Genomic DNA, 57671 nt, shown 5'->3' with positions numbered 1-57671 from the left:
GGCTGGAGTCGGCCGGCGTCTCCTGGAAGGTCTACCAGGACATCGGCGACGGACTGAACGCCGCTGGGTCCTGGGGCTGGATCAACGACGCCTTCCGCGGCAACTACGGCGACAACTCCCTGCTGTACTTCAACAACTACCGCAACGCACAGCCCGGCAGCGCCCTGTACGAGAAGGCCCGCACCGGCACGAACGCCAAGGCGGGCGAGGGGTACTTCGACCGGCTGCGCGCCGACGTGGTCAACGGAACCCTCCCGAAGGTCTCCTGGGTCGCGGCACCCGAGGCATTCAGCGAGCACTCGAACTGGCCGACGAACTTCGGTGCCTGGTACATCTCGCAGGTCCTGGACGCGCTGACGGCGAACCCCGAAGTCTGGGCGAAGACCGCCCTGTTCATCACCTACGACGAGAACGACGGCTTCTTCGACCACGTGGTCCCGCCGTACCCGCCGGCCTCCTCCGCCTGGGGCCTGTCCACAGCTGACGTGTCGAAGGACCTGTACAAGGGCGGCGGGGGATACGCGGCGGGTGTCTACGGGCTCGGTCCGCGCGTTCCGATGATCGTCGTCTCACCGTGGAGCAAGGGCGGCTACGTCTGTTCCGAGACCTTCGACCACACCTCGGTGATCCGCTTCATGGAGAGGCGCTTCGGGGTGCAGGAGCCCAACATCTCGCCCTGGCGCCGCGCCGTGTGCGGGGACCTGACGTCGGCCTTCGACTTCACCCGCGCCGACCCGGCCCCCGCCGCGCTGCCCTCCACGGCCGGTTACGTGCCGCCGGACAAGAACCGCCACCCGTCCTACCACCCGACGCCGCCGGCCACGGGCACCCTCCCGAAGCAGGAGGCCGGCTCCAAGCCGACCCGCGCCCTCGGCTACAGCCCGTACGTGGATGGCCGGGCCACCGTCTCCACCGGCAAGTTCACCCTGACCTTCGCCGGCGGCCCCGCCCTGGGCGCCCACTTCCACAGCACCTCGGGCAACCGTACGGACGGCCCCTGGCCCTACACCGTCGAAGCGGGCAAGACCCTTTCGGACACGTGGAGCACCAGCAGCTCCACCGGCAACCAGATCAATCTGACGGTCTGGGGCCCGAACGGCTTCGTGCGCACCTGGAAGGGCCCGGCGAAGAAGGCCGGTCCCGAGGTCACCGCCCGTCACGTCGCGGCCAACGGCAACCTGACGCTCAGCATGACCAACTCCGCCTCGGCCGCGGTCAACCTGACGGTGACCAACGCTTACGGCGGCGCGGCCCAGGCCTTCAAGGTCAACCCCGGTGCGACCGTCTCCCACACGGTGGAGCTGCGTGCCACCGCCCGCTGGTACGACGTCAAGGTCGTCTCCGACGCGGACCCCACCTTCCTGCGCCGTTTCGCCGGTCACGTGGAGACCGGGGCCCCGGGTGTCTCCGACCCGGCGATCAGGACAGTCTGAGCAGCACTCGGTGAGCGCGTCCCCGTTCCGGGACCGGCGGGTCGCGCTCACCGGGTCTCACCGTCGACCGAACCGCCCCGCCCCAGCTTCGTCATGCATCAGTGCTCGTTGAAGGACCCGTGCCGCCCGGCCCCGGCCGAGAACCGTGCCGCGCCCTCCATGCTGTCGCCCAGCACGCGCGTCCCCTGGCGGAGTTCGACCTGCATCGCGGCTTGCTCGTCGAGGCCTTCCTGGTCGAGTACGGAGCTTCGGTCGGCCCGGAGGCAGGCCTGCGGGAAGCCGGCGATGGAGGCGGCCAGAGCCTCGGCCTCCGCGCGTGCCCGGCCCGGTGGGACGACACGGTTCGCAAGTCCCATCTCGTACGCCTCGGAGGCCGCGACCGGGCGGCCGGTGAGGATCATGTCCATCGCACGGCTGGTGCCGATGAGGCGGGGGAGACGTACGGTGCCGCCATCGATGAGCGGTACGCCCCAGCGACGGCAGAAGACGCCGAAGACCGCGTCCTCCTCGGCGACCCGTAGATCGCACCAGAGCGCCAGCTCCAGACCGCCCGCGACGGCGTGACCGGACACCGCCGCGATCACCGGCTTGGACAGCCGCATCCGCGTCGGACCCATCGGCCCGTCGCCGCCCTCGGTGACGTGATTGCCGCGCTCCGTGGCGAGCTCCTTGAGGTCCGCGCCCGCGCAGAACGTGCCGCCCTCGCCCCACAGGACCGCCACCCTGGCCGTCTCGTCCTCCTCGAACGCCCGGAAGGCGTCAGCGAGTTCCGCGGCCGTCGGACCGTCCACCGCGTTCCGGACCTCGGGCCGGGAGAGTACGACTGTGGTGACGTGTTGCTGGCGTTCGATCCGGACCGGCATCGCGAGGACCCCTTCATGTGGCGAGGCCAGCAGGTTACTCCCGAGTCACACCAAAGGGGTCGGACCACCGGGGCCAGCGCCCCAAGCCGCCCCATCCCGCCGAACCCCTCACCCCGCCACCCGCCCGGATCTACCATTCGGTCAGGACGGCGACGTTCTGCCCACACCCTCGGGGAGCCACTGATGACGACACCGGCCACCGACCACACACCGGACTATCCGCCGCGGACCCCGCCTCCGCCGAAGCGGCCGCTCTCCCCGCCCCGCCCGGACACCGCGAGCGAGCATGAGGACGTGGCAGAGGGGTGGATGCCGGAGCGGTCCGGGCGGCGCGGGGTGGGGATGGTGAACCGGCGGGGTGCGAACTGGGTGCTGGAGTCCGCACCGTGGGCTGCGGGGAAGGCCCGGACCGCGATTGTCGGCCAGTTGCAGAAGTGGGGCTACCGGCCGGCCGCGGGCACGGTGACGGCCTTGGAGGCGGTCGTGACACTCCTCGTCGACGCGGCCACCACCGACCCCGGAACCCGCATCACCGTCCACCTGTCCGACCAGGAGGGTCAGGCGTGCATCCTCACCCTCTCCCACAGCACCTCCCTGACCTCGGGGCACGAGGACGGTGGGGACGACGTTCTGCACCGGATCACCGCCCACCCCTCGGTCTCCGGATGCGGGACGGACACCGGGCCGGACGGTCGCCGCACCTGGGCCGTCCTCGGGCTCTGACCCGGTAGCTCACGGTTAAAACCCGTGGTGCACCCGAAACCTCCGGGTCGATACTCGCTACTCATGAGGCGTAGTGATCCCGGTGGAGACATGTCGGCCAACCCGGCCTTACGACGAGTACTGGGACGGCTCGGCGGCCCGGAACTGCTGGACCTGCTGAGCGATGATCTGTCCGCTGGTGATCTGACGACATTGCTGCTCGAGGTGTTCCGGCGACGGGCGGACAGGCTCGCGCCCGCGGAAGTGATGCGGCGCTACCGCAGCGATCGATTCGTCGCACCGGCACCGACCGGCTTCACCGAACTACGCCGCACCGAAGACGCCTTGATATCCGCGTTGCCCGACGCATTCGAGGTTCTCGTACTGGCCCCACTCCTGCCGCTTGCAGCTCATTCGTCCGTCGCGACCGTCGATCCGCGCAAGGTGATCGCAACGGTTCGCGGCAGCGAGGTTGCCGCCGACCCGACGAACGCATTGGCTCTCGAGGCATCCCTGCGACGTTCACCGGCCCTTGCCACTGATCCTCGTTCACCCGAGCTCGTCCGGCTGGCAGCCAGCCAGCGAGTGACTCGTGCACAGCACTTCAGCGCTCCCGGGATGCTGGCCCACTTCCAGATCTTCGGCCTGGTGACCGCCGGCCGGGACACCGGCAACCGCTCCTTCGAACGCCGGCAGTTGGCCGAACACCTGCGGTTCGCCGTCGCGGCACTGGCTGCCGTCGGCGTGCAGCACACACAGGTCCGGCTCACCTGCCTGGAGGACGCCGGCCGTCCGGTCGTCGAAGGGATACGCGATGAGTTCGCCGGACTGCCGGGCCTCACCGTGATCGAGGACAACGACCGGACGACCGGACGCGGCTACTACACGGGAATGTGCTTCAAGATCTACGCCGGTACTGAAGACCACTACCTGGAAGTCGCCGACGGCGGATTCGTCGACTGGAGTCAACTCCTCATCGGCAACCGCAAGGAACGCCTCCTGATCAGCGGCTTCGGCGTCGATCGCCTTGCTGGTCTCCGTCGATCAGGAACGCCCCCGGAGGTTGACGGCCGGTGAACCCGGGGCCCGCCCGCCGGCATCCTGCGGGCGAGGACCTCTCGTCGGTCCTTTCAGCCCGTAGCGGCGTTGAGGAGGTCCAGAACGCTCTGCTGGCAGCCGTAGTCGGTGGTGGTGTTGCCCCCGGCCCAGTGCGGGCCGTACTGGTCGAGCGGGTTGCGGTTGCGGTCGTAGGCGCTGTTCGCCCAGCGAGTGAGGGCCGAGGCGTACGGGCGGTCGGACAGCTGGCGGTTGAGGGTACCCAGGCCGCGTACGTAGGCACCCTTGAAGCTCGGGCCGTCTCCCGTGCAGCTGTCGCTCTCGCCGGGTTCGCGCAGGACGCCGTCCGTCTGGAGCCGCACGGAGGATGCGTCGGCCAGGCCGCGGGCAGTCGTGAGCAGGCCGGAGTCGCCGGTGGCCCTGTGGAACTCCGTCAACGCGCCCAGGATGACACCCTGGTTGTACGTCCAGGTGGGCTGACCGTTGTTGACGCATGAGTCGCTGAGACCGTCGTTGATCATGCGGTCACCATTGATCATGCCGCTCTGCCGGAACCAGCTCCATTCGTTCCTCGCCCGCTCCAGGTAGACCGTGTCGCCCGGAATGCGGTTGTGCAGGGCGGAAGTCAGCTGGAGGAAGAGCTCGTTGGTGATGGCGTTCTTGTAGTTGCCGTTCGTGCTCCACCGGACCCCGCCACCACAGGTGCTGTTCCAGTTGGCGTACATGTGGTCCGCGTCGGCCCGCGCGGTGTCGAGGTACCGGCGGTCACCGGTCAGGTCGTATGCGGCGATCCAGGCCAGGCCCCACCACCCGGTGTCATCGAGGTACTCGTTCCTGAACTGCCCTCCCTGCGCGTTCAGGTTCTTCTCGTAGGTGTCGGCGATGGCGTAGGTGTAGCTGCCCATGCCGCTGATCCGGATGTTGTCGATGATCGCGGTCAGTGCATTGGCGGCTGTCCACCAGCCGATGCCGCCGAAGAGCTTGGTGCCCCGGTCGTACGACATCATCAGGGCGGTGGCCGCCGCGGTGCTCCTGCTGCCCGCGTTCCAGGTGGTGCGCGCCCAGGGCGTACACGCGATGGAGCCTCCGGCCGGCTGCCCACAGGCTCGAAGGGCGCCGACGCCTTGAGTGTTCCAGTCGTCGACGTTGTACATCTGAGTGCGCCAGCCCCGCCCTCCCGCGGGCACCGCGGTGTCGCCGAGACGGCTTCCCGACGCCCAGGTCCGGCCACCGTCCATGGACCGGTCCAGCCAGACGCGGTCGTCGGGTCCGCCGTTGTCGATGGATGCCCATCCCATCGCGTCGGCGTCGTCGAAGTGCAGCGCGACGGATCGCGAGGAGACCGTGGCGGTTACGGGGACACGGTCCTGAGGACTCAGCCCCGGATCCCGCGCGTCGCAGTACTTGTTGCACACAACTGCCGGAGCCGCCGCGGCAGTCGAAGGCAGCACGCCGACCAACAGAGAGGACAACGTTGTCAGAGTCGAGAGGAAGGCGATGGACGCAGTTCTCGGTGGCTTCATGGAGGAGGCTCCTGAAACGTCTGGTCGCGGTGTGGGGTGCGCCGCCCGAGAAGGAGAGCGCTCTCCGAAGCTAGTCAAGCGGCATGGTCACGTCAATAGATCGGGCCACTCGCCGTGTCGCGGTCGTAGGGCCGCGCTTGATGGGTTGCACTGTTTCACGCCAACGGCGGGGAGCTGCAACGCGCCGAAGTCTGCACTCCTGGTGGACTCGGCGCCCTGTGACCGAGTGCCGTAAGAGGCCATCTTCCGTGGCGAATTGGTATCTCTTGGACCGTTGTCGTTGCTGTGGTCGGTAGCATCAGCCTCAACAGACGTTTGAGACACAGCGAAAGCCGAGGACTGCATGTCCGAAAATACTCCTACGTCCACCATCAGCGCGGACTACACACAGCGGATCACCGAGGATCTTGCGGCGAACCGGCGAGAGCAGGACCGGGCGCGTGCCGAGTTGACCCGTCTGCAGGACGAGCTCATCCAGCTGGAGGAGGGCGAGCAGGTCCTGGTCAAGATGCAGGAGGTACTGGGCGGTTCCGCAAGGCCGGAGGCGCCCGAGGCCAAGGACCGCAAGGAGGCGTCCGTTCCCGCAGCTCGCCGGCCCAAGGGCAAGGCGGCATCGGAGAAGAAGGGGCGTGAGCCGAAGTCCCGGGCGAAGACCGTCCAGGAGCTTCCCGCCAACGAGGTCGCGGCATCCAAGGGCCCCGGCGAGCCGACGTGGCGTGAGTTGGTCACCGGCTATCTTGCCGGGCAGAGGGAACCGAGGTCTGCCGCCGAGGTGGCCGCTGCCCTGACCGAGTCGTACCCCCAGCGCAAGACCCAGGTCGCGGTGGTGCGCAACACGCTTGAGCAGGGGGTCGCCAATGGGCTGCTGGAGCGCTTCAAGCAGGGACGCTCCGTCTATTACAGCCCTGTCCCGGAGTCCGCTTCCGTCGCGAACCATGACGGGGCCGGCGAGGCCACACCGTAGGTCCTGCCCTTCCGCTCGGCCCTGTGCAGCTGCGGTCCAGAACCCCCGTACCGGTCGGAGCACTTGTTGTACGCGGGTGTGTCGGGTGGCCGGCCGCGATCGAGCCGTAGTGGCCGAAGTGCTTCGCTGCGATGTCGACGGTCGCCGAGTCGGCCGCAGCGCCCCGCTGTCGCAGGCACCCGCGAGTGGCCGCGTAGTCGAGCATTCGCACTCAGAGTCCCTGTCCGGAGAAACGGCGGCGGGGCGCTTCGGCGTCACGTCCCCGCCGCCGTCACCGGCCCGGTGTCGCGGCCGGTTCCGTCGTCACCGCCTCCCGCGGTGACGACGGAGTCGCGGGGTTGATCAGGGCAGAACCCACTTCTGGTTGGCACCGGTGTGGCACGACCAGAGGTGGACCTTGGTGCCGTCCGCAGAGGAGGTGCCTGCGGCGTCGAGGCACTTGCCCGACTGCGGGTTCCTCAGCGTGCCGTTGGCCTGAGGAACCCACTTCTGGGCGCCGGTGCCGTTGCAGGAGTAGAGCTGGACCTTGGTGCCGTCGGCCGATCCGCCGCCACTGATGTCCATGCACTTGCCCAACGCCCGCAGAGTGTCGTCCGCGCCGACCGTCCACTGCTGGGCTGCCGACCGGTTGCAGGTCCACAACTGGATCTGCGTGCCGTCCGCACTCGCGCCGCTCGCCACATCGAGACACTTGGCACCGATGCCGGTGACGGCACCCTCCCGAGGGCCGGTCGGGACTCCGAGCTCCTTGATGCGGATGTTGCGGAAGGAGACGTCGTCGCCGGTCCCGTGGTTCTGCAGTCCGATGTGGCCCTGCTGGAGGCTGCGGGCGGGATCGGTCTGGGTGAAGTCATTGATCCTGCGGCCGTTGAGGAAGACCTGGAGTCGTTCGCCCTCGACCCGGATCTCATAGGTGTTCCACTCGCCCGGCGGGTTGAGGGCCGCGTCACGGGCGGGCAGGTCGGCCGATTTGAAGCCGTAGACGGATCCCGTGGTGCGGTCCGAGGAGTCTGTCGCGTCGATCTGGATCTCATAGCCGTTGTTGACGGCCGACCACGGATCGTCGGAGGCCGGGAAGCCCACGAAGACGCCGGAGTTGTCGTCGCCGGCCTGCCGCCAGTCGAGCTTCAACGAGTACGACTTGTACTCCTTGGCCTCGTACCAGAACAGACCGAGGCCGCCCTGCGAGGTGAGAGTGGCGTCGGACTCGGCGAAGGACCCAGGTCCGGCCTGCTTCCACCCACTGGTACCCGAGGTGCCGTACAGGGGGGTGTAGCCCGTCTCCGGTCGGCAGTCGGCCTCCGTCAGGCGCGCGGCCCAGCGGATCCCGCCGAGCAGATGGCGCCGGAAGGCGGGATCGGTGTAGGAGTCCTCGGTGTGGCCGCCGCCCGTGTAGAAGGCCCGCCCGCCCTCGTAGTCCTTGCACCAGGCGATCGGGTGGTCACCGCCCATCGCACCGCCGCTGTACGTGGACTCGTCGAGCGAGGCCAGCACGTGTGCGGTCGTTCGCGGATTGGTGCGGTAGTCGTACCACTCGTCGGTCCGCTGCCAGGTCCGGCCGAGGTGGGAGGTGGCGTCGTGAGCGCGGTCCTCCACGGTCACCGTGGCGGGCTGGATCTGCGGGTGGGACCTGAACAGAGCACCGGCCAGACCGCCGTACCAGGTCCAGTCGTACTCGGTGTCGGCCGCCGCGTGGATGCCGACGTAGCCGCCGCCGGCGCCGATGTACCCCTCGAACGCGGTCTGCTGCGAGGCGTTGAGCACGTCGCCGGTGGTGGAGAGGAAGACCACGGCCTCGTAGCCGGCCAGGTTGGCGGGGGTGAACGCAGCCGCGTCCTCGGTCGCGGTGACGGTGAAGCTGTTGGCGGCGCCCAGCTCGCGTAGGGCCGTGACACCTTCGTCGATGGACGAGTGGCGGAAGCCGGCGGTCTTCGAGAACACCAGCACGTCGTACGCCGGGTCGGCCGCGGCCGCCACCGAGGAGCGGACCTCAGCGGGTGCTCCGGGCTCGGATTCGGCGGCGGCGGAGACGGCTGCCGGTAACGCGGCGGTGCTCAGGAGCACACACGCGGCCCAGCAGGTGGAGCGGATGAACCGTCGACTCATGGCAGGATCCACTTCTGGTTGGCGCCGGTGTTGCAGGTCCACAGCTGGAGCTTGGTGCGGTCTGCGGAGGCCCCTCCGGCCGCATCAAGACATTTGCCCGTTGCCGGGTTCTGCACAGTGCCGTTCGACTGCGGCGCCCACTTCTGGGCTCCGGTGTTGTTGCACCCGTACAGCTGGATCTTCGTTCCGTCGGCTGCCGCGCCCCCGCTGATGTCCAGGCACTTGCCGAGCGCGCGCAGAGTTCCGTCCGAGCCGACCGTCCACTGCTGGGCGACCGTTCCGTTGCAGCCGTACAGCTGGATCTGCGTGCCGTCCGCACTGGCTCCGGCCGCCACATCGACGCACTTGCCGTCGATGCCCGTGATCTGACCCGTCCGTGCCTGAGCGCCGTCGGTCGTGAAGGTGAAGTCGTCGATGTCGAAGAGGGATCCGCTGCCCCCCTTGAAGACGAGGTGGAGGGTGGTGGTGCCCGCGGGACGGTTGGTGAGGTTCGCGGACACGTCCTGGAAGGATTCCCAGCCCCCGGTGGCGGGGACGGCCGCCGATCCGAGCAGGGTGCCGGTGGGTGAGCCGGCCCGTACTTCCAGGGTCCCTCCCGCGGCGCCGGAGGCGATGCGGGCGGTCAGTCCTGTGGCGTTGGCGAGGAGGTACGGCTTGAACGAGATCCAGTCGCCGTTCTCGATGTAGCCGACCGCCTTGCCGCCGTGTGCCGCCGTCTTGTCGACGATCGTGACACCGGCGGAGTCCCCGAAGTGCTCGGCCTGGCGCTGGCTGCCCTGACTGAGGTTCTGGTCGTGGGTGGTCAGCGCGGGCTGTCCGTTCGCTCCTCCGTCGGTGTACTCGGCGTCCCAGACACCGAAGATGTTCGCGTTCGGGTCGTGCTCACCGTCGGCGATCGTTTTGAGGGTGCCGGAACAGCCGGTGGCGGATGTCTGCAGGTGGCCGTGGCTGTCGTGTCCGATGATGAAGTTGACCTTGACCCTGGAGCAGTCGATCGCGCTGTCCTCGGGATCGGAGACGGTGACCTTGAAGGGGACGGCGGCACCCATGTCGATGATGGAGCCGTCGGTGGGCAGTTCGAGGGTGACGCTGGGCGCGGTGTTGCCGACGGTGATGATCACCGAAGCGTTCGCGGTCTTTCCGGTGCCGTCGGAGACCGTCAGCTCCGCGGTGTAGCGGCCGTTGGTGGTGTAGGTGTGCGAGGGGTCAGCCGCGGTGGACGTGCCGCCGTCACCGAATTTCCAGGCGTAGGTGAGGGGGTCGCCGTCGGGGTCGGAGGTGCCTGCGGAGGAGAACTTCACGGTGAGAGGGGCCCTGCCGGAGGTGCGGTCGGCGGCCGCCTTGGCGAGCGGGGCCCGTCCGCCGGTGACGTACTCGATGCGGTAGACCGCGCTGTTCGCGTCCCCGTTGAAGTAGCCGGTGCCGTAGTCGAGCACGTAGAGCGCACCGTCCGGCCCGAAAGCCGAATCCATGACCTGGGTGCCCTGCCAGGGAAAGGCGTTGATCGCCTGCACGGTGCCGTCCGCGCCCTGCTCTATGCGCTTGATCCACTTGCGGCCGAACTCGCCGGCGAAGAAGTCGCCGTCGAAGTGCTGCGGGAACTTGACCGCCGAGGTCGAGGCCGCGTCGTAGCGGTAGACGGGCCCGCCCATGGGTGACTCGGAACCACTGCCGAACTCGGTGACCGAGCCACCGTCGTACGGGATCCAGGCGGGCTGGGCCGGAGGGAGGTCGGTCAGGCCGGTGTTGTTCGGCGAGGTGTTCCTGGGGGCCGAGCAGGAGAACGCGGCCCCGGACGTCGAGGTGGCGAAGTCGTAGTCGACGTAGGCGCTGTTCTTGCCGACGCAGTAGGGCCAGCCGTAGTTGCCCGCCTTGGTGATCCTATTGAACTCGACCTGTCCGGCAGGTCCGCGGCCCGCGTTGGCGGTGCCGGCGTCGGGGCCGTAGTCACCGAGGTAGACGGTGCCCGTGGGCTTGTCGACGGACATCCGGAAGGGGTTGCGGAAACCCATGGCGTAGATCTCGGGTCTCGTCTTCGCGGTTCCCGGTGCGAACAGGTTGCCCGACGGGACGGAGTAGCCGCCCGTGGCGTTCACCTTGATGCGCAGCACCTTGCCGCGCAGATCGTTGGTGTTGCCCGCCGAGCGCTGGGCGTCGTAGGCGGGGTTGCGGCTCGGCCGCTCGTCGAGGGGGGCGTACCCGTCCGAGGCGAACGGATTGCTGTCGTCGCCCGTGGAGAGGTACAGGTTGCCCTGCGCGTCGAAGTCGATGTCGCCGCCGACATGACAGCACAGACCACGGCTGGCGGGGACGTCGAGGACCTTCGCCTCGGAAGCGGTGTCCAGGGTGCCGTCGGTCCTGAGAACGAAACGTGAGAGCCGGTTGACGCCGTTGAACGGCGTGAAGTCTGCTGCCGAACCGTCCGCGGGGGCATCCCCGGTGGGCGTCGTGAGCTTCGGGGCGTAGTAGAGGTAGACGAAGCGGTTGGCGGCGAAGCCCGGGTCGACGCCGATGCCCTGGAGGCCCTCCTCGTCGTGCGAGTAGACGTCGAGGCGGCCGGCGACCTTGGTGGTGCCGGCGGCATCGGTGAGACGCAGAGTGCCGTCCCGTGAGGTGTGCAGGACGGACCTGTCGGGCAGGACGGCGAGCGTCATCGGCTCACCGGTCTCGGCCACCCCTTTGGCGAGGGTGACCTGCTGGAACTCGTCGGCTGCCGCAGGTGCGGCTTCGGCCGGTCTCTGCTGGGCGGTGAGGGTGCCCGCGACGGCGACTAAGGTGCAGGCCACTGCCGCGAGAGCTCGGGTGAGTCTCCTGTGCACGCGAATCCTCCGTGTGGTGACGGGGTCGGGGTGGAGCACAGGCGCGCGCCGTCGCGCCGGGAGGACGGGTGCCCCAGGGGGGAGGAGAGGCACCCGGTCCTTGTTGTCCGGTTCAGATCAGGAAGGTAATGGCTTTTTCTCCGGCCAGATACCCCTTTGACGCACCGAGTCGCAACTTCCTCTTGTCGAGAGACAAAGCGGCGGAACGGCTGCCCGGGGCGGCGGACAGAACTGTGCCGTCGTGTGAAAGCGGTTCACCCGGTACCGGACGGTGTCGGGGTACACGGCGGGTGCGCGACCTCCCGCACGTCCCGGCTGCCGGACGGCGCGGACCGACTTCCTTCACGGGATGCCTTCCCAGGCCTGATCTCTGCCTATGGGGGCACACGTGTTCCAACTACCGGAAGGAGTCACATCATGCTGGCGATAGCTGCGGCGGTCCTGTTCTTCATCGCTTTCCTGATCAATGCCGCCGACATAGCGACGAACGAGGTTTTCGCCTCGGTGAACGTCATGCTGCTGGGCCTGGGCCTGTTGGCCCTGCATGTCGCAGGCATCGGCAACGGGTGGCGAACCCGCCGACGGTGACACCGCCTGACCGGTTCCGGTCCACCTCGGACACCCGCAGAGAAGGAGAGACCGCGCGATGACCCCGTTCACTACGATCGCAGCTGCGGACGCCTCAGCTGCTCCCGCATGGCTGCACGTGTTGGTGATGGCGGCCGCTGTGCTGATCCTCATCTACAGCCTCGCCCGACGCAGCAGCTGACCAGGGAACCCGAGGCGAGGCGCCGCATGTCAGGCAGTCGCCCATGTGGTGGTGTGCAGCGGTGGAACTCGAAGCGCTCGCCATGCGCTCGTTCCGCGAACAGGCGGCGAGGACCGGCCGGGTCCTCGCCGCCTCCTGCGTACTCGGGTACCGCCGCGGGAGGGGGAAGCACCGCGTCCAGGTCGAAGGCGGTGGCGCCGCCACTGGTAGATTTTCATGATGAGTGCGACCGAGCCGAACGGCTTCGACGTCCAGCTCCACCTGGACCTGCCGCCCCGGGTGGCGAACCTGGGCGTCGGAGTGCACGGGACCACCGGCCTGCGGGACGTCTTCCGGCTTCCGGACCTGTGGCAGCTGCACCTGTACCGGTACGCCGCCGAACTGACCGTCGACGGTGTCGTGCACGCGATCCGGCCCGGCCGGGTGAGCCTCGTGCCGCCCGGGGCGGTCGTGGAGTTCCGCTACGGCGGGCGGTCCGAGCACCTCTACGTGCACTTCGAACTCCCGAAGTCCGGTAATCCGTTGACCGTTCCGGTGATGCAGGACGCCGGTGCCGAGACGTCGGTCCTCACCGATCTGCTGCAACAGGCCATCGCGGCGGCTCCGCGCAACCCGGCCCGGGCGGCGGCCGAAGTATGGGCGGCGTTGTGGCGGGTCGCCGGCCTGGCGGCGCCCTCGGGCGGGGTGGAGGAGCGCGGGCACGCCGCGGCCGCCGCGGCCGTCGCGCACATCGAGGCCCATCTGGCGGGACCGCTGACCGTTCCGGAGGTGGCCGCGGCCGCAGGGATCTCGCACAACCACCTCATCCGGCTGTTCCGGGCCGAAACCGGCGGCACGGTGGTGGCCTACATCCGCCGGCGCAGGATGGAACGGGCCCGGCACCTGCTCAGGGAGTCGACGCTGTCGATCCCCGCCGTGGCCGTCCTGGTCGGTATCGGTGATCTGCAGGCCTTCAACAAGGCATGCCGACGCGAACTGGGCGCGTCCCCGCGCGCGATCCGCGCCGGCAGCGGCTGATCTCAGTCGCGGCCCGAGCCGCGGTAGAGGTCCAGCTCACCGTCGAGTTCCACGGCGAGGACGGTCGCGTACGCGTCGACGTCGGCGCTCACCGGGGCGTCGATCCATGTGACCCCGGGCACTTCGCCGAGACCGCCGATGACCTGGTGGGGCAGTTCGGTGCCCGTGCCGACCACGCTGACGCGCCTGACCGGCGTCCGCAGACCGCGCAGCCCGATGGTCTCGCGCGGCGTGTCGAAGCAGATCAGGAACAGGGTGCGGCGGTCGGCGGACAGGGTGCTCGGTCCGTAATGGTGTCCGGCGGGCAGGCCGGCCACCGTTCCGTACACGGCATCCTGGTGCTTGGCGATCCAGCCGCCGAGGCCCTCGAGACGTTCGACCTGGGCGGCCGGGATGGTGCCGTCCTCCCGGGGTCCCACGTCGAGCAGCAGATTGCCGCCCATGCCGATGGTCTCCGCGAAGTAGCGCACCAGCTGGCCGACCGACTTCTGGTTGTCGTCCTGGTGCTGGTAGCCCCAGGAGTCGTTGACCGTCAGGCACAGCTCCCACGGCCCGTCGGGGGCCTGCAGCGGCACACCCTGTTCGGGCGTGGCGTAGTCGCCGTAGCTCAGCATGCGCGCGTTGAGGACGGTGTCGGGGTTACCGGCGAGGATCTCCTCGGAGAGCTCCCGCATCTTCCACTGGTCCTCGCTGCGCTCCCACTCGCCGTCGAACCACAGCAGGTCGGGGCGGAAGCGCGAGACGAGCTCGCCGACCTGGGCGTTGCGGTACGAGAGGAAGCGCGCCCAGGCCTCGGGGTCCTCGACACCGTTCCTCGGCGTCACATAGCGGTTCGTGCCCACGTCCTCCTTCGGCGGGTCGGGGTGTACCACGCTCGCGTAGTCGGGGTGGTTCCAGTCCGAGTGGGAGTAGTACAGGCCCACCTTGAGGCCCTGCTCCCGCAGTGCCTCGGCGTAACCGGCGATCAGGTCACGGCCCGCCGGGGTGTGCTTCACGACGTTCAGATCGCCCTGCCCGGTGTTCCACAGAGCCACCCCGTCATGGTGGCGGGCGGTGAGAACCGCGTACTTCGCACCGGCCTTCGCGAACACTTCGGCCCATGCCTTCGGGTCGTAGTCCGAGGCGGTGAACCCGTCGAGCTGCTTCATGTACTGCTCGTGGGGGACCTCTCCCGAATAGAAGGACCAGGACTCGGGAACGCCGTCGACGGCGTAGATCCCGTAATGGATGAAGATGCCCAACTTGGCATCGGAGAACCAGGGCTGCATCGGCATGTGCTCACGCTAGGCAGGGAGCCGGGTCCCGCGCGTGGGGCGTAGTCACCACTGGTGGTTCGTTTTCACCCCTACGGGCTCCCCTCCCAGGCAGTGGCCGGGGAGCGGAGCCGGGAGACGTCCGATGGCTGACGAGGGGGTGCGCTGCTGCTCGACCGATGGGCGGAGCAGGTGGATCAGTGGCGTTTTGAGGGTGTGGTCCTCTGTCTGTGGTCGGGTCATTTCCCGGATGTGTGCGCTTGCCTGGCCCGTTTTGGGGCTTGACTGAGAAGAAAGATCCGATGAATATTCATCTCGTTCTCTATGGACCCGCAACCTGCCCAGATCGCAAGGACACACACGTGAAACTGCTGCGCCTCGGTGCCCCCGGTGAAGAGCGCCCGGCCATCCGCACCGACGACGGCCGGGTGCTCGACCTCTCCTCCGTCACCCCGGACATCGACGGCGCCTTCTTCGCGTCGAACGGTCTCGACCGCGCCCGCGCGGCACTCGCGTCCGGCGAGTTGCCCGCAGTGGACGCCGAGGGCGTACGAATCGGCGCCCCTGTCGCCCGGCCGGGCAAGGTCGTCTGCGTCGGCCTCAACTATCGCGATCACGCCGCCGAGACGGGCGCGCAGATTCCGGCACGGCCCGTCGTCTTCATGAAGGACCCCGGCACCGTCATCGGCCCGTACGACGAGGTGCTCATACCGCGCGGCTCGTCGAGGACCGACTGGGAGGTCGAGCTCGGAGTCGTCATCGGCACGCGGGCCCGCTACCTGGAAAGCCCTCAGCAGGCACTCGCTCACATCGCCGGGTACACCGTCAGCCACGACGTCTCCGAGCGCGAGTTCCAGCTCGACTACTCCCCGCAGTGGGACCTCGGGAAGTCCTGCGAGACGTTCAACCCGCTCGGCCCCTGGCTCGTCACCGCCGACGAGATCGACGATCCGCAGAATCTGGCCCTGCGGCTGACCGTCAACGGGGTGAAGCGCCAGCGCGGCAACACCAGCGACATGATCTTCCAGGTCGCCCACCTGGTTGCGTACTTGAGCAACTACATGGTGCTCGAGCCGGGCGACGTCATCAACACCGGCACCCCCGCGGGCGTCGCCCTCGGGCTGCCCGGCCACCCGTACCTGCGCCCCGGCGACACCGTCGAGCTCGACATCGACGGCCTCGGCAGCCAGCGCCAGACCTTCGTACAAGCCTGAGAGGCCCGAACGTGACCTCAACTGCCCCGAGAATCATCGCAGTCGACACGTACGACATCCGCTTCCCCACCTCCCGGGAGCTGGACGGCTCGGACGCCATGAACCCGGACCCCGACTACTCCGCCGCCTACGTGGTGCTCCGCACCGATGCGGGAGACGGCCAGGAGGGCCACGGATTCACCTTCACCATCGGGCGTGGCAACGATGTCCAGGTCGCCGCGATCGACGCGCTGCGCCCGCACATCGTGGGCCGGTCGGCCGACGCGCTGTGCGCCGATCCGGGATCCCTGAACCGCGACCTGATCGGGGACAGCCAGCTGCGCTGGCTCGGCCCCGAGAAAGGCGTGATGCACATGGCCATCGGCGCCGTGGTGAACGCGGTCTGGGACCTGGCGGCCAAACGCGCGAGCAAGCCCCTGTGGAGGTTCCTGGCGGACGCCGAGCCCGAATGGCTCGTCTCCCAGGTCGACTTCCGCTACATCGTCGACGCGCTGACCCCCGAGGACGCACTGGCGCTGCTGCGCCGCGGCCGCGAAGGAGCCGCCGGCCGCGAGAGCGATCTGCTGGGACGCGGATACCCCGGCTACACGACTTCGCCCGGCTGGCTCGGCTACTCCGACGAGAAGCTCACCCGGCTCGCACAGCAGGCCGTCGCCGACGGCTTCACCCAGATCAAACTGAAGGTCGGCGCCGATCTGGCGGACGATGTCCGCCGCTGCCGCGCGGCCCGCGCCGCCGTCGGCCCCGACATCCGCATCGCCATCGACGCCAACCAGCGCTGGAACGTCGGCGAGGCCATCGAATGGACCAGGGCCCTCACCGAGTTCGACCCGTACTGGATCGAGGAACCCACCAGCCCCGACGACGTGCTCGGCCACGCGTCCGTACGCAAGGCCGTGGCACCCGTCAAGGTAGCCACCGGCGAACACGTCCAGAACCGCATCATCTTCAAGCAGCTCCTCCAGGCCGGAGCCATCGACGTCCTGCAGATCGACGCCGCACGCGTCGGCGGTGTCAACGAGAACCTCGCGATCCTGCTGCTCGCCGCGAAGTTCGGCGTGCCGGTCTGTCCGCACGCGGGCGGCGTGGGCCTGTGCGAACTCGTCCAGCACCTCGCGATGTTCGACTACGTGGCGCTGTCCGGCTCGACCGAGAACCGGGTCATCGAGTACGTCGACCATCTGCACGAGCACTTCCTCGCCCCCGTGCAGATACGCGAGGGGTACTACCGGGCTCCGCACACCCCGGGCTTCTCGGCCGAGATGCACGCCGCCTCGATCGCCGAATTCAGCTACCCGGACGGCCGGTTCTGGACCGAGGACCGAGCGGCACAGGGTGCCGCACAGGCCACACACGATGCCGTACCCGAGACGGTGCAGAAGGAGGTCCTGGCATGAGTGAGCTGAGTGGACTCAAGGCAGTCGTCACCGGAGGAGCGTCGGGCATCGGTCTGGCAACCGCCAGACTGCTCGCCGAGCGCGGGGCCCACGTGGCCGTGCTCGACCTCACCCCCGACGCCGTCGACAAGCCGTTGCGCGGCTACCGTGCGGACGTCAGCGACGACACCGCGGTACACACCGCCGTCGTGGCCGCCGCCGAGGATCTCGGCGGGATCGACATCCTGGTCAACAACGCAGGTATCGGCGCCGTCGGCACCGTCGAGGACAACGACGACGCGCAGTGGCACCGGGTACTGGACGTCAACGTCCTCGGGATCGTGCGGACCACCCGCGCGGCCCTGCCCTATCTGCGGTCCTCGTCGCAGGCCGCAGTCGTCAACACCTGCTCGATCGCCGCCACCGCCGGGCTGCCACAGCGAGCCCTGTACAGCGCGAGCAAGGGTGCCGTCCTCTCCCTGACCCTCGCCATGGCCGCCGACCACGTACGCGAAGGAATCCGGGTCAACTGCGTGAACCCGGGCACCGCCGACACCCCCTGGGTCGGCCGGCTCCTGGACGCCGCCGACGACCCGGTGGCCGAACGGGCGGCGCTCGACGCCCGACAGCCGATGGGCCGCCTGGTGACGGCCGACGAGGTGGCCGCTGCCATTGTGTACCTGGCGAGCCCGGCCGCCGGATCCGTCACCGGCACGTCGCTCGCCGTCGACGGCGGCATGCAAGGCCTTCGCCTTCGACCGGTCCAGCACTGAGGAGCGGGAGCACATGCGACGCAACGCGCTCGGCACGAGCGATGTCGCCGTCACCGAACTGGCCTTCGGAGCAGCGGCGATCGGCAACCTCTTCTCCGCGGTGGACGACGTCCGGGCGACGAACGCGGTCGACGCCGCCTGGGACACCGGCATCCGCTACTTCGACACCGCCCCGCACTACGGCCTCGGCCTGTCCGAGCAACGGCTCGGCGCGGCACTGAGCATCAGGCCCCGCGACGCGTACGTCGTCTCGACCAAGGTGGGCCGCCGCCTGGAGCGGACGGCGGCGGCGGGCGACGACCTCGCCAACGGCTTCGCCGTGCCCGCCACCCACCGTCGTGTCTGGGACTTCAGCGCCGACGGTGTACGACGGAGCATCGAGGCGAGTCTGGAGCGCCTCGGCCTCGACCGGATCGACGTCGTGTACCTCCACGATCCGGACGACCACGAGAAACAGGCCTTCACGGAGGCCTACCCGGCGTTGGAGCGGCTGCGCGCCGAAGGTGTGGTCGGCGCGATCGGTGCCGGCATGAACCAGGCGGAGATGCTGACCCGATTCGTCCGCGACACCGACGTCGACGTGGTGCTGTGCGCCGGCCGCTACACCCTCCTGGACCAGGGCGGCCTCGACGAGCTCCTCCCGGAGGCCGACGCGCGCGGCAGGAGCGTCGTCGTCGGCGGAGTCTTCAACTCGGGACTGCTCGCGGACCCGAAACCGGGTGCCACCTTCGACTACGCGGCCGCGTCCCCGGAGGTACTGGACCGCGCGCTGCGCATGAAGGCCGTGGCGGACCGGCACGGCGTGCCCCTGCGCGCCGCGGCCCTGCGGTTCCCCTTCGGCCATCCGGCGGTGGCGGGCATCCTGGTCGGAACCCGCTCCGCGCACGAGGTCCACGACGCCGCCGACATGGTGACGCGCACCGTCCCCGACGAACTGTGGGCCGAACTGCGGGCCGACGGCCTGCTTCCGGAGCACGTCCCGGTCCCGGTGGCGGAACGGGACAACAGGGCAGACGCGGACGCCGTCACCCGTACACCCGAGGAGCCGTCATGAGGATCGCGCTGCACACCACGGTCCGCGCCGACCGGATCGAGGAGTACGACGCGGCGCACCGCGAAGTCCCCGAGGAACTGACGGCAGCGATCCGCTCCGGCGGCGCCACCTCCTGGACGATCTGGCGCAGCGGCACCGATCTCTTCCACCTCCTGGAGTGCGAGGACTACGCCGCGCTGCTTGCCTCGCTGGAGAAGCTGCCGGTCAACATCGCCTGGCAGGCGCGCATGGCCGAACTCCTCGACGTCGTGCACGACTACTCGGCCCAGGGCACGGAAGCCGGCCTGCCCGTCGTGTGGGAGCTGTGAGCGCCCTGGAGGTCACCGGCGTCAGCGCAGCGCGCTCTTCGCCTTCCACTCGGACCACGGCACGTTCCAGGCGCCGAAGCCGTTGCCCGGGGCGACGACGCCCTTGGTGTCCTTGCCGGTGATCTCGAACGGGTCGCCGGGCCGGACCTGGGCGTAGAGCCAGGCGGCGTTCGTGTCGCTCATGCCGATGCAGCCGGAGCTCTTGTTCGCGTTGCCGAACCACCTGTCGTTCCACGGCGCCGCGTGCGCGTACATGCCGGACCAGGTGAGCCGCATGGAACGGTCGACCATCTTGTCGTAGGCGTCGCCGAGGCCGACGGTCTCGGAGTTCATGTTGATCGTGCCCTCCTTGGCCATCAGGACTGCGGTCCCGCGCCAGGAGCGTCTGTCGCCGCCGGGGGTGCCGCCGGAGACGGGGATGCTCCGCACTGCCTGCCCGTTCCGTTCCAGGGTGAGCTGCTTCCGGTCGAGGTCGACCTTGACCGTCCGGCCCTCGCCGACGGTGAAGCCGGTCGAGTAGTCGCGGACGAACCAGCCGCCGTCCCCGGAGTCCGTGCCGTTGAGCTCGGCGCTCAACGTGACCTTCGTGCCGGGCCGCCAGTACTCCTTGGGGCGCCAGTCGATCCGGTCCCGGCCGGACCAGTCCTCCAACCAGGACCAGGATCCCTCGGTGGCATTCGACGTGGTCAGCTTCAACTGCCGCTCGACGGAAGCCTTGTCGGTGACCGGGTTGTCGAAGACCAACGAGACCGGCTGGGCGATGCCGACGACCGCCTTCGTGCCCGGCCGCAAGTCGACCTTGTTGACCTTGTCGGCCTCGGCCGTGGCGAACACGGACGTGACGGTGCTCTTCGTGCCGGCCTTCGTGGTCGTCGTCGCGGTGACCTTGTACGAGGTGCCGGGGGCCGCCTTGCGTACCGAGACCCACGTCGCCCCATCGGCGGCGACCTCACCGGCGAACGCGCGACCCTCGTCGTCCGTGACGGCGACCGAGGTGAGGGTGCCGCCCGCCGCGGCGACCCTCACCGTGCCGCCGGCCCGTACGCCGTTGCCCTTCGGCGTCACGGTAACCGTCGCGGGGCGGTCCTCCGCGGCGCTCGTGCCGCCGCCCTTGGCGTCCTCGGCCGCCGCACCGGAGCCTGCTCCGGTTGAGCAGGCCGCGAGCGGGGTCAGCAGTACCGCGACCGCCGCGGTGCGTACACATATACGGCTCAACGGAGTCTCCGTCCGTGGTGGTTCGAATGTGGATACCGAGACACTAGAACCGGAAAAGCCCAGGTGAGCCGCCCTGTGGCCATGTGACAACGACTGCAGGACAACGGTCATCGTCCGGTCACATTCGGCGCGCGGAGCGGTCACGGACGGCTGTGAGCATCCTGTGCACTCCCACAGAGAGGCTCACACCGTGTCAGCACTGCTCGTGACGGCTGCCCGCGGCCCGGAAACCCCGTTGGGGCTCATCACCGCCGACAGGTACCGCTCGTTCCTGCGCTCCGGCGCGGGCTCCGATCTCGGCGCAGGGTTCCTGCAGTGCCCCTCGTGGGCCCAGGTCAAGGACGGCTGGCGTTCCCAGCTGGTGGGCTGGGGGCCGGACCCGGCGGCCGGCCGGCTGACCGGCGTCGCACTCGTCCTGCTGCGTCAACTCCCGGGAACCCGCAAGTACTTCGCCTACCTCCCGGAGGGGCCGGTCGCCGACTGGGCCGATCCGGGCATCGACGGCTGGCTCGACCCGCTGCTGAGGCACCTGCGCGCGTCCGGAGTGTTCGCCGTACGGATCGGCCCCTCGCCGGCGTACCGGCGCTGGAACGGCGCACGGCTCAAGTCGGCGACCGGGCCCGGCCGCAGGCTCACCGACGTCCTCGCGAGCGAGGTGGACCCGCTGGGCACGGCCGTCGCGGAACGGCTCCGGGCCCGGGGCTGGAACCGGTGCGGCGGCGAGGACGACGAGGACGCGCAGCCGCGCCACGTATTCCGGATACCGCTCACCGGGCGCACGGAGGACGACCTGTGGGCGGGACTCAACCAGGAGTGGAGGCGCAACGTCCGCAGGGCGCAGAAGTCGGGCGTCGAGGTGGTCGTCGGAAGTGCGGCGGACCTGCCGGAGTTCTACCGGCTGCTGCGCATCACCGAGGAACGCGACGGCTTCCGCCTCGGCCGTTCCCTGGGGTACTACGAGCGTCAGTACGCGGCCCTCAACGCTGAGGAACCGGGCCGCATGCAGCTCTACCTCGCCCGCCACGAAGGCGAGATCCTCGCTGCCCACACCATGATCCGCTGCGGCCGCCGGATCTGGTACCAGACGGGGGCCTCCGCCGACCACCGCCGTGAGGTCCGGCCCTCCAACCTCCTGCAGTGGCGCATGCTGCTCGACGCCCAGGCACTCGGCGCCGACGTCTACGACATGCGCGGGGTACCCTCCACCCTCGACCCCGACGACCGTCGATACGGGCTGCTGCGCTGGAAGCTCGGCACCGGGGGTGAGGTCGTCGAAACCCTGGGGGAGTGGGAGAGACCGTTGGACGGCACGGCCAACCACGCGCTGTACCGCGCGTTTCAGACCTATCTGGCGCGACGATGAGTACGACCGCCACAGCCGAGCCGACGGCGAAGCAGCCGTCCGCGCTGCGCAGCGGCGCGATCATGGCGGCCGGGTCGGTCGTCTCACGCGCCACCGGATTCCTGCGGTCCGCGGTCGTCGCCGCCGCGCTCGGCCTCGGGATCGTCGCCGACGGGTACGCGGTGGGCAATTCGGTTCCCACCATCGTCTACATCCTGCTGCTCGGGGGCGCGCTCAACGCGGTCTTCCTGCCGGAGCTGGTCAGGGCGGCGAAGGAGCACGCGGACGGGGGTGCGGCGTACACCGACCGGCTGCTCACCCTGTGCGTGCTGGCCCTGCTCCTCCTCACAGGTGCGGCGGTGTGGGCGGCGCCGGCCATCGTCGGGTTCTACTCGGACTACCCGCCGGACCAGCACACGATGACGGTCGCGCTGGCCCGCTACTGCCTGCCGCAGATCTTCTTCCTCGGCCTGTTCACCCTGCTCGGACAGGTACTCAACGCGCGCGGCCGCTTCGGCGCCATGATGTGGACACCGGTCCTCAACAACGTCGTGGTCATCGCCGTGTTCGGCCTGTACCTGGCGACCGGAGCGGGCGGTGAGCTGACACCGGGGGAGCGTTCCCTCCTCGGGTGGGGCACCACGGCCGGCATCGTCGTCCAGGCGCTCGCCCTGCTGCCGTCGCTGCGGGCCACCGGGTTCCGATTCCGGCCCCGGTTCGACTGGAGGGGCAGCGGCCTGACCCGGCCACTGCGTTCCGCGGGATGGCTCGTGCTGTTGGTCCTCAGTAACCAGGCCGCATACTGGGTCACCACCCGGCTCGCCACGTCCGCAGGCGCCCGCGCCGCCGCCGAGCAGATCGAGGGCGCGGGGTTCAGCGCGTACAACAACGCGTACACGCTGTGGATGGTGCCGCACGGCATCGTCACGGTCTCCCTGGTGACGGCGCTGATGCCGCGGATGAGCCGGTCGGCGGCCGACGGCGACACGGCGGCGGTCCGGCGGGACGCCGGATACGCGCTGCGCACGAGCGGAGCCCTGATAGTGCCCGCCGCGTGCGCGCTGCTCGCCCTGGCGCACCCCGCGACGGCGCTGGTCTTCCAGCACGGCAGGACAGGACCGGAGGACATCGCCGTGCTCGCCGGGATCCTGATGGCCTTCGCCCCCGGACTGATCGCCTTCTCCGGCCAGTACGTGCTCTCCCGATCCTTCTACGCGCTGTCCGACACACGCACCCCGTTCCTTCTGAACCTGATGATCGCGGGTCTCAACGCGGGGCTGTCGTGGACGGCGTACCAACTCCTGCCTGCGCGCTGGGCGGTCACCGGCATGGCAGGCGGCTACTCGCTGGCGCTGTTCGCCGGCTGGGCCCTGACCGCCCTGGTGCTGCACCGTCGTCTGACGCCCGGGAAGGGCGCCGCCGACGGACCGCCCCGGCCCCGGCTGTGGCGCTCCGCCACCGTCGCCGCCCAGGCCGGCATGTTCGCCGCCGCTGTGCCGGCTACCTTCCTCGGCCTCGGCGCCGTCCGGCTGTCCGCACCCGCCGGGCCGGCCGTCGCCGCCGGAGCCGGCGCGCTCACCGTCGCAGCGGTCTTCGTCCTACTCGCCCGCCCGCTACGCCTCGCCGAAGTCGACTCCCTCGTCACCGGTGCGGTCGCCCGTGTCCGTCGCCGACGCTGAGACCCGCGGAACCGCGCAGCGCTCGGAGAGCGTGAACCCTCCTGACCCATTCACCACGACCCCCAGGGACCCCCGCACATGCCCCGCGTGCTCCTGATCGAAGACGACCCCTCCGTACGGGAGGGTGTCGAGCTGGGACTGCGCCGCCGCGGCCACGAGGTCCGCACGGCCGCCACGGGGGAGGCCGGACTGGCCGCACTCCGCGAGTTCCGGCCCGACCTGCTCCTGCTGGACCTGATGCTGCCCGGCATGAACGGTGTGCAGGTCTGCCGTCTCGTGCGGGAGGACAGCCAACTGCCCATCATCATGCTCACCGCCCGCGGCGACGACTTCGACGTCGTCATCGGCCTCGAAGCCGGTGCCGACGACTACATCGTCAAACCGGCCCGCACCGAGGTGATCGAGGCCCGCATCCGCGCCGTGCTGCGCAGGATGGAGACCCCGGGCAGCGGCCGGCCCTCCGTCGAGTTCCACGGAGACCTCGCCGTCGACCGCGCCGGCCTCACCATCGCCAAGTCCGGTGAACGGGTTGCCCTGGCGCCCTCCGAGATGAAGCTGCTCCTCCATCTGACCGCCGCGCCGGAGCAGGTGTTCAGCCGACAGCAACTACTGGAACACGTGTGGGAGCACAGCTACCACGGTGACGCCCGCCTCGTCGACGCCTGCGTCCGCAGGCTACGCAACAAGATCGAGGACACCCCGGGCAGCCCGCGCTACATACAGACCCTGCGGGGCTTCGGCTACCGCTTCGGACCCCTGTGAACGCCGGCCGCACGAGTCGCATGCGCCGGATTGCCACCTTCGGGTTGCGCACACGCCTCGTCCTCGCGTTCCTGCTCGTCGCCGCCGTCAGCGCGGGGACGACCGCGGCACTCACCTACCGTGAGGCGCGCAGCGCCGTCCTCGTCAGCGCCCAGGACACCGCGGTCGTGTCCTTCCGCGAACAGGTGGAGACACTCGCACCCGCACTCCCCGTCGATCCGGTGATACTGCGCGAGATGCTCTTCGTCCTCGCGAGCAAGGCGAAGCCGCACCCGTGGATCATCTTCGCCGAATACGGCTCGCTGCGCGTCTCATCGAGCACCAGACCCACCTCCTCCGTCATCACCCCCGAGTTGCGCCGCACCACCCTGGCGTCGTCGCACGGCAGCTTCGAGAGGGTCGTGAAGGACGGTGTCCCGTACCTCACGATCGGAGTGCCGGTCCTGACGCGGACCGGCGAGGACAGCACCGTGCCGACCGGGCTCGTCCTGTTCGCCGTGATGCAGATGAGCGAGGAGCAGGCCAATGTCGACGCCCTGGTCACCGCCGCGCGCGACGGCGCTCTGCCCGGCCTCGCCATCGCCCTGGTGCCCGCGCTGATCGCCGCGCGCAGTGTGCTGCGCCCGGTCCGCGAGCTGCGCAGGGCGGCCCGCTCCATGGGCAGTGGCCGGCTCGACGCGCGGATCAAGGTCTCCGGGAGCGACGAACTGGCGGATCTGGCCCGTACGTTCAACGAGTCTGCGGGGCAGCTCGAGAAGTCGGTCGACGAACTGCAACAGGCGGAGGCCCGTGCCCGTCGGTTCGCGTCCGACGTCTCGCACGAACTGCGCACCCCGCTCGCCGGGATGCTCGCCGTCACCGAGGTGCTCGACGAGGACGCGGACGGCCTCGACCCGGACACGGCCCAGGCCGTCCGGCTGATCAGCGCGGAGACCGGCAAACTGGCGGTCCTCGTGGAGGATCTGATGGAGATCTCCCGCTTCGACGCACGCGCGGCCGAACTGAACACCGACGAGGTCGACGCGGCGGAGACCATCGGCAGGACGCTCCTGCACCGGCGTTGGGACGGCCGCGTACGCACCGACCTGCCGGACGGGATACGGGCCCGTCTCGATCCGCGCCGGTTCGACGTCGTCGTCGCCAATCTCGTCGGCAACGCACTGCGGCACGGCTCGGAGCCGGTGACGGTCCGACTGAGCACACGGACGGCCGTCGACGGGGAGAGCACGCTGATCCTCGAGGTCGCCGACAGCGGGCCCGGCATAAGGCCGGAGGTACTGCCCCACATCTTCGACCGGTTCTACAAGGCCGACGCGGCCCGTACCCGGTCGGCGGGCAGTGGCCTCGGCCTGGCGATCACCCAGGAGAACGTACGGCTGCACGGTGGCACAGTCCGCGCCGGGAACGGACCGGACGGCGGCGCCGTCTTCACGGTCGAGATCCCCCTCGGCGGGTCCACCGGGCACGAGCGAGGCAACGGCGTGAACGACTCCCGCAGCGACGAGGCAACGGTATGAGCCGACCCCGCAGCGACGAGGCAGGGCAACGGGCATGGGCGGCGGATCCGTCACGCAACGACACGGAGAGGGCAGTGGGATGAGGGCGCGCCTGCGCACGGTGGCACTGCTCGCGGCCTGGCTCCCGCTCGCGGCCTGCGGCATCCAGGAGACGGACGTCATCGCCGCCGGGGGCGCCGCGACCATCGACGTACTCCCCGCCCGTCAGATCCGGATGCTCCTGTTCTTCTCCCACGGCTCCGGGCTGATACCTGTTCCCCGGACGGTCGGCGAGACCGAGGTCCCCGGGGACGAACTGGGCCAGGACAGCAATGGGAATGGGGAGGCTGCCAGGCCTTCCACGGAGAAGACCATTGCCGCGCTGCTCGCCGGCCCGAACGAGGCGGAGAAGAAGGCGGGCATGGTCAACGACGCATCGCTGCCCGCCCCGGGCACCCCGGCGACGCCACAAGTGACCCAGGACGGGGTGGATGTCATCCTGAAGGCCCCGCTGGAAGGGCTCACCAGGCCCGCCGAGCGGCAACTCGTCTGCACGGTGGCGTTCGCGGAGAGCCTCGATGGCACGGTAACCGTGACACTGCGGGGGACGGACGGCACGCGCACTCCCGCGCGGTGCGACCCCCGGTCCGTACTCGACAAGGCAGTGGAACGCCCATGAGCTCCACGCTGATTCGCCTGATCGAGCCCGCCGACGGCCCCGCACTCGCGGACCTGCACACCCGGGACAAGGAGGCGTACGCGCGCTGGATGCCGACGAGGCCCGCAGAGTTCTACACACCCGAGGGGCAGGCCGCGGTCATCGAAACCCTCCTGGCCGCCCACGGCGATGGACTCGCGTGGCCCGGCGTCGTGGTCTGCGACGGCGCCGTCATCGGGCAGGTCAGCATCAGCTCGATCCTGCGCGGCCCGTTCCAGAAGGGCTTCCTGGGCTACTGGGTCTCCACTCTCCACCAGGGCCTCGGACATACGAGCCGTGCCGTCGGCCTCGCGCTGCGCATCGCCGAGGACGAACTGAACCTGCACCGGCTGGAGGCACACACGCAACTGGAGAACCTCGCGTCCCAGGCGATCCTCCGCAAGCACGGGTTCAGTTCCTGGGGCATCGCCCATGACCACTTCTACGCCGACGGCGCATGGCGCGACGAAGTGTTCTGGGAAAGGAAACTGACGAGCTCGACCAGGCCCTCAGTCCTCGGCGTCGCGCAGGCCGACGCAGTCAAAGGCCCAGAAGGCCTCTGAGTAGACGAAGGTGCCCGTCATCCACGGCTCGTGAGCGGACAACCGTGCTACCTGAAACGCCGCTTCAGGAATACGCAGCGACGGCGAACGGAAGCCCACCGCGTCGGCACCCTCGAAGCCGCACGTGCCGTAGTAGTGCGGTGGCCCCTCCAGAAATACCAACGGCACGCCCTGGCCGTCGGCCGCCTCGAGGGCGTGGGCGATGAGCTGCGTACCGATGCCCTGACGCCGGAACTCCGGGAGCACGCCCAGCGGTGACAGCGACAGCACGTCCACGATCCGGCGCGGAGCGTCCAACCGTGTCGCGCTCAGCAGGACGTGCCCGACGACCCGGTCATCAACGACAGCCACGAAGGACATCGGCGCCAATGCGGCCTCCGCAACGCGCAGCGCCTCCACGAGCCCGGGAACCCGATCGCTGTCACCGAAGGCGCGCGTATGAAGCTCGCGCACATCTTGGTGATCGTCAGCGGTCTCATGCCGGATCACCAGCCGGGCACGGGAGCCTGCAGGCGCTTCGTGTGACGTCATGGCAGGGACGGTAGATCGCGGGACGGCCGTCCGCGAGGCATTTGCACACCGGGTCGTGAGCCGCGCCGATCCGGTCCAGGGCGGGGGATCTCGCCGGGCTGACAGATGGCCATTCCACCGTGCGCCGGCCGCACCGGCTGCATGCCACCGGCCAAGACCGCCTGTCGGTCGGCAGCCGCCGGCCACCCGCATGCGGGACGTGCCACGCCGCGCGAGGACGCCGCAGCCGCACGACTACGATGACCACGCCTCCATACGGCGGCTGGAGAGGGACATGGGCGAGAGAACCAATACTCCGACTGCCGGGCGGCGAAGGATCGGGGCGTCACATTCCGCACTGCGACACCTCGGAGCCATGCATGTGAGCGGAGGCGTACTCCTGCTCACGTTCGTGGTGCCGCCGTTGTGGATGCTCGACGTCGCCTACACGACCCCACCGGGTGATCCCACCGCAGATGCGCCCCTTGCCTTCCTCCTCGCCGTGCCGCTGGCATGCGCGGGCTTCCACGTGACGGTGCAGATCCCGGCTGGGCTTCTGGGAGCCTGGCTGGGAAGAAGCCGCTCGACACTGGTCAAGTTCGGAAGCGCGGTCGCGGTGGCCGGCGCACTGAGTCTGCTCGTGTTCTGGAGTCTGGGGTGGAACACCTGGGGCAGCATCTTGCCTCCATGGGCTGACGCCATGGTGCGCGGATCAATTGCTCTGGCCGGGTACATGTGGGTCATGCGAGCGCAGCCCGGATCCGTCCCGCCCGGCTGAGGGCCGTCCCGCAGATCAGGGGCGTAGCCACAAGCGGGTTGCGGCTGCGGGGACCGTGCTGTGGAAGAAGCGGGCCCGTTCGTCGTAACGGGCAGTAATCGCAAGGTAGTTCGTGATCCGGCCGATAGTTCGTTCGACCTTGCCGCCCCGCCGGTAGTGCTTCCGGTCGAACCCGGCGGGCCTGGCGCCTGCGCTGCCACGCCGCACCGGCCCGCCGAAGCAATCCGGACCCGTCGGGTCGGGAGGGGTGGCCGGTGTCAGCCGGGCTCTATGCCGTAGTGCTCACGGACCTCGCCCACGTTCGGCACGGCGGGGAACCCGTCGCCCGCGCTGACGATGATCGACCCGTCCTCGGTCACGTATTCCTGCGGGGTCCCCCAACGGTCGTCGAGTTCGGGCGATGCGGCATAGGCCCGAAGGGTCGCGTCCACCACGGAGATGGCCTCCTCCTCGGTTGTCGCCTCGATCACCACGTCAGCACGCTGCCAGCCGCCGCCGAAGTTGTTGCTGCAGTCCCATTCCGCGGAGGCAATGCCGGGAATCGACATCGTCACCTCGGTGAAGGCCTCCTCGCACTTGGCGGCACTCGACGAGCAAGCCGAGACGGGGAGCACCAGCAAGGCCAACACGAAGGCCGGAAGCAGCCGCACTTGCTCATGTCGTATCACTCTGAGAGTCCTGTTCATAGTGTTCGCGTACTTCACGGACGGCCGATGAGGACGACGCAGGGGACCTGGGTTCGGTCGGTGCGGGGGCGAGTTGGTCGGTGCGATCTCCTCGGCCATAGGGGGACAGTAGGTCCGCGGGGGGCGGGACGGATGGGTGCGGATACCTGGCGAGGAGTGGGTGCGCCTACTCAACTGATGTGCGTGCACAAGGCTGCGGTCCGGTGCGTGCTGGGTGCCCCCTTTCCGGAGCGTTGAACACGCGTTCCAGCAGCGCCCATTATGCGTCGGTCAGGTCGTCGGATCCCTAATCCGCCCAGTCCTGCGCCGCTGCTCCAGGAGCCAGGAGTGTGCGCACACCGATCCGAACAGCATCCCAGTCGGTGCCCGGTTCGTGGTCCCGCGCACGCTGCAGCCAGGTCGCCCGGTCCCGGTGCTCACGGCGCAACTGCTCCACGTCCGATTCGGCACCGGGCACCGGACCCGACTCCTCCAGCTCGCCGATGCGTTGGTCCATGGCGGCCAACAGCGCCCGGTCGAGCTCCGTCGCCGCAGCGAGGAACTCGCTCGTCGGCATGCTCACCCGACCCGTCGGTGGGCAGACGAACTCGATCGCGCCCTCCGGGTCGGTCTGATGCTCCCAGGCAACGGTCACCGTGTCTTCGTCATCGACGACGGTGCGCCAGCAGCGGACGTGCGGGGCGATTCGCAGATAGCCGGTGTACAGGTAGCCCGCGCTGTGCCAGGTCAGTGCCGCATCGGTCTCCGGTGTGTCAAGCCACGTCCAGTCCGGCGACATGTCGGCCGCGATGTCCACCAGGTCCTGTGGCACCGGTTCCATCGCCTCCGACACGAGCGCGATCATGTCCTCCCACAGGCGGACGACGTAGTACGCCACATACGGATGTGGCTCCCTGCCGTCACTGTCGTTCCGCAGTTCCTGGACGGTGCGCTCGGAGTAGCGCAGCACCTCATGGCCGTCGACGTCGATGCAGTACCAGCCGTCGGTCAGCCCGAACCAGTGCGGTACGGGATGCTCGCGACCCCACGGCCCGACCATCTCCAAGGGAGTCAGTCCGAACCGGAAGCGAATTGCGGGGTCGGTGTGAGTCACGGGTCCAGTCTCCCCGTTCGATCACCCGGACCGTGATCCCAGGTCGGTGGGTGCGGCGCTCAGGAGGTGCTCGGCAGGTGCGCGTGCTCTGGCGTCATAGACAGGTCACATGGGATGATCATCCGATGGTGGATACGGTCTTCTTCGATCTGGACGGCACCCTGGTCGATCATCGAAGCGCGGTCTGGGAGGCGATCGGCCACATCGTCCAGGCCGCGCCGAACGCGACGGCTCCACCGGACGAACTGGCGACGTTGTGGTGGACGCTCGAGGCGCGCCACATGGGGGAGTACCTGGCAGGTCGGTGCTCCTTCGCCGAGCACCACCGACGCAGGCTCCGGTCCTTCCTGCCGATGCTCGGCGAGCCGGTTCCGGAGGATCCCGGCCTCCTGGACTCCTGGATCGCCGAGCGCTACATCACCCCGCTCGAGGAGTCCTGGCGGTGCTATCCCGATGTCCAGCCCTGCCTGGAGAACCTGAAGCGGCTTCCCCGAGGACCGCGTCTGGCCGTTCTCACCAACGGGGACCCCGAGCAGCAGCGCGCCAAGCTCGCCCGCTTCGGCCTCCTGGAGTACTTCGATGCCGTCCTGACCCCGACCGAGCTCGGTGCGGCCAAGCCTGTCGCCTACGCCACCGCCTGCCGGTGGATGGGGACGGACCCCGCGCAGGCGGTCAACGTGGGCGACATGCTGGAGAGCGACGTCAAGGCGGCCGCCGTCGCCGGGCTCACCGGCATCTGGCTGGACCGCGGAATCGACTTCGTCACCGGTGGACCATCGCCGATCGCGGACGAGGCGGTGCTCCGCATCGAACGGCTCACCGACCTCCCCGTCCATCTGTCACCCGCGAGCGACTGACCGGACACCCCACCCGTATGTGAGCCGCCCGACAGTCGGCCGGGTCCGGGGGCGGGTGGGCTGTCCAGGATGACCGCAAACCTGTCAGGGTCAGGGGGCTACAGGCAGCTGGCGCTTGTGTTCGGTGAGGCGGTAGCGGCTGGTGATCGTTTCGAAGGCCCGCTCGTCCACCGGCTTGCCCTCCAGGAAGTCGTCGATGTCGTCGTAGGTGACCCCGAGCGCGTCCTCGTCGGCCTTGCCCGGGTCGAGGGTCTCCAGGTCGGCCGTGGGGAGCTTCCACACCAGCTCGGCGGGCGCGCCCAGCGTGTCCGCGACGGCGCGCACCCGGCGCTTGGTCAGGCCGGTCAGCGGGACCAGGTCGGCGGCGCCGTCACCGAACTTGGTGAAGAAGCCGGAAACCGCCTCGGCAGCGTGGTCGGTGCCCACGACCAGACCGTCGGTCGCTCCGGCCACCGCGTACTGGGCGATCATGCGCTGCCGGGCCTTGATGTTGCCGTGCACGAAGTCCTGGTGGTGGGCGTCACGGAAGGTCACGCCGGCGGCCAACGAGGCCTCGATCGCGGCGTCGCTCGCGGGCTTGATGTCCACGGTCAGCACCTGGTCGGGGCGGATGAAGGAGAGCGCGAGCTGTGCGTCGTGCTCGTCGGCCTGGGTTCCGTAAGGCAGCCGCATCGCGTGGAACCGCGCCTCGTGCCCCGCGGCGCGGGCACGCTCGACGGCGAGCTGGCACAGACGACCGGTAGTGGTGGAGTCGACGCCGCCGCTGATGCCGAGGACCAGGGAGCGCAGACCGGTCGAGGTCAGCCGCTCGGCGAGGAAGGCGACCCGGCGCTCGATCTCCCGCTCGGCCTCGAAGGTCTCGGCGACCTGTAGTTCCTGGGCGATCTTCTGCTGCAGGGCGATGGACGCCGGCTCGCTCACGTCTGCTCCTTGTTCCGGTTCACGATGTGCTGTCGCGGCACCCTAACTTCAAACTCCGTGCAAACGTCTATCGGCCCATACCCTCATGGACCCGCCGGTCCCGGCCATCCGTCGCCTCGGAGTCGTCCACGGCGTCGAGCAGCAGACGCCGGCATGCGGACTCCGGGTACGCGGCGAACAGGTCGTCGCCCGCTCCGGACCGGCTCGGGAACCGTGCCCCCGGATTCTGCGTGACCTCTTGACGTGGTGTCGGCGGCGTCGAGGGGACCGAATGAGAGCGCGGACGATGGTGAGCGTGCTGGTATCGACCTGCGTGGCGATGGTGGCCTGCGCGTGCGGTCCGGATGAGGCGAAGGAGGACACGGGCGCGAAGCCTCCGCAGCCGTCCGCGTCCACGCGGGCCGACGAGCCGTCGGCCACGCCCTCCGAGTCCGCCCGGACCGGGAAGCCGCCGGCCGAGCCGAACGGCGACCCGTCCCTGCCCAGGACGCAGGAGGGCGCGATCCAGCGTTACGAGCAGTACCTCCACGCCCTCGGCCGTGAGGACATCGACACGGTCTGCGAAGTGGCCGGACCCGCTGCGAAGAAGGCCCAGGACCAAGGGCTCGGCCCGTGCACGTCGACGTACGCCGCCGTATTCCAGATGATCTCCCCCGTACAGAAGGAGGCGCTGAAAACCGCGACGGTCGACCCGCAGCGCATCGCCGTGCGCACGCCCGCAAAGATCGAAATGCCGGTCGAAGCGGTCCGGGCCTCCGTCTCCTTCTCCGAGAACGACCTCGGCAGCTACACGCTGGAGTACCTCAAGAGCAATTGGTACATCACCGACTGACCCGATGAGTCGCACGCGGAACCGCCTGACGGACGGCTGCGCCCGCAGCTGTCGAATGTGCTGGTCAGGCATGGCCGAATACCCGGGTGCGCGCAGGCGGGCGATGCTGGGACACTCCCAGCATGCCGATAGCCGAAGCCGCGCCCGGAGTGTCGATCGAGTACGAGACCTTCGGTGATCCAGCTGATCCGGCTGTCCTGCTCGTGATCGGTCTCAGCGCCCAGATGATTGCCTGGCACGAGGACTTCTGCCGTGCGCTCGCGGAGCGTGGCCGCTACGTGATCCGGTACGACAACCGCGACAGCGGACTGTCCACCAAGTTCGACGACCACCCCGTCGACATGGGCCGATTCACCGGCGCTGTGAGCTCGGGAGACATCTCGTCCGCCCTCGCGATGGCGCCCTACACACTGACGGACATGGCCGATGACGGTCTCGGACTGCTCACCGCCCTCGGAATCGAACACGCTCACGTGGTCGGGTCCTCGATGGGCGGCATGATCGCCCAGACGATGGCGATCAACCGGCCTGCGCGCTTGCTGACCCTGACGTCGATGATGTCCTCCACTGGCGAGCCCGACTACGGACAGGCCAATGCCGAGGCCCAAGCCGTGCTCTCCAGTCCGAAGCCATCCGATCGCGAGGGATACATCTCAGCGGCTGAGAGAGAACTGACCTGGGCTTCCAAGCGTTACGGCAACCCCGCGCGCCTTCGCGAACTCGCTGCCGCAAGCTACGACCGCGCCCACTACCCGGCCGGAGCCGGACGTCAACTCGGAGCAATGATCCTCGGTGGCTCACGCGCTGACGCACTCCGCACGGTTCGAGTCCCGACCTTGGTGATACATGGTCTGGATGACACGCTGATCGACCCCAGCGGCGGACGGCGCACGGCCGACCTGGTACCCGGAGCGGAACTCCTGCTGCTCCCCGACATGGGGCACGACCGTCCCCGCGAACTCTGGCCCGAGATCATCGACGCCTTGGTCGCGCACACCCGCTGAGCACTGCCACTCGTGGTGAACAAGAGCGCCGACCTCCGCTCTCGGCTGGTTGGAGCAAGGCCACGCGCGGGTTCCTGACCGACGGGTGAAGCTGGACGTCCCACCGCGCTCACGTTTCAGGAGTCCCCCGTGCCAGCTTCCAGATCCCCGCAGGTCCGCTTCCCCCTTGTGGCTCTGCTGGCCGCGGCCTGTATGGCCGGGCTGGTGCACGCCCCGGCCCAAGCCTCAACGGACGTCCCCGCAGACGACAACCGCGCACTGCGACGGCAGTTGCAGGAACTGACGACAGCACCCGGCGGACCGCCCGGGGCAATTGCTGTCCTCAAGCGGGAGTCCGGCACCGAGGTCTACCGGGCCGGCGTTGCCGAGATCGGCACCGACCGGCCGATCGAGGTCACCGACCACATGCGCATCGCCAGCACGGCCAAGGCGTACAGCGGCGCGGTCTCCCTCCAGCTCGTCGACCGCGGGAAACTGCGTCTGAACGACACCATCGGCAAGGTGCTTCCGCGGCTGCCGCGCGCATGGCATCGGGTCACGCTGCGGCAGCTGCTGAACCACACCAGCGGACTGCCGGACTACACATCCGACCCGGAGTTCCTGGCCCTCCTGGCCGAGAACCCGCGTCGCCACTTCGACTCCCGACGACTGCTGCGCTTCGTGGCCGGCGAGCCGTTGGTGTTCCGACCGGGGTCCCGGTACGCCTACTCCAACTCCGACAACATCGCCGTGGCGCTGATGGCGGAGGCGGCGACAGGGCGCCGCTACGAAGAGCTGCTCGCCCAGCTCGTGTACCGCCCGCTGGATCTGCGCAGCACCAGCCTGCCGCAGGGCTACAGGATGCCCGAGCCGTACATGCACGGCTACGACGTCACCCCGCCGAACCCGCCCGAGGACGTCAGCGAGGCACTGAGTGCGTCGGGCGTGTGGGCATCGGGCGGCATCATCTCGACGCCGAAGGACATGACGGCCTTCATCCGCGGCTACGCCGGCGGAAGGCTGATCTCCGACCGGACACGCCGGCAGCAGCTGAACTGGGTGAACGGCGCATCCGAACCCGCGGGTCCCGGCAAGAACAAAGCAGGCCTGGCCATCTTCCGGTACACCACCCGCTGCGGCGTGGTCTACGGGCACACGGGCAACTTCCCCGGCTACACACAGCTGGTCGCAGCCACCCCGGACGGGAAGCGGTCGCTGACCGTCTCCCTCACCACCCATATCAACAAGTTGAACAAGCCGGAACTGCTGGAGCGGCTGCGGACCGTGGAGGAGAACTTCGTCTGCGCGTTGTTGCGCAAGCGGTAGAGGTTGTCCCGTCACGGCGGGGCGCAAGTGAGATGAGCACGTCCTTCCCGGCTGTCCACCACCTCCGCGCCCACCCTTGCTGAGTATTGCCTTAGGCTGCGGGTCGGGCGCTGGACGGCGTCGCGCGGTGTATCCGACTGAGGGGAATCCGGTCGGTCGGTGCTGTGTCGTTCGGGTAGGAGAACTGGGTGACGCCGTCGTTTCGGCCGAGGCTGAGTCACTGCCCGGCGAACCCGCATCCGGACGGGAGAGGGTGTTTTCCGGCGATCCGGCGCAGGGTCTTGTCGGCGGCGGCTCCGTGTAACAGCCCGCGGATGAGATGCAGCCAGCCCACATCCCGGCCCGCTGTACTCGGGCTGACACGGCTCGGTGGTGGACGCGGGGCGACATCTACGGAGCCGACGGGCATGACAGGCCTTGGCACAGCCACAGCGCCGCCTTGCGGTTCATGCTGAAGGGAACGGAAGCCCAGGGCCCATCGTCCCAGGAACAGAGCCCCACGGCCGGGCAGTCGGTGGTCGCAGGCGTTCCGCGGCTGCCTGCCCGCATTTTGGCGAGCTTCTTGTAGCAGGTCAGCGCGGTGGCGGGACCGAAGAACGCCAGGAAGCGAGTGCCCCCACCAGGTGCCGTGGCCAGGCCGCGCCCGGTACTTCGGTTCGGAGGAGGAGACAGCGCGCGTCCGGCAGTTGCTTCAGCGCTTGGCGATCGGGTGCACTTCGGCCGGGCGTTGCTGGGCTTCCCGCCCGGGCCGGGGCACGCGGACGCTCGTGCGGCGATCTCCAGCGCCCGGTCCTCGCTCTTGACGTCGACCACCCAGTAACCGGCCAGGATGTTCTGTTCCGCCTGTGCCGGCCCATCGGCCACTTGCGGGCGCCCATCGCTTCCGGCCCTCACCGTCTTGACGAGTGAGGGGCCGCCGAGGCCCTGACCGTCCACCTATTCACCAGCGGCATTGATGTCCTCGTTGAGGCGTTCATGTGGGCGAACATGGCTTCCATATCGGCCGTGGAGTAGGACGACATGATGGCGTCCCACTGGGCCGCAGGCACGTTCATCTGGGCGCCTATCCACACCATGCTCGGCCAGTACCGACACGCCCGTACTCCAGCCACAGATCGTGATCTTCACAGCCGGCGGCCGCTTGTTGTCGGTGGTGGCACTGGCGTGCCAGGGCTTGATGCCAGCGTCGCGGCTTGGTCACCGGCATCCACTCCTCCGGCAGTGTCTTCAGCCAAGTGGTCTTCCTGCCTGCGTTAGTGGGGGGCCGCTACGTCGGCTGGCGACGCTGAACGCCTCTGCGTGCCGGGGTAGCCCTTCTCGTCGACGGGCAGGAAGGGCCGCCCTGCGGTGAGCTGGGCAGCTTCCTTCCAGGCCGACCAGCAGCGCACCGGGCAGGTGTCGGGGTTCTCGCTGTAAGCCACCGCGACGTCACGGGAGTGAATAGTGGAGTTGATTTCGGCGGGGTGAATCCGGGGACTGACTGACCACCGTGATTGCGTGCACTGGCGGGCCCCGCATCCTTCGCCTGACCGGTGTGTGCTCCGGAACCTTCCTCAAGCTTCGGACGGATCAGGGGACGCCTTCATCCACCCGACGCCGACTCCTGTTGCGAAGCGGTCCGGGTGGCTGCCTTCTGGAGGGAGGGACACAGACAAGCAGGAGGTTGGATCCATGGTGACGATCGAGAAGGCGCGTGAAGAGATGGCGCGGCAGGCTGCTGCGGCAGCGCAGCGGTATCAGGCAACGAGTGCCGAACGACAGGCTATTGCGGAGCGGATGGAAGCGGGCACCAAGTATCCCGACTCACAGGCGTCGATCGCTGCCCGGGCCGGACGGCTCTTGGACCGAGGCGGAGTGGCGCCCTCGGCCGCTGTCGCGGGAATTCACGCCGAGGCTCTGGAGATGCCCGACGCCTATGAGCGCATCATCGGCGCCTCCAACGACATGCAGGCGTGGAGCTTCCTTCCGCGTGGCACACGGGCGGCAAGCGCTGTTGCCCGGATCACTCTCCGACACAACGGTCGGGAACTCCCGCATGGCACCGGGTTTCTGGTTTCGCCGCGGCTGTTGTTGACAAATCAACACGTCTTCCCCGATGAAGATTTCACGAGACGTTGCTTCCTCGAGTTCAACGCACAGGTCACCGTGGACAACACCCCGGACACGGCCCTCCGTCTCGAACTCGACCCCGCCACATTCTTCACGGCGGACGAACATCTTGACTACGCGTTGGTGGCTGTGAATCCCACTGGCGACGGCCATCTCGCCGGTGATGTCTTTGGCTGGCACCGGCTGAGCCGTCAGCTCGGCAAACTGGTCATCGGTGAACCGGTGAACATCATCGGCCATCCGAATGGTCGTCTCAAAGAGATTGCCCTTCGAGACAACGCTCTCCAGATCCGGCTCGAGGACTTCCTCCAGTACAGAACCGACAGCGAACCCGGCAACTCGGGTTCTCCGGTCTTCAACGACCAGTGGGAAGTCGTTGCTCTGCACCACAGCGGTGTGCCGAGGCTGGATGCCCAGGGGCGAGTGTTGCGCAAGGACGGCCAAGTCTGGCAGCCCGGGGACGACGACGACACCGTTGAGTACGTGTCGAACGAAGGCGTCCGCATCAGCTCGATCCTCAAGCATCTCGCTGCCACCGCGCTTGATCCCGATAAACGGGCGCTCCTGGCCGAAATGGGCCCGGAGTCGGGTCTCCAGCAGGGCACCGTCGCCCCGAGCCCGGAGAGGGCAGCACCCGAACGCACGGATGGAGCGGCGGAGATTACCGTGCCTCGTACCGGTCGCCCCGCCCGCGGCCCTGCCTTCGTCGGCGGACGGCACCTGGTCTTTCTGCACGGCAGGAGCCAGCAAAAGCAGGACCCCGAGGTGCTGCGGCGGAACTGGACCGCAGGGCTGAACCACGGGCTCACACGTGCGGGAATCCCTGCGATCGACCCGGCGGATGCCTGGTTTCCGTACTACGGCGACCGGATCATCGAGGCCATCAGGCGGCGAGAGGCCGTCGGGGGTACGTTCGAGAGCGCGCCTCCGGCGGCAGTAGCGGTGGAGACGTTCGCTGCTGCTTCCACAACAGGGTCATACGAACGGCTCCTCGTAGAGGCAGCAGTGGCGGCAGGTATGCCACAGGACGGTCCGGCAGCCATGGAAGGACTTGGCACTGCGCTGGCCGGACCCGTTCACCGTGCACTGAGCTGGCTCGCGGCCAAGACCGATGTGGACGCATTGACCATCGCTACCGTCTTCAGGGACGTGGACGCGTACCTTGACGACGCCAAGGTACGCGAGGCGGTACTGGCCCAGGTACTGGAAACGCTGCCTCCATCCGGAGAAGTCGTACTGGTCACCCACAGCCTCGGTACCGTGGTCGGGGTCGATTTGATCGACCGACTTCCGGACGGCCTGAGCGTTCCCCTGCTCGTCACCGCCGGCAGCCCGCTGGGCATGGACACCGTGCACAGCCGACTCCTTGTCGGGGGCGCCAAACGACCTGAGCGAGTGAGTAATTGGGTCAATGTCTGGTGCCCGACAGACGCAGTCGCCGTCGGCTGCCCCCTTCACGCCACCTGGGGCAAGCTGACCGACGTGGCCGTGGCGAACGCGCGCGACAGGGCACACAGCATTGAGGAGTATCTCGCCCACCCCGGCGTTGCTGCAGAGATCGGTCACGCGCTCGAACCAGCATGAGGGAGCAGAAGCGGCTGTCAGCGGGCCCGATGTACATCTCGGGGCGCTTGCCGACCGCTTCGAGCCCCTCCAGGACGCGATGTTCGGCAGCGCCGGAACCTGGCGTGGGCGTCGTCTGTGCCTGTCACGGCATTGTCAGGCGGACACCTGACAATGCACATGCCCTACGAGACCACAACCCAGGAGATCCAAGGCAACGCACGTTCTGGCTACGGAGAGACCGCGTATACCGGTGATCTCCTGCGTGATCCGCAACAGGGGCGGGCAGTTGGAGGTGCGCTTGCCGAATCAACCATTCCCACTGTCCTCGATAGAATTGACCATGTGGGCTCGTCGGAATACCTCAGTACGCAGGACTGACATGATGTCCCGTTGAATTGCCACGTTGGCCGCCGAAGCTCAGCGAGCTCTTTCAGCTGGCCACTGATCGGGTGGCGGCGGCCGGGTACGCAACGCGCGAGGCCCTATCGAGTCGCGCTCGACCTGCTTCACGCCCTGGTCGAGCGCACCACCATGTTCATTGCCATCCTCGAGAGTGAACGCCGCTGCAAACTCCCGCCGCATCAGCGCGCTGGTCGCCCTGGTGTGACTGTGCAAGCACGACACCTTCACGCAGATCACCGCTGGCTACGGTATCTCGGTGGGTACCGGGCACGCCTACACCACCGCACACACTCGGCCTGCTTGCCGAGCGTGTGCCCAGCGGCTGCAGGTCACGAGGGTGCGACGCGAAACTGTGTTCTCCCGCACCGCCTTCCGTGGCGGCTGCCCTCCTCTGGTTCGCGGTCACGGCGATCAATGCGCCGGGCCAGCGGGAGGACCCGGGCGTCACTGTCATCACGGCCGGGGTGGCGTGGTCATCCTGGGTGTCGCGCTCATCGTGCTCGTGCTGCGGATGCTGCTCGCCCAGGCCGTCGCGCGCGATGTCGAGGCGGCGCAGATGCAAGCCGATTTGAACGAGGTGATCTGATGCCGATCGTCGTAGACATCGATGTGACGCTGGCCAGGCGGAAGATGTCCGTGGGTGAGCTCGCGGACCGCGTAGGGATCACTCCTGCCAACCTGGCGGTACTCAAGAACGGCCGTGCCAAGGTGGTGCCACGAGGGACCGCCCGGCACTCATGGGAGGTGCATGAACCCCAACGACAAGATCGACTACCTGATGTTCTCGCCGGAGCTTTTCGCCAAGGTAGACAGGGTCGAGGTGGAGCGGCGTGGGATCTTCGAGTCCGGCACCGCGTTCGACACCGTGAACGGGCCCGACGACCAGGCTTCCGACCACGCTGCCATCGTCGCCGAGCTCGACCTGTAAAGGCAGTCCGGCCCGATGGGCGGGGCCGCCCGGGCGAGTTCGCCGTGCAGCAGAATCCGCCAAGAGGGGTTCTGGCAAAGGCGTTGGACGTGGCGGTAGGTGGCGATGGAGAAAAGCTTCGTGAATGTCTTCGCGTCATTCCCAACGTATGCGGAGACGCCTGAAGCCGTGAAACCGGGCGATCGTGTGCTCGACACCCCAGAGGTGAACACCGAGGCCGGAGCCGTGCGGGAGGCCGCGGCGGGCAATGACCGGTTTGATGCCCTGAAGTCAGACCGCACGGTGGCACTTGTCGTGGTCGTAGCCGCGGTCGCTGATCAGGCCGTCGACGTGGTCGTCCCACGAGTCCTGGGACCGGTGGGGTCTTTTCGCGCAAGGGCGTCAGCTGGGTGACGTCGTTGTGGTTTCCGCCGATCAGAGACACCGCGAGCGGAACGCCCTGTCCGTCGACGTGGATGTGGTGCTTGCTGCCCGGCCGTGCGCGATCAACGTCTGGGGCCGTATTTGGACCCCGTCGAGCCAGCCCGGACAAATGGGAGTAGTCGCTCACTGCCCGCGACCAGTCGAGCTGCTTTGCCGCGCTGAGCCTGGCCGGGCAGCAACACAAGATCGGCCACGGTGTAACTGTCCTGGGTAAACGGGCAGTTCGCCTCCAGGGGGTACACGGTGGTCTTGTCCCAGCACGGGAGCGGTGGTCCTCGCGGGGGCCACCGCCCCGGTGCTGGTCAGTCGGAGCAGCAGCCGCCGGCTTTCCCGCCCATGTTGTCGAGGCGGCAGAAACACGACGCATGGACGGGTACGTCCGCGAGGGCGGTGGCCACGGTGAGCTGCTGGGCCACGATGCGAGCTTCGCCCGTCTTGCCGAGCTTCATGAGGCACTCGTGGAAGCCGTGCAGAGCCCAGACGTTCCCCGGATGCTGCAAGGGCCTGGGCAGGGTGTCGTCGAGTCCGAGGTCGGCCCGGTAGACGGCCTCGGCCTCCTCGATACGGCCCTGCTCCAGCAGGAGGGCCCCATACGCGTGGCGGGTCGGCTGCATCCAGCCCCACGGTTCGTCGTAGGGGAGGCCGTCGTCTAGGTCGATGGAACGCTCCAGGGAGGCGAATGCCAGGTCGTACTCGCCTCTGCGGTACTCAAGTTCTCCGTCGAGCATGGCGGAGGCGATCGCCAGGATGTCCTGGCAGGTGTTGTTGAACAGCATGCGCGTCTCGGGGACACGGTCGACCGCGCGGCGGAACAGGTCTTGTTCAGCCTCGGCTTCGGCGATCGCCCCGGTGGCCGAGTACGCCACTCCGCGCGCGTAGTGCCGCATCGCCGTGGAGACGCAGTACAGCTTCGGGTCGGACGGCGTCGGCAGCGCGAGGATGTCCTGCCACCGGCCGAACCGGATCAGCACATGGACCCGCATGGCGAGGAACCCCTCCAGCCAGTCGGCCATGGGCGGGCTCTCGACCCGCAGCAGGTCCTCCGGGATGGATGCCTCGAGCTGCACGGCCGTCTCCAAGGCCGTCCGGGACTGGCCGAGGAACATCGCGCCGTAGATCTTGAAGTGGTAGTTGTGCGAGCGGTACAGCGTGTAGAAGTTCATCGCCCCGGCCCGGCGCAGATACTTCTCGTCGGCTTTGATCGCATCGCTGTTGCCCGACACGACTCGTCGGTAGTCGCCACACAGCACGTCGAGGTGTGAGGGCATGTGGCGCAGGTGCCCTGCGTCCGGTACCAGTCCCGGCAGCCGGTCGGCGACCGCAAGGGCCTGCTCCGGCGCCGGGGACATTTCCAGTAGGTGGATGTACAGGTGCAGGATGCCCGGGTGGTCGGCGCCGGTATCGCTCAGCAGCGCGCGGTCGAGGACGGCCTTCGCCTCCAGCGTGCGCGCACCGGCGGCGGGTTCGCCCGTGCGTAGATCCCACAGCTCCCAGGGGGTGAGGTTCATCAGCGCGTCCGCGTAGAGCGTGGCGACGTCCGGGTCGTCGGGCGCAAGTTCGTACACGCCGCGCATGGCGTCGGCGTAGGGCTCGTTCCAGATCGAGCAGTCCTTCGCGGCGCGCGCGGAGGGATAGCGTGCGCGCAGCGCCTCGATGAGGGCCCGCTCGGTCGGCGTGGCCCCGTCGCACAGCGCATGGGCTCGTTCGACGGCGGCGTGGGTGCGTTCCACCGTGCGCCGCAGGTCGGCTTCGTCGAAGAACTCCCAGGGCTTGTTGTAGTTGGGGCCCAAGGCGTACGCGATGCCCCAGTGTGTCATGGCGCAGTTGGGATCCGCGGTCGCCGCCGATTCGAAGCAGGTGACCGCCTCTTCGTGGTGAAACGCGTAGCTCCAGACCAGACCGCGGTCGAACCAGCGCTGTGCATCGGGCGAACGGGTCGACACGGGCCGGGTCAGGGTTCCGAGGTCGTAGTAGTCCATGAGGATCTCCTGCGGAGGGATGCCGCTCGACTGCGGTCCCCTCCAGCGTAGAGCCCGGCACAGGCCCATCCGTGTGCTGTCGGGGCGGCTGCATGGCTGTTTGCCCATCCAGGACACGCTGTGGGCGATCGGCTGGATGACCAGGACGCCGAGCAGGGCGGACCAAACCCTGCCGGGTCCGCCTTACATGCTGGTGCCCGCCGGTGACCGCTGCGGCGATGGTGTTCATCTCGATGGCGTCGGGCCGGCGCACGTACGGCGGGAGCGGGTCTGGCGACGCCGACTGTGGCGGTCATCGGTCCTTCAGCGTGGGGACGTTGTGTTCACGTACACGGTCACCGGGCCGGAGGCCCTGGCGTCAATCGTGGAGCACTCGGAAGCCGTTGCCCACGCCGACGGCCATCGGCGCACCGGGGTGAACGTCGCTTCCTACACCACCGCCGCCCTGCGGGGTGAGGGGGTGCGCGGCCGCGGGCTCTGCGGCGGGCGGTGGGGGATGACGCCCCGTTCGAGGCGGACACGGCCAGGGACGCGCGGTTCTGCCTTCCTGATCAGGGTGCGCAGGGGCAATGGTTGTGGCTGGACGACATCCCGTTGCCGCCGAGTGTTCCGGCAGGGATTTTCAAGAGGCTGACCTGGCTGGCGCGGACATGACCGACGCGAGGCTCACGGGAGCGAATCTGAAGGGAGTCCGAGGGCTGCCGCCATCGCAGCGCTGAGTCCACGGTCGTCCGCATCGGGACTCCCTGGGAGGAGGGGTGGAAGCGGTCCGACGGCGCACATGATCAGGCTCCTGGAGCCCGAACCGGTTGCGAGGCAGAGCCATGCGTCCGCGAGCGCCGGAGTCTTCCTGCGGCCAAGGCCCGCCTTGCCTTGTCAATCCTCGGGTATGTAGTCCACACACGAAGAGAACGGCTTTCGCTGCACGCACACGAACAGTGCGTGCCACTCTGTGCTTTCCTGACTGGTACCCGCAGCCACCGTCGCAGCGCACGACGAACCAGATAGACCCCAGAGAGATCCGTCTGACCAACCGACCTGACGCGTTCGGTTCTCGATCGTCTCGACACATTCCGTCGACGGCTTGTATCGCTTGATCTCTTTCATCAATTTCAGGTACTGGGGACTCTTGAGCGCTTCGAGCTGCTGCCTCACCGTCTCCTGTGCCCCTTTCCGTTCTTTCGGTGATGCCTTCGGATCTTGAACCGTCTGCACTGACTTAAAGCCCGCCGCGATGGTCTTCTGGATCATCTTTCGATCCTTCGGATTCTCCGGCGCTGACTGTGAGTCAAGGAGTTCTTTCAGACCCGCACTGTTCTCACCCAGAGCCCTCATGGCCCATTTGGGTCCCTGCGGTGCATCCGACTGTGGCGACGGTCCCAGGGTTGATATCACCGCTGCGGTCATCGCCTTCACGATCTTTATGTACGCGACCCGATCCTCCGGCGTAACATCCGGATCCTGGATTGCTTTCAGCGTTGCGGTCAGCCCCCCCGTGATTTTCATGTACGTGGCCTGATCCTCCGGCGTCGCATCCGGGTCATCGATGAGGTCCAGCATTTTGGTCAGCACCTCCTTGACCTCCTCCTTCACCTCTGCCGGCGCTTGGGCTATCCGATCCTCCACCTCCGCCTCAAGCTCCCCGGGCTCTTCCGGATGCGACGACGCATCCGGGGGTGGCGAGTCCGGTGGCGCCGACGTGTCGGCAGACGGTGGGGTGTCGGCAGATGGTGGCGTAGCCGACGGCGTCCCATCCTCCACAGGTGGGGGCATCTCCGGCGTCGATGGGTTCGGCGTTGGGGGTGTGGGTTGGGTCGGCGCTGGGGTTGTGGCACGAGCGACAGCATCAGGCGCGGCCGCAGCGCTGCTAACACCTGGCAGGGCAAATGTGGCAGCCAAGCAGGACGCGCCAATGATGCGGGAGATTTGTCGCCGGGAGGTTTTGGCCATGATGGCTCCAGATGCTCTCGGGACGTGCTCTTCTACCCCGGATGTGCTTGTGTCGGCCCGAGGTCACTGGTGATCCAAAACTCAACGGGCGCTGGGAGGTCATATCCACTTTTGGCTCTCGCACCGCATCCCGCAACTCGGGTGCACACACTCCAAAAGGAGCCGGGCGACCAGAAATTGTTCAATCTGAACCCTTCTGAGTTCACCAAAGTGACTCAGACTGTGGTCGTGCGGTGCGTTGCGTATCCGGCAGACGAGATGCACCGCATTTCGTCCGTGAAGGTCCCTCACGACCTGGTGCACGATAAAGCGGGAGGGACCAGAAGCATCCCTGGCATGGCGCCCCTCGGCTGGATGGCATTGGGCTCCAGGGGCGGTTGGGGGCGTTCCGGCGGGGCTGTCAGGGCTGGCGGTCCGTCCGGGTGCTGTGGCGCGGACTGGGGGGCGAGCCCGTCCGGCCTGTTCCGTGGGCTGCTCAGCAACTGCTCGGTGATCTCGTGATACGGGTGGGTACCGGGTACCGGGTGCCGTCCGGGCGAGGTGTCGCAGTGCTAAATTCGTGCGCCAATACACCGTGATCAGCCGCACGCGACCATCCAGCGGCAGGCGCTAGGGGCGGCCCGGCCTGACATCATCGGCGCCTTCGCGGCGTAGGGCGGCCCCCTGCTTCCGGAACGGGCGCGGACTCAGTCCGGTCACAAACTCCGTCCTCCGCGAGCCTGACGGCCCAGGACGCCCCGACTGCCATCCGCGGCTGGGGCCGGACACTCGCCGTACCGAGCTGACTGCGGGACGCCATGCGCCTGATCGATTGCGGGAGAAGCATTAGGTAGCGGTTTTCAGGACAGTGGCATAGGGGATGACGACGGTTCCGGTAGGGACGGTTGCCATCCCATATGTCTCTTCGGATTCGTATTTATAGGACACCCTCCCCTGGGAATTGAGCGGGGCAATGAATGTATACACGAACGACTCGTCGCCAAGCTGTCGCCGCGCGAAGACGTAGCGCTGCCTGCGCGTCACGTTAATGATGTTGTTGTTGTGGGTCAGTTTGCCCACGTACAGCACGTAGTCACCGCACTTCTTCGGCGGACACTCGAAGATGTCCGTTTTCCCCTTCTTCCAGGACCACCTCGGATACTGGAAGGCGTTGTCGACCCTGCCCCGGTCTCTTCTGAGCACGGTGACGTCTCCGTGGACCTCCAGACTCTCGTAAGGGGCTTCCTTCGGTACTTGTACCGTTACCTCTTTGACGTGCCCCGTCCCAGGGTCGAACCAGTCTCCAGGGCCGATGATCAGCCCAGTCATGATCAGAATCCGTTTCTGCAAGCCGGCATAAAGTTCACTGTCCGTGTCCGACACCGCATCCTCTCTGACCCCATCCATCCCCATTTCGCCGGTCTCAGGGGCCGAAAAACGGCCGAGCACTTGGAATTCGCTGCCGAGGATCATGGTCGACACTTTTCCAGTGTTCTGCAGGGAGAACCTCACCGGAATATGAATTACGGACTCCCTGGGATCCAGCTGCGGCGTACCAAACTCGGCGCTGAGCGTGACTTGGGGGTGCGTGGCGTACGGCTGATACGCGGCCGAGTACGCGAAGTTCGCCCCGGCGATGACGGCAGTCACCAGCACTCCCGCAGTGACCTGTCTGGGGTGCGGGGTGCCACGCCAGACCTTCTCCCGAACGACGAGCCAGCTTGCCCACAGGGACCACACCAACAGCGGCACGTAGCTGAAGACCCAGGGCGTGAACTCCATCTCCTTGAACCAGATGGCCACAAGCATGGAATGGACCAGCAGCGCAATGAAGACGCTGACCAGGATCAGCATCCCCGAGTACCGCATCGCCCGCTTGCCCCAGTAGTCCTGCACAGCGCAGGCAGCCAGGAACTGGGTCACGCCTGCGAGGAAGAGGAGGAAGCCGCTTGCCTGCGACGCGAAGGTCAGCGCGCCGAAGGCATCCTCGCTGCCGATGACGATGAGGAAGACCGCCGACCCGATCAATCCCGCAGTCATGGCTACGGCGGTCGCGCGTCTCTTGCGCGTGCGGTCGGGCCAGCTGTCGCTGCCCGCCTCGCGCCAGGAGATGAGCACCCGATCCTCAAGGCTCATGTCCGGTGGGAAGCCATTGCGGACGAGGATCTTCCGAAGATCGTGCAGCGACCAGGCCGCGCCCACGACTTCGCCCCCCACACGGACCTTCCGCAGGCCACGACTGTCCGGTGGTTCCACGACAACCCTGGGCCTGTGCATGACTCCAGGCTCGGGCCCACCCCGCCGGTACGCCTGCCCGGATACGCCGGCCGGGGGAGCCGCCCGTCAGGGGCCTTCACTCCGGCGGTTGGATCAGACGTCTCCGCACTTCCAGCCGCCACGACCGCCAGATTCACCTGGCCTGCGAACAAGGGCAGAAGCCGTTATCGCTGCTGGTCGCAGCCGGGCAGCGGGGAGACAGCCCGCAGTTCACAGCCACGCTGGAAGCCATCCGGGTTCGTCGCCTCGGGCTGGGCCGGCCCTGCATCCGTCCGCTGCGGATTAGTGGTGACAAGGCATGAGATTCCGTTGTGTGGCGACGTGCCGGGCGGCGGCGGTCGTAGTGGGCTCTGGCGCCTGGTGACCGGGTGAGGGAGTCGAAGGCCCAGACGTAGCCGACGGCAGGCGTTTCTGTCCCGGCCCGAGGGCTGGGGGTTGTGCCACCTGCCCGCCCCGTCCCGGCCGTGAGGCGCGGGCGGGTGGTGCGGGTCTTGCAGTCGGCTCTACGGGCTTCGACCCCGCCACGGCGGCGGGGTCCAGGTCTCCGGCCACTCCGGTACCTGTATTGCTGGTGGTGGCGCGGGTCGCGAGGGTGACCAGGTTGTGCCCCGCGTTCTCGTCCCGGTTCAAGGACGAGACCACAGGTGTCGCACTCGAAGACCCGCACACTCAGGGGAAGCTTGGTTTTCACCGCACCACAACGCGAGCACGTCGTCGAGGAAGGAAGCCTCCTCGACCTGGAACGAGACGAACCAGCGCCCCGGTCCAGACGCACCGTCGCGGACAAAATCCGCATGATGCCCGCGTCGATAGGTGCGCGCAGGTCAGGGCGGCGCTCGTGGAGGCGGACCGTGTCGATCCTGGGCAGGGTTACATGCCTGCCGTCCGGCTCTCCAGCACCATCGCCCGAACGTGGTGCGGATAGGTCTCTGCGTGCTCCGCCCCGAGCAACGTGCTGTACGAGCTGCCGTGGAAAGTCAGTTCGGCCTCGCCGAGAGCGACCCGCAGGGTGTCCAGGTCCTGGACCGTCTGGAGGGTGTCGAGGTGGTCGAACACCGGGCCGGTACGTGCCCGGCAGTCCGCCCGGAGCCGCTTGTTGTACGCCAAGGTGGCGTCGAAGTCCGCTTGGCCGCCAGTTGCGGTGACGGTCGCCAGGCGAGCAGATCGCCTGAGCAGGTCACCGGGTTGCTCCGGCCCACACCACGCGGGTCGAAACTGACGATTTCGCACCTGCGGCGGACCTCGGGACTGAACCGGCTGATTCCGGTCATCACCCGCTCCACACCGGAGTCGCCCGGACCCCCTGGGCCGAACACCGTCGAGCCGAGGCGCGTACCGGGGCCGGTGGCCTGGCGGCGGGCCACGGCCAGGCCGAGTTTCGGCCCGTCCGGATGGGCCCAGTCGACCGGCACCGTGAGGGTGGCACACACGGTGCTCAGGTTGTCCGAAGCGTGGCACGGAGCCCACCGCAGAGCTCCGGCGGTCACCGACGCCGCGGACACGACGGGTGTGGCGGCCGTGAAACCGGTGCCGACGGCAAAAGCGGTGCACAAGACCACGGCCGTGCTTCGCAGGGCGACGCGCCGTAGCGATGGACCTGCTTCTGAACAGCATGAATTGTTCTCCTGACGAGACTGGGAGTGGGAGACGCGCTCATGAATGTGCGAGTCCGGCCGGGAATGCCACAGCAGGGCCAGGTGCACTGACGGCCGCCCGGTGCCGTTGTCAGAAGCCGTTTCGGGGCGGGCCAGGGTCGAACCAAGGGCGAACCGTCCTTCGTGCCCCCGTCCCGGTGGCTCCGATCGGTCTCGCGATGGCTGAGCTGCCGGCGCGTCATGGTCGAAGGTCATGAGCAACGACAGTGCCCCCAGCCCGCCCGCCGCGGTGAACCCGCCAAGAGGCCGGAATTCGTTTGGCGGAACATGCCGACCATTGCTACGTTTCCGGAGGCCGTGCGAGAGAACGAGGAGGTGGTACCCGTGAACGCAGTATCGACATGGGTGCTCCCCTCCGGGGCCACGGTCGGGCGATAGGTCGTCCGGGAGCGCCGTTCCAGAGCACTCCCGAAAGGCACGACCATGCATTTCACTTCAGAAAAGCGCCTCGACGACGGCGTCCTCGAACGCGAATTCACCCTCGGCGAGATCCCCGGCGTCCTGTGGACGCCCGCATCCGCATCCGCACCGGCGCCACTCATCCTGCTCGGCCATCCCCCGCTCGGGCTGCACAGGATGTACCCCCGGCTGGCGGGGCGGGCCCGGCAGGCGGCGGCGGATGGCTTCGCCGCCGCCACCATCGAGCTCCCCGGAAGCGGTGACCGGCCTCGTTGGGCCGCCGCCGAACAGGCCCGCGTCGACCTGCGCCGGGCTTTGGACGCCGGTGAGCCGGTCACCGACGAAATCGTCGACGCCCTCATCCTCCCGCTCGTCGAAAAGGCGGTCCCGGAATGGCAGGCCGCCCTGGACGCCCTCCTGGCGCTGCCCGAGATCGGCGGGCCGGTCGGGTACTCGGGGGGAGTGATTTCCATCGGCATCCGGCTTGCGGTGGTCGAGCCCCGCATCGTGGCCGCCGGCTTCTACGCCGGGAGCTTCGTGCCTCGCGCCATGTTCGAGGAGGCCCGCCGGGTCACCGTTCCGCTGCACGTCCTGCTGCAGTGGGACGACGAAGGGAACGACCGGCAGGCGGCCTTGGACCTGTTCGACGCCTTCGGCTCCAGGGAGAAGACGCTGCACGCCAACATGGGCGGGCACACCGGCGTCCCGCAGTTCGCGGCGGACGACGCGGCCCGGTTCTTCGCGCGGCACTTGAAGTGAGGCCGGGTCGTCGGGCCACCGGCCGACAGTAGGCCGTGTCGGCAAGGATGCGACGGCAGGTCCCGGCACTCCTCCGCTGTTCATGCCGCGGGTCCCCGGCCAACTCGGCAGGGGCCCGCGGCATCCCGAGCCGTGAAACTCCGCGACCGCCGGGCCGGCCGCGGCACGTGCCGAAAGCCGGCCCACGCCAGGATTGCAGAGCAGTGTCGGTGCTGGATGGCAGCATCGGACGCATGACGCATACACCAGCGTTCGACTGGCGGCCGTTCCTGCTCAGATGGAGTGGGGAGTGGTCGGATTCCCTGCCCGATGCCGGGACGCGGAATGAGAAGGACGAAGCCGCTCGGCAGGCTCGCTGGCTGGGTTTCCCACCTGCGGCCGAGGCACGGATCGCAGCCATGGAGGAGCGCCTCGGCCGCCGCATGCCCCCGACCTACCGGGAGTTCCTGAAGGTCAGCGACGGCTGGCAGCACGCCGGAGGGTTCGTCCGACTGCTGGCGGGGGCAACGGACGCCCGCTGGCACAACAACGAGTCGGGGCTCGCCGACATGTTCGAGGAGTACTTGGACGAGGATGCCGAGCCCGCCGAACGGCAGGACGCGGACATCTGGCGGCGCGGCCTGCAGCTCGAAGTGGAGTCCGACTCCACCTACGTCCTGTTGGACCCCGAGGACGTGGGCGAGGACGGCGAGTGGGCCGTGTACACGTGGGCGAGCTGGCGGGCCGAGTCGCCTGCGCGGTACGCGAACTTCGTCGAGTTCATGCAGGACATGTACCGGGAGTTCCACAGCCTGCGGGCACGCAGGGCCGACGGGGAACCGGAGTTCGCCAACGAGACGACCAGAGGGCTGGACGCGCGAGTGGAGTCCGCCCGACTGGAGGCGCTGCGCGGCGACTGGGAACAGGCCGAGCACACGCTGGACGAGGCGAAGGGGTACAGCAGGCCACGGGCCGCAGGGCTGGGTGACCAGATTCGCCGTCTGCTCGGACAGACCTACATGGTGTACTTCGAGGGTGTGGTGACCGACCCGCTGTATGCGCCCGAGATGTTGCCGGCGCTGGTTGTCGAGCATGCGGCCCACTCGTACAGGGACGACTCCACCCTGATGTTCCACTTGCGGGGTGCGGATGACGACGTGGTGTCGCTGGCCCGTACGACGCTGGAGCAGGTGCGTAACGGCACGTACCGGTACACGGCGACCGGACCGTTCGGGGGAGCGGTCGAGCGGGCGCGGGAGCTGGCGCGGTGGGGCGACACCGACAGGGCGTGGCGGACGCTGCTCGACGCCCTGCCGGTCTGGCAGCCGCTGGGTCCCGACCACCTTGCGCCGCTGGGGTGGGTGGCCGACCCCTTGCTCGGACCCCTGCTGACCCCGGAACGGGGGCGCGAGCTGCTGTCCACGCCCAGGGGCGGACAGGGGGGTGAGGCACCGACCCGGCCGGTCGGCCTCGACCCGGACGGCCTCGCGTGGCTCGCGCATCCGGACGCCCACGACAACCTCACGTCCTACCGGTTCGTCCTGGTCGAGGATGTGAAGCCGGAGCACCTGCCCGGGCGGCTCGCGGACGCGAACGAGGCAGCGCTGGACGACCCCATGACCTGCGACGAGGCGCGCCGCCGAATGCGCGGCGGACAGGGGGAGTTCTCGTCCTACGACGACAAGGCCCTCGTTGCCGTCGGCCGGGCCGGTGCCCGTTGGAGCTTCGCCTTCGACAGTGCCCCCGCGCACTTCAATCCGCAGCGGTTCGTCTCCCCGGCCGCGGCCGCCAGCGGGGGTACCCGCGCGGTGGTCGTGTGGAGCGGTCTGAGGACCTGGCGCGGCGAACCGTTCTTCCACCTCTCCGTGGGGCGGAACGGCGTCGAGGAGTACGCCTTCACGTACGCGGACGGAGAGACACGGCGAACCGGACCGATAGCACCGGCTCTGGATCCGGACCGGTTCTTCGGCTCCCAGGAGGAGGCCATCGAGGTGGAACGGTCGTTGCTGGAGGCCGTGACCGGGGAGTTCGGTGTTCACCTGCCGCGCCACGCGATCACGCAGGGACGGCTGCACACGTTCACCACCCGCTCATGGACGCGACCGCCGGGAGACGGGGAGACGTACGCCGTGATCAGCATGAACTGGGGTGACGCACCCTGACGGGCAACGCACCGGTACCTCTCGCCGGAACTGACGATGGTTCGGCTTGGCGATGGTCCTGAGGATCCTCGGGCACGCAAGGGCGGGCCTGCGCCGAGACGCGGCCCGCCGTCGATGCGTGAGGAGGGTCGGGCGCGGTGGCGAGCAGGATGCCATGTTGGTCGAGGTACGCGGACACAACACCCGATGCCGACACTCCCGCCTTGGACACCGTCAACCCGTCTGCTCAGACGGGAAGTTTGGTGATGCCGAGGGCGAAGTCCAAGTTTCCCACCCCGTGGTTGGCGAGGCCCACCGTGACCACGCCCGCTCCTTCCAGCCAGTGCGCCATCTTCAGGCTGCCGACGTCCAGCGGGCGCAACCCGAGGCTCTCGATGAACGCCTCCACACTTGCCTTGGCCTGTGCATCGTCGCCGGCGATGAAGACGTCGGGCCGACCCTTCTCCAGGACATGACGGAAGACGGTGTTGAACGCCTTCACCACGCTGGCGTCGGCCGGGGCCGCCTTGGCGACTTCCTGCGCGATGGAGGTCTCCTCGCGATGGGCCAGCCCGTCGAACGCGGAGTTGAAGGGATTGCTGATGTCGACGATGACCTTGCCCGCGAGGGCGTCTCCGTACTGGGCGATGACCGGCACGACGCCGTCGTGCAACAGGGCCACGACGACGATGTCCCCGGCCGGGGCGGTGCCCCATTCTCCCGTCGTGGCGCCGCCGAGAGCCTTGGCCAAGTCGGCGGCCTTGGACTGATCGCGGCCCATGATCTCGACGGTGTTGCCGCCCGCTATCGCCCGCGCGCCGATGGTGCGGGCCATGTTCCCGGTGCCGATGATGCTGATGCTGCTCATGAGGTGTCCTGCCCTGGTTGTGGTTGTGGTTGTTGGGTTCAGAGGGCGGTGGTGCCGCCGTCCGCGACGAGCTCCATGCCGTTGACGTAGCTGGAGTCGTCGGAGGCGAGGAAGAGGGCGGCGGTGGCGATTTCGTCGGGGCGGCCCATCTGGCCGCGGGGGATGAGGGACTCGAACTGGCGCTTGGTGGCCTCGTCGAAGAGTTCTCCCTGCTTGGCGGTGGCGACCTGGCCGGGGGTCAGGACGTTGACGCGGATGCGGCGGTCCTTGAGCTCGTTGAGCCAGACGCGGGCCCACGCCTGCTGGACGGCCTTGCTGCCGGCGTAGACGCTCCAGCCGGGGAAGGCGCCGAGGGAGGCGTTGGAGCCGGTCATGAGGATGGAGCCGCCGTCGTTGAAGAGCGGGAGGGCTTTTTGGACGGTGAACAGGGTGCCGCGGGCGTTGAGGTGGAACGCGGCGTCGAAGTGGGCCTCGGTGATCTCCCCGAGCGGGGCGGGCGCGCCCCCGCCTGCGCTGGCCCACAGCACGTCGAGGCTGCCCTTCTCCCGCTTGACGGTGTCGTACAGGCGGTCCAGGTCGTCCAGGTCGGCGGCGTCGCCCTGGACACCGGTGACGTTGCGGCCGATCTGCTTCACGGCCTCGTCCAGGGCGTCCTGGCGGCGGCCGGTGATGAAGACATGTGCTCCCTCGTCGACGAACAGCTTCGCGCCGGCCAGGGCCATGCCGGTGGTGCCGCCGGTGATGACCGCGACCTTGCCGTCGAGCTTTCCCATGGTCATTCCTTTGGGTCGGTGGTGCCGTGTGCAGCTGGGGCCGACGGCTTTAAGTACACCGCCTGGTGTGCTTAACGTACGGGGCGGACAGCCGGGACGCAAACTATGTACACCGGTCGTTACCTAGCTGCGGTACGCTGGGCCCATGACGGAGTTGGAGAAGGGCCCCACGGGCCGCCGCCGCGGCCGGGGCGCCCGCGAGCGCATCCTCGGCGCGTCCCAGCAGCTGTTCCGCGAGCAGGGCATCAACCGCACCGGCATGGACCAGCTCTGTGCGGCGGCCGAGGTGTCCAAGCGCACGGCCTACCAGCACTTCGCCGGCAAGGACGAACTCGTCGCCGAGTACCTGCGCCGGTTCGACCCCTCCGTTCTCTCCGGCGTGTTCGACCGCACCGACCTCACGCCCCGCGAACGGCTCCTCGCCGCCTTCGACGTCCCCCCCACCACCCCGCTGTGCCCCTACATCGCCGCCGCCGTCGAACTCCACAACCCCCAGCACCCCGCATCCCAGTACGCGCGCGACTACAAGAAGGCCGTCGCCGCGCGCCTCGCCGACACCGCCCGCGAAGCCGGCGCCGCCGACCCTGAACAGCTCGGCGAGCAGCTCGCGCTGCTCATCGACGGCGCCGCGGCCCGCACCCGGGTCCTCGACGCCGACGCCTTCCCCACCGCCGCCGCCATCGCCGCCGTCCTCATCGACAACGCCATCCCCGCCACGGCCGGCGATGACCGGCGACGGGACGAAGTGCCGCGTTGACTCGGCACTCTGCGGCCGGGCCGGACACGCGGCTGCCCCCGCTGGTACGCGACGCCAGCCGCCCGGCACCTGGCCCGGACCTGCCGGCTTTGCGGAACCGGCCGCCCGCCTGCTGATGGCCGCAGCAGAAGCCGCCGGGGAGACCGGCGACCCGCGAGGCCCCCGGCATGGTCGGCCTGGCAGCGGACGCTGTGTACATGGCGGTCCGGTACCGGTTGAGCCAGGGATATTGCGCTGCGGCGAGCCTGCGGGAGGTTGAGCGGATGCCTCGGCTTCTGCGCGCCAGTGGCCGGCCGCATGAAGCCGGACCGGGAGGAATCCGCCCTGCCGGTGCGTCCCCTCGTACTCCTCTCCCGCCGTGAGTGGGAGGTCCTCCACCGGGCTGCCGGGAACGGCGGCGTCGGGAGTTCCAGGTGATCGGCGCTCGACGAACGCAGTTGAGGGGCTCGGCCGGCATCCAGAGCGGGTGTTGCGTGCCGTTGCATCGCTCATGCACCCCACCTCGGTGACGGTCGTGAGATGGAAGCGAACGGAGCACGGCGTGCGTCCGTCGGACGTCGGTGCACTACGGGCTTGCCGGGCTCAGCGGGAGGAATTTCGAACGCTGAAGTGGGCGGCGGGAACAAGACGGACGGGATCCAAGGATCTCTCCTCGGAAGGGCGATGGGGTAAGGCACCCGGACAACGCCGCTGATCACAGGGCTGATACGGGATGGGCCGGGCGCCTGTGCGTTCGCATGTTCGACACGAGAGGTAGTGGCTACGTGCGGTCCGCCTGAGGGCCAGGCCCTGCCCGTTCGATTCGCTCGTCAGTTCCTGAACCGCTCGACGTGTTCCCGTGGTTGAAGGGCCACGAGATGGCTTGATCTGCCCGCGCCGTCGTACCGACGGGTTGCGGTGCGGGATGCCGACCCTCGTGGCGGGGGTCGTTGTCATCCGTGACGCAGCTGCCCCGAACGTCCCGGTGGCCGCCCGCGCGGCGCGCGGATGGAGTAAGTGGCCCGTCTTAATAAAAGGCAAAAGAAAAGCCGCGTCAGGGTTCTTGACCTCGCAGGCGGGTCGCGGGAAGGTTCCGGAGAGCGCTCTCCCTCCGGTTAGTTTTCTTCAAGGAGCACCCTGATGCCCGCAGTTGGCATACATCCCGTAGCGGCACCGCCGCCCAGAACTGCCCGTAAAGGGCTCGTCGGCGCAGTGGTCACTGCGCTGGCCGCGGCTCTGCTCGCTCTGACACCCGCCACGGAGGCCGACGCGGCGCCCGTGCTGTTGTCCCAGGGCAGACAGGCGACAGCATCCAGCCAGGAGCACTACGGCACGCCGGCCGGCAGCGCCGTCGACGGGGATCCCGGCACCCGCTGGTCGAGCGCCGCTTCCGACCCCCAGTGGCTGAGCGTCGACCTCGGCGCCCCCGCCGCCCTCGACCGGGTCGAACTGAGCTGGGAGGCCGCGTACGCGAAGACGTACCGCATCGAGGTGTCCTCCAACGGCACCGACTGGTCGACCGCCTACTCCACGACCACCGGAGCCGGCGGCACCGAGACGGTGGACGTCTCGGGGACCGCGCGTTTCGTCCGCATGCTCGGAACGGCACGCGCCACCGGATACGGCTACTCCCTCTGGGAGTTCAAGGTCTTCGGCAGCACCGACGGTGGTACGGGACCAGTCATTCCCGGCGGGGGAGACCTCGGCCCGAACGTCCACGTCTTCGACCCGTCCACGCCCGGCATCCAGGCCAAGCTGGACCAGGTCTTCAGCGAGCAGGAGTCCGCTCAGTTCGGCAGTGGCCGGCATGCCTTCTTCTTCAAGCCGGGCACGTACGACAACATCAACGCCCAGATCGGCTTCTACACCCAGATCGCGGGTCTCGGCCTGAAGCCCGACGACACCACGTTCAACGGTGATGTGACCGTGGACGCCGGCTGGTTCAACGGCAACGCCACCCAGAACTTCTGGCGTTCGGCCGAGAACCTCGCCCTCAACCCGGTCAGCGGCACCAACCGTTGGGCCGTCTCCCAGGCGGCCTCGTTCCGCCGGATGCACGTGAAGGGCGACCTGAACCTCGCCCCGAACGGATACGGCTGGGCCAGCGGCGGCTACATCGCCGACAGCAAGATCGACGGCCAGGTCGGCCCGTACTCCCAGCAGCAGTGGTACACCCGCGACAGCACCATCGGCGGCTGGACCAACGGCGTGTGGAACATGACCTTCTCGGGCGTCGAAGGCGCTCCCGCCAACAGCTTCCCCGAGCCCCGGTACACCACGCTGGAGACGACCCCGAGCTCGCGTGAGAAGCCCTTCCTCTACCTGGACGGCAACGAGTTCAAGGTCTTCGCACCGGCCAAGCGGACCAACGCGCGCGGCACCACCTGGGCCAACGGCACCCCGCAGGGGACGTCCATCCCGCTCAGCAAGTTCTACGTCGTCAAGCCCGGCGCGACCGCCGCGACGATCAACGCCGCTCTTGAGCAGGGACTCAACCTGCTCTTCACCCCCGGCATTTACCACGTCGACCGGACCATCAACGTGAACCGGGCCGACACCGTCGTCCTGGGTCTCGGGCTCGCCACCATCATCCCCGACAACGGTGTGACCGCCATGAAGGTCGCCGACGTCGACGGGGTGAAGCTCGCCGGCTTCCTCATAGACGCCGGACCGGTCAACTCGCCGACCCTGCTGGAGATCGGCGGACAGGGTGCCTCCGCCGATCACGCCGCCAACCCCACCACTGTCCAGGACGTCTACGTCCGCGTCGGTGGTGCCGGCCCCGGCAAGGCGACGACCAGCATCCTCGTCAACAGCGACGACGTGATCATCGACCACACCTGGGTGTGGCGTGCCGACCACGGAGAGGGCGTGGGCTGGGAGACCAACCGCGCCGACTACGGCGTACGGGTCAACGGCGACGACGTCCTGGCGACCGGCCTGTTCGTCGAGCACTTCAACAAGTACGACGTCGAGTGGTACGGGGAGAGGGGCAAGACGATCTTCTACCAGAACGAGAAGGCGTACGACGCGCCCAACCAGGCCGCCATCCAGAACGGCGACACCAAGGGCTACGCCGCCTACCGGGTCGACGACTCCGTGAACACCCACGAGGGCTGGGGCATGGGGAGCTACTCCAATTACAACGTCGACCCGACGATCCGCCAGGACCACGGCTTCAAGGCCCCTGTGAAGCCCGGCGTCAGGTTCCACAGCCTGCTGGTGGTGTCCCTGGGCGGCAACGGCCACTACAACCACGTCATCAACGACACCGGATCGCCCACCTCGGGCACCTCGACGGTCCCGTCGACGGTGGTGTCCTACCCCTGATGGCCCCTCGGTCCGCCCCGGTCCACCGGAGCGGACCGGACACAACGCCCTCCGGGCCGGGGTCCGTCCCCGCGACCCGGCCCGGAGGGGCGCACGGACACGCGCCGGCAGCCAGCTGTCCCGCCCCGCCGAACGGACGGGCGGTCCTCCCCGATCTCCGGGTGGCTCAGGGATCTTCGTACGCACGTCCCGCCACCCGGAACCCCCGACCTGTCAGGAGTCGATGTGCCCAAACTCTTCTCACACCCGACGCCGGCACGCCGCCGCGTCGGCGTGCCCCTCGTAGCCCTCGGCGCGCTGCTCGCGTCGTCGCTCACCCTCACCGCCTCTCCGCCCGCCCAGGCCGCCGAGACCTTGCTGTCCCAGGGCAGACCCGCCACGGCCTCGTCCCAGGAGGGCGAGGCGTACGGGGCGTCCGCAGCGGTGGACGGCAACCTCACGGGGACCC

At 68.5% G+C, this 57671-nt stretch carries 47 protein-coding genes and 4 pseudogenes (2 of these 51 only partly in view); 34 read left to right on the top strand and 17 right to left on the bottom strand.

The window, feature by feature from the left end; all coding sequences use genetic code 11:
- Positions 1-1433, top strand: the 3' portion of a protein-coding gene (locus tag ACFW9O_RS26135) for a phosphocholine-specific phospholipase C (protein WP_384612593.1). The gene continues 628 nt to the left of window position 1, outside the view; 1433 of the gene's 2061 nt are visible here — the last part of the coding sequence; its start codon lies beyond the left edge, outside the window; the stop codon is at positions 1431-1433.
- A gap of 98 nt (positions 1434-1531) precedes the next feature.
- Here the strand turns inward: ACFW9O_RS26135 and ACFW9O_RS26130 are convergent, their stop codons facing one another.
- A complete protein-coding gene (locus ACFW9O_RS26130; protein WP_384612592.1) occupies positions 1532-2296 on the bottom strand; it encodes a crotonase/enoyl-CoA hydratase family protein in 765 nt (254 codons plus the stop codon).
- A 183-nt stretch (positions 2297-2479) separates the two neighbouring features.
- Between ACFW9O_RS26130 and ACFW9O_RS26125 the strand changes: the two genes are divergently transcribed.
- Positions 2480-3019, top strand: a complete 540-nt coding sequence (locus ACFW9O_RS26125) for a hypothetical protein (RefSeq protein WP_384612590.1) — start codon at positions 2480-2482, stop codon at positions 3017-3019.
- A gap of 90 nt (positions 3020-3109) precedes the next feature.
- The gene (locus ACFW9O_RS26120) at positions 3110-4075 is read left to right on the top strand and encodes a hypothetical protein (protein WP_384612588.1); all 966 of its coding nucleotides are present in this window, start codon (positions 3110-3112) and stop codon (positions 4073-4075) included.
- 53 nt (positions 4076-4128) lie between these two features.
- Here the strand turns inward: ACFW9O_RS26120 and ACFW9O_RS26115 are convergent, their stop codons facing one another.
- Positions 4129-5577: a glycoside hydrolase family 76 protein gene (locus ACFW9O_RS26115; protein WP_384612586.1), complete on the bottom strand. Its 1449-nt coding sequence runs from the start codon at positions 5575-5577 to the stop codon at positions 4129-4131.
- Positions 5578-5920: 343 nt separating this feature from the next.
- Between ACFW9O_RS26115 and ACFW9O_RS26110 the strand changes: the two genes are divergently transcribed.
- Positions 5921-6541: a hypothetical protein gene (locus ACFW9O_RS26110; RefSeq protein WP_384612584.1), complete on the top strand. Its 621-nt coding sequence runs from the start codon at positions 5921-5923 to the stop codon at positions 6539-6541.
- 342 nt (positions 6542-6883) lie between these two features.
- Here the strand turns inward: ACFW9O_RS26110 and ACFW9O_RS26105 are convergent, their stop codons facing one another.
- Both ACFW9O_RS26105 and ACFW9O_RS26100 read right to left on the bottom strand, forming a co-directional pair.
- Positions 6884-8647 (bottom strand): ThuA domain-containing protein, encoded by a 1764-nt coding sequence (locus ACFW9O_RS26105; protein WP_384612582.1) that lies wholly within the window; start codon positions 8645-8647, stop codon positions 6884-6886.
- On the bottom strand, positions 8644-11466 hold the full coding sequence (locus ACFW9O_RS26100; RefSeq protein ID WP_384612580.1) for a PQQ-dependent sugar dehydrogenase: 2823 nt from the start codon (positions 11464-11466) through the stop codon (positions 8644-8646). Before ACFW9O_RS26100 ends, ACFW9O_RS26105 begins: the two co-directional genes overlap by 4 nt.
- 417 nt (positions 11467-11883) lie before the next feature.
- Here ACFW9O_RS26100 and ACFW9O_RS26095 point away from each other — a divergent pair, with 417 nt between their 5' ends.
- The 3 genes from ACFW9O_RS26095 to ACFW9O_RS26085 all read left to right on the top strand — a co-directional run bounded on the left by ACFW9O_RS26095 (position 11884) and on the right by ACFW9O_RS26085 (position 13252).
- Positions 11884-12054: a hypothetical protein gene (locus tag ACFW9O_RS26095; protein WP_351181839.1), complete on the top strand. Its 171-nt coding sequence runs from the start codon at positions 11884-11886 to the stop codon at positions 12052-12054.
- A gap of 58 nt (positions 12055-12112) precedes the next feature.
- Positions 12113-12235 (top strand): hypothetical protein, encoded by a 123-nt coding sequence (locus tag ACFW9O_RS26090; protein ID WP_384612578.1) that lies wholly within the window; start codon positions 12113-12115, stop codon positions 12233-12235.
- A gap of 219 nt (positions 12236-12454) precedes the next feature.
- Complete coding sequence (locus ACFW9O_RS26085) at positions 12455-13252, top strand: AraC family transcriptional regulator (RefSeq protein WP_384612577.1); 798 nt, start codon at positions 12455-12457, stop codon at positions 13250-13252.
- 2 nt (positions 13253-13254) lie between these two features.
- Here the strand turns inward: ACFW9O_RS26085 and ACFW9O_RS26080 are convergent, their stop codons facing one another.
- Positions 13255-14526: an alpha-L-fucosidase gene (locus ACFW9O_RS26080; protein ID WP_384612575.1), complete on the bottom strand. Its 1272-nt coding sequence runs from the start codon at positions 14524-14526 to the stop codon at positions 13255-13257.
- 341 nt (positions 14527-14867) lie between these two features.
- Here ACFW9O_RS26080 and ACFW9O_RS26075 point away from each other — a divergent pair, with 341 nt between their 5' ends.
- Genes ACFW9O_RS26075 through ACFW9O_RS26055 form a run of 5 tightly spaced genes read left to right on the top strand, consistent with a single transcriptional unit; the run spans position 14868 to position 19230 of the window.
- Positions 14868-15719, top strand: a complete 852-nt coding sequence (locus ACFW9O_RS26075; RefSeq protein ID WP_384612573.1) for a fumarylacetoacetate hydrolase family protein — start codon at positions 14868-14870, stop codon at positions 15717-15719.
- Between the two features lie 11 nt (positions 15720-15730).
- Positions 15731-17116, top strand: coding sequence for an L-fuconate dehydratase (locus tag ACFW9O_RS26070; protein WP_384612572.1), 1386 nt, complete (start codon positions 15731-15733; stop codon positions 17114-17116).
- Positions 17113-17868: an SDR family NAD(P)-dependent oxidoreductase gene (locus ACFW9O_RS26065; RefSeq protein WP_384612570.1), complete on the top strand. Its 756-nt coding sequence runs from the start codon at positions 17113-17115 to the stop codon at positions 17866-17868. Before ACFW9O_RS26070 ends, ACFW9O_RS26065 begins: the two co-directional genes overlap by 4 nt.
- A gap of 13 nt (positions 17869-17881) precedes the next feature.
- Complete coding sequence (locus tag ACFW9O_RS26060) at positions 17882-18922, top strand: aldo/keto reductase (protein ID WP_384612568.1); 1041 nt, start codon at positions 17882-17884, stop codon at positions 18920-18922.
- Positions 18919-19230 carry an L-rhamnose mutarotase gene (locus ACFW9O_RS26055; protein WP_384612566.1) on the top strand — a complete coding sequence of 104 codons (312 nt, stop codon included), beginning with the start codon at positions 18919-18921 and terminating at the stop codon, positions 19228-19230. The genes ACFW9O_RS26060 and ACFW9O_RS26055 overlap by 4 nt, the downstream gene beginning before the upstream one ends.
- Before the next feature lie 21 nt (positions 19231-19251).
- Here the strand turns inward: ACFW9O_RS26055 and ACFW9O_RS26050 are convergent, their stop codons facing one another.
- Positions 19252-20445, bottom strand: coding sequence for an Ig-like domain-containing protein (locus ACFW9O_RS26050; RefSeq protein ID WP_384612564.1), 1194 nt, complete (start codon positions 20443-20445; stop codon positions 19252-19254).
- Between the two features lie 190 nt (positions 20446-20635).
- Between ACFW9O_RS26050 and ACFW9O_RS26045 the strand changes: the two genes are divergently transcribed.
- The 6 genes from ACFW9O_RS26045 (at position 20636) to ACFW9O_RS26020 (ending at position 26984) form a co-directional block, all read left to right on the top strand.
- Positions 20636-21808, top strand: a complete 1173-nt coding sequence (locus tag ACFW9O_RS26045; protein WP_351174013.1) for a peptidoglycan bridge formation glycyltransferase FemA/FemB family protein — start codon at positions 20636-20638, stop codon at positions 21806-21808.
- A complete protein-coding gene (murJ, locus tag ACFW9O_RS26040; RefSeq protein WP_384612562.1) occupies positions 21805-23466 on the top strand; it encodes a murein biosynthesis integral membrane protein MurJ in 1662 nt (553 codons plus the stop codon). Before ACFW9O_RS26045 ends, murJ begins: the two co-directional genes overlap by 4 nt.
- Before the next feature lie 78 nt (positions 23467-23544).
- A complete protein-coding gene (locus ACFW9O_RS26035) occupies positions 23545-24228 on the top strand; it encodes a response regulator (protein ID WP_384612560.1) in 684 nt (227 codons plus the stop codon).
- 20 nt (positions 24229-24248) lie between these two features.
- On the top strand, positions 24249-25745 hold the full coding sequence (locus ACFW9O_RS26030) for an ATP-binding protein (protein WP_384612558.1): 1497 nt from the start codon (positions 24249-24251) through the stop codon (positions 25743-25745).
- A 79-nt stretch (positions 25746-25824) separates the two neighbouring features.
- A complete protein-coding gene (locus ACFW9O_RS26025) occupies positions 25825-26403 on the top strand; it encodes a hypothetical protein (RefSeq protein WP_384612556.1) in 579 nt (192 codons plus the stop codon).
- Positions 26400-26984 carry a GNAT family N-acetyltransferase gene (locus ACFW9O_RS26020; protein ID WP_384612554.1) on the top strand — a complete coding sequence of 195 codons (585 nt, stop codon included), beginning with the start codon at positions 26400-26402 and terminating at the stop codon, positions 26982-26984. Before ACFW9O_RS26025 ends, ACFW9O_RS26020 begins: the two co-directional genes overlap by 4 nt.
- Here ACFW9O_RS26020 and ACFW9O_RS26015 read toward each other — a convergent pair.
- Complete coding sequence (locus ACFW9O_RS26015; protein WP_384612552.1) at positions 26931-27515, bottom strand: GNAT family N-acetyltransferase; 585 nt, start codon at positions 27513-27515, stop codon at positions 26931-26933. The genes ACFW9O_RS26020 and ACFW9O_RS26015 overlap by 54 nt on opposite strands.
- Positions 27516-27876: 361 nt before the next feature.
- Here ACFW9O_RS26015 and ACFW9O_RS26010 point away from each other — a divergent pair, with 361 nt between their 5' ends.
- A complete protein-coding gene (locus tag ACFW9O_RS26010) occupies positions 27877-28272 on the top strand; it encodes a hypothetical protein (protein ID WP_384612550.1) in 396 nt (131 codons plus the stop codon).
- 257 nt (positions 28273-28529) lie between these two features.
- Here the strand turns inward: ACFW9O_RS26010 and ACFW9O_RS26005 are convergent, their stop codons facing one another.
- Positions 28530-28922, bottom strand: a complete 393-nt coding sequence (locus ACFW9O_RS26005; protein ID WP_384612548.1) for a hypothetical protein — start codon at positions 28920-28922, stop codon at positions 28530-28532.
- 322 nt (positions 28923-29244) lie between these two features.
- Complete coding sequence (locus ACFW9O_RS26000; protein ID WP_384612546.1) at positions 29245-30051, bottom strand: DUF5984 family protein; 807 nt, start codon at positions 30049-30051, stop codon at positions 29245-29247.
- Between the two features lie 125 nt (positions 30052-30176).
- On the opposite strand from ACFW9O_RS26000, the gene ACFW9O_RS25995 reads away from it, so the two are divergent.
- Positions 30177-30908 (top strand): HAD family hydrolase, encoded by a 732-nt coding sequence (locus tag ACFW9O_RS25995; RefSeq protein ID WP_384612544.1) that lies wholly within the window; start codon positions 30177-30179, stop codon positions 30906-30908.
- 90 nt (positions 30909-30998) lie between these two features.
- Here the strand turns inward: ACFW9O_RS25995 and nadE are convergent, their stop codons facing one another.
- A complete protein-coding gene (nadE, locus tag ACFW9O_RS25990; RefSeq protein ID WP_351173981.1) occupies positions 30999-31829 on the bottom strand; it encodes an ammonia-dependent NAD(+) synthetase in 831 nt (276 codons plus the stop codon).
- A gap of 295 nt (positions 31830-32124) precedes the next feature.
- On the opposite strand from nadE, the gene ACFW9O_RS25985 reads away from it, so the two are divergent.
- The 8 genes and pseudogenes from ACFW9O_RS25985 to ACFW9O_RS25950 all read left to right on the top strand — a co-directional run bounded on the left by ACFW9O_RS25985 (position 32125) and on the right by ACFW9O_RS25950 (position 39975).
- Positions 32125-32661, top strand: coding sequence for a hypothetical protein (locus ACFW9O_RS25985; protein ID WP_384612542.1), 537 nt, complete (start codon positions 32125-32127; stop codon positions 32659-32661).
- 122 nt (positions 32662-32783) lie between these two features.
- A complete protein-coding gene (locus ACFW9O_RS25980; protein ID WP_384612540.1) occupies positions 32784-33665 on the top strand; it encodes an alpha/beta fold hydrolase in 882 nt (293 codons plus the stop codon).
- A 129-nt stretch (positions 33666-33794) separates the two neighbouring features.
- Positions 33795-34970: a serine hydrolase domain-containing protein gene (locus ACFW9O_RS25975; RefSeq protein WP_384612538.1), complete on the top strand. Its 1176-nt coding sequence runs from the start codon at positions 33795-33797 to the stop codon at positions 34968-34970.
- A 1671-nt stretch (positions 34971-36641) separates the two neighbouring features.
- Positions 36642-38663 carry a trypsin-like serine peptidase gene (locus ACFW9O_RS25970; protein ID WP_384612537.1) on the top strand — a complete coding sequence of 674 codons (2022 nt, stop codon included), beginning with the start codon at positions 36642-36644 and terminating at the stop codon, positions 38661-38663.
- Positions 38664-39176: 513 nt separating this feature from the next.
- Positions 39177-39379 (top strand): annotated as a pseudogene (locus tag ACFW9O_RS25965) (transposase family protein); the annotation flags it as partial.
- Positions 39358-39633 (top strand): annotated as a pseudogene (locus tag ACFW9O_RS25960) (DUF2975 domain-containing protein); the annotation flags it as partial. The pseudogenes ACFW9O_RS25965 and ACFW9O_RS25960, both read left to right, overlap by 22 nt.
- Positions 39633-39821: pseudogene (locus ACFW9O_RS25955) on the top strand (helix-turn-helix domain-containing protein); the annotation flags it as partial. The pseudogenes ACFW9O_RS25960 and ACFW9O_RS25955, both read left to right, overlap by 1 nt.
- Positions 39796-39975 carry a hypothetical protein gene (locus ACFW9O_RS25950; protein WP_384612703.1) on the top strand — a complete coding sequence of 60 codons (180 nt, stop codon included), beginning with the start codon at positions 39796-39798 and terminating at the stop codon, positions 39973-39975. The pseudogene ACFW9O_RS25955 and the gene ACFW9O_RS25950, both read left to right, overlap by 26 nt.
- Before the next feature lie 138 nt (positions 39976-40113).
- Here the strand turns inward: ACFW9O_RS25950 and ACFW9O_RS25945 are convergent.
- A pseudogene (locus ACFW9O_RS25945) lies at positions 40114-40567 on the bottom strand (transposase); the annotation flags it as partial.
- Between the two features lie 133 nt (positions 40568-40700).
- Positions 40701-42377 (bottom strand): hypothetical protein, encoded by a 1677-nt coding sequence (locus ACFW9O_RS25940; RefSeq protein ID WP_384612535.1) that lies wholly within the window; start codon positions 42375-42377, stop codon positions 40701-40703.
- A 569-nt stretch (positions 42378-42946) separates the two neighbouring features.
- Between ACFW9O_RS25940 and ACFW9O_RS25935 the strand changes: the two genes are divergently transcribed.
- Complete coding sequence (locus tag ACFW9O_RS25935) at positions 42947-43096, top strand: pentapeptide repeat-containing protein (RefSeq protein ID WP_384612534.1); 150 nt, start codon at positions 42947-42949, stop codon at positions 43094-43096.
- A gap of 157 nt (positions 43097-43253) precedes the next feature.
- Here ACFW9O_RS25935 and ACFW9O_RS25930 read toward each other — a convergent pair whose 3' ends face one another.
- From ACFW9O_RS25930 to ACFW9O_RS25920, 3 genes are all read right to left on the bottom strand, one after another.
- Positions 43254-44138, bottom strand: a complete 885-nt coding sequence (locus tag ACFW9O_RS25930; protein WP_384612533.1) for a hypothetical protein — start codon at positions 44136-44138, stop codon at positions 43254-43256.
- A gap of 1014 nt (positions 44139-45152) precedes the next feature.
- Complete coding sequence (locus ACFW9O_RS25925; RefSeq protein ID WP_384612532.1) at positions 45153-46523, bottom strand: hypothetical protein; 1371 nt, start codon at positions 46521-46523, stop codon at positions 45153-45155.
- Between the two features lie 930 nt (positions 46524-47453).
- Positions 47454-47690: a hypothetical protein gene (locus tag ACFW9O_RS25920; protein WP_351173957.1), complete on the bottom strand. Its 237-nt coding sequence runs from the start codon at positions 47688-47690 to the stop codon at positions 47454-47456.
- Positions 47691-48661: 971 nt separating this feature from the next.
- On the opposite strand from ACFW9O_RS25920, the gene ACFW9O_RS25915 reads away from it, so the two are divergent.
- Both ACFW9O_RS25915 and ACFW9O_RS25910 read left to right on the top strand, forming a co-directional pair.
- Positions 48662-49396 (top strand): alpha/beta hydrolase, encoded by a 735-nt coding sequence (locus ACFW9O_RS25915; protein WP_384612529.1) that lies wholly within the window; start codon positions 48662-48664, stop codon positions 49394-49396.
- A 233-nt stretch (positions 49397-49629) separates the two neighbouring features.
- On the top strand, positions 49630-51537 hold the full coding sequence (locus tag ACFW9O_RS25910; protein WP_384612527.1) for an SMI1/KNR4 family protein: 1908 nt from the start codon (positions 49630-49632) through the stop codon (positions 51535-51537).
- A gap of 226 nt (positions 51538-51763) precedes the next feature.
- Here the strand turns inward: ACFW9O_RS25910 and ACFW9O_RS25905 are convergent, their stop codons facing one another.
- Complete coding sequence (locus ACFW9O_RS25905) at positions 51764-52384, bottom strand: NADPH-dependent F420 reductase (protein ID WP_384612525.1); 621 nt, start codon at positions 52382-52384, stop codon at positions 51764-51766.
- A gap of 38 nt (positions 52385-52422) precedes the next feature.
- A complete protein-coding gene (locus tag ACFW9O_RS25900) occupies positions 52423-53157 on the bottom strand; it encodes an SDR family NAD(P)-dependent oxidoreductase (protein ID WP_384612523.1) in 735 nt (244 codons plus the stop codon).
- A gap of 145 nt (positions 53158-53302) precedes the next feature.
- On the opposite strand from ACFW9O_RS25900, the gene ACFW9O_RS25895 reads away from it, so the two are divergent.
- From ACFW9O_RS25895 to ACFW9O_RS25885, 3 genes are all read left to right on the top strand, one after another.
- On the top strand, positions 53303-53914 hold the full coding sequence (locus ACFW9O_RS25895; RefSeq protein ID WP_384612521.1) for a TetR/AcrR family transcriptional regulator: 612 nt from the start codon (positions 53303-53305) through the stop codon (positions 53912-53914).
- A gap of 1119 nt (positions 53915-55033) precedes the next feature.
- Positions 55034-57223 carry a discoidin domain-containing protein gene (locus ACFW9O_RS25890; RefSeq protein WP_384612520.1) on the top strand — a complete coding sequence of 730 codons (2190 nt, stop codon included), beginning with the start codon at positions 55034-55036 and terminating at the stop codon, positions 57221-57223.
- A gap of 225 nt (positions 57224-57448) precedes the next feature.
- Positions 57449-57671, top strand: partial view of a discoidin domain-containing protein gene (locus ACFW9O_RS25885; protein WP_384612518.1) — the beginning only. Its footprint extends 1952 nt past the window's final position; only the first 223 of its 2175 coding nucleotides appear in the window; it begins with the start codon at positions 57449-57451; its stop codon lies off the right edge, out of view.

This window comes from Streptomyces sp. NPDC059499 (genome assembly GCF_042749285.1).
Lineage (GTDB): Bacteria > Actinomycetota > Actinomycetes > Streptomycetales > Streptomycetaceae > Streptomyces.
Note: the sequence above shows the minus strand (reverse complement) of the source record. Positions and strands in the feature narration are given on the sequence as shown.

What these genes read in the sequence shown, in the direction of transcription:
- ACFW9O_RS26025 (WP_384612556.1), top strand. Translation starts at nt 25,825, where the DNA reads ATGAGGGCGCGCCTGCGCACGGTGGCACTGCTCGCGGCCTGGCTCCCG.
- ACFW9O_RS26055 (WP_384612566.1), top strand. Translation starts at nt 18,919, where the DNA reads ATGAGGATCGCGCTGCACACCACGGTCCGCGCCGACCGGATCGAGGAG.
- murJ (WP_384612562.1), top strand. Translation starts at nt 21,805, where the DNA reads ATGAGTACGACCGCCACAGCCGAGCCGACGGCGAAGCAGCCGTCCGCG.
- ACFW9O_RS25915 (WP_384612529.1), top strand. Translation starts at nt 48,662, where the DNA reads ATGCATTTCACTTCAGAAAAGCGCCTCGACGACGGCGTCCTCGAACGC.
- ACFW9O_RS26015 (WP_384612552.1), bottom strand. Translation starts at nt 27,515, where the DNA reads ATGACGTCACACGAAGCGCCTGCAGGCTCCCGTGCCCGGCTGGTGATC.
- ACFW9O_RS25995 (WP_384612544.1), top strand. Translation starts at nt 30,177, where the DNA reads ATGGTGGATACGGTCTTCTTCGATCTGGACGGCACCCTGGTCGATCAT.
- ACFW9O_RS25910 (WP_384612527.1), top strand. Translation starts at nt 49,630, where the DNA reads ATGACGCATACACCAGCGTTCGACTGGCGGCCGTTCCTGCTCAGATGG.
- ACFW9O_RS26130 (WP_384612592.1), bottom strand. Translation starts at nt 2,296, where the DNA reads ATGCCGGTCCGGATCGAACGCCAGCAACACGTCACCACAGTCGTACTC.
- ACFW9O_RS26080 (WP_384612575.1), bottom strand. Translation starts at nt 14,526, where the DNA reads ATGCCGATGCAGCCCTGGTTCTCCGATGCCAAGTTGGGCATCTTCATC.
- ACFW9O_RS25890 (WP_384612520.1), top strand. Translation starts at nt 55,034, where the DNA reads ATGCCCGCAGTTGGCATACATCCCGTAGCGGCACCGCCGCCCAGAACT.
- ACFW9O_RS25980 (WP_384612540.1), top strand. Translation starts at nt 32,784, where the DNA reads ATGCCGATAGCCGAAGCCGCGCCCGGAGTGTCGATCGAGTACGAGACC.
- ACFW9O_RS26085 (WP_384612577.1), top strand. Translation starts at nt 12,455, where the DNA reads ATGAGTGCGACCGAGCCGAACGGCTTCGACGTCCAGCTCCACCTGGAC.
- ACFW9O_RS26095 (WP_351181839.1), top strand. Translation starts at nt 11,884, where the DNA reads ATGCTGGCGATAGCTGCGGCGGTCCTGTTCTTCATCGCTTTCCTGATC.
- ACFW9O_RS25935 (WP_384612534.1), top strand. Translation starts at nt 42,947, where the DNA reads ATGGTTGTGGCTGGACGACATCCCGTTGCCGCCGAGTGTTCCGGCAGG.
- ACFW9O_RS25970 (WP_384612537.1), top strand. Translation starts at nt 36,642, where the DNA reads ATGGTGACGATCGAGAAGGCGCGTGAAGAGATGGCGCGGCAGGCTGCT.
- ACFW9O_RS26125 (WP_384612590.1), top strand. Translation starts at nt 2,480, where the DNA reads ATGACGACACCGGCCACCGACCACACACCGGACTATCCGCCGCGGACC.
- ACFW9O_RS25900 (WP_384612523.1), bottom strand. Translation starts at nt 53,157, where the DNA reads ATGGGAAAGCTCGACGGCAAGGTCGCGGTCATCACCGGCGGCACCACC.
- ACFW9O_RS26120 (WP_384612588.1), top strand. Translation starts at nt 3,110, where the DNA reads ATGTCGGCCAACCCGGCCTTACGACGAGTACTGGGACGGCTCGGCGGC.
- ACFW9O_RS26030 (WP_384612558.1), top strand. Translation starts at nt 24,249, where the DNA reads ATGCGCCGGATTGCCACCTTCGGGTTGCGCACACGCCTCGTCCTCGCG.
- ACFW9O_RS26115 (WP_384612586.1), bottom strand. Translation starts at nt 5,577, where the DNA reads ATGAAGCCACCGAGAACTGCGTCCATCGCCTTCCTCTCGACTCTGACA.
- ACFW9O_RS25940 (WP_384612535.1), bottom strand. Translation starts at nt 42,377, where the DNA reads ATGGACTACTACGACCTCGGAACCCTGACCCGGCCCGTGTCGACCCGT.
- ACFW9O_RS26065 (WP_384612570.1), top strand. Translation starts at nt 17,113, where the DNA reads ATGAGTGAGCTGAGTGGACTCAAGGCAGTCGTCACCGGAGGAGCGTCG.
- ACFW9O_RS26110 (WP_384612584.1), top strand. Translation starts at nt 5,921, where the DNA reads ATGTCCGAAAATACTCCTACGTCCACCATCAGCGCGGACTACACACAG.
- ACFW9O_RS26090 (WP_384612578.1), top strand. Translation starts at nt 12,113, where the DNA reads ATGACCCCGTTCACTACGATCGCAGCTGCGGACGCCTCAGCTGCTCCC.
- ACFW9O_RS26105 (WP_384612582.1), bottom strand. Translation starts at nt 8,647, where the DNA reads ATGAGTCGACGGTTCATCCGCTCCACCTGCTGGGCCGCGTGTGTGCTC.
- ACFW9O_RS26035 (WP_384612560.1), top strand. Translation starts at nt 23,545, where the DNA reads ATGCCCCGCGTGCTCCTGATCGAAGACGACCCCTCCGTACGGGAGGGT.
- ACFW9O_RS26060 (WP_384612568.1), top strand. Translation starts at nt 17,882, where the DNA reads ATGCGACGCAACGCGCTCGGCACGAGCGATGTCGCCGTCACCGAACTG.
- ACFW9O_RS26020 (WP_384612554.1), top strand. Translation starts at nt 26,400, where the DNA reads ATGAGCTCCACGCTGATTCGCCTGATCGAGCCCGCCGACGGCCCCGCA.
- ACFW9O_RS25950 (WP_384612703.1), top strand. Translation starts at nt 39,796, where the DNA reads ATGAACCCCAACGACAAGATCGACTACCTGATGTTCTCGCCGGAGCTT.
- ACFW9O_RS25895 (WP_384612521.1), top strand. Translation starts at nt 53,303, where the DNA reads ATGACGGAGTTGGAGAAGGGCCCCACGGGCCGCCGCCGCGGCCGGGGC.
- ACFW9O_RS25905 (WP_384612525.1), bottom strand. Translation starts at nt 52,384, where the DNA reads ATGAGCAGCATCAGCATCATCGGCACCGGGAACATGGCCCGCACCATC.